Here is a 55,001-nt window from a genome sequence, read left to right on the forward strand (position 1 = left end):
GAGGACACGGACAGCACCACCAGCAGCACCAGCCGCAACGTGGGCATCCTGGGCGTGGAGAGCGCCTACATGGAGGGCGGGCGCGTGTACAACGAGTACCGCCTGGCCGATGCGGACAGCATCGCCGGGGTGGTGTTCAACGACGGTGGTGCACCCAGCAGCGGCGCCAACACCGGCACGCCCAACGACGGCGTGCAGAACGGCGCAGAAGCGGGCGTCGGCGGCCTCACCGTCAACCTGACCAACTGCGCCGGCACCACCTATGCCAGCACCACCACGGACGGCAACGGCGCCTACGGCCTGAGCATCCCGACGGCGCAGATCGGCCAGGCGGTGTGCGTGCAGCCGGTGCTGGCGGCCAACACGCTGGCCACCGGTGCCAACTCGGCAGGCACGGTGTTGGCGAACGGCAGCGCCACCACCGTGGGCGGGGTGGGCTACACCTACACCCGGGCCAGCCAGCAGGCGAGCTTCACCGCCCCGGCCTCGGGCACGGTGACGCTGAACTTCGGCCAGGTGCCGGCCAGCACGCTGAGCCCGACGACCAGCAGCCAGCAGACACAGCCGGGTGGGCGAGCCATCCATCCGCACACCTTCACCGCCGGCACCGGCGGGACGCTGAAGCTGCAACTGGGCACGGCCACGGCGACCCCCAGCACCGTCACGGGCTGGTCGGAGATGGTGTACCTGGACGCGAACTGCACGGGCAAGCTGGACCTGACCGCCCAGCAACTGGCACCGGCGGCAGCGACGCTGACGGTGGTGCAGGGCCAGCAGGTGTGCGTGCTGGTGCACGAGCTGGTGCCGGCGACGGCCGCCGAGGGCAACAGCAACACGGTGCCGGTGACCGCCACGCTGACGTTCACCAACGCGGCGCCCAGCCTGAGCGCGAGCTACACGGCCATCGGCTACAAGGGCGTCGTTCAGTACGACGACGTCAACAGGCAGGTGAACCTCGTGGCGGTGCCGCGGATTTCGGGCGTGGTATTCAATGACGGCGGCGCGCCCGCTGGCAGCAGCAACACGGGCACGCCCAACGATGGGCGACAGAACGGGGCCGAAGCCGGACTCGCTGCCATCACCGTCAACCTCGGCAATTGCGCGGGGGTCACCTACGCCAGCACCGCGACGGACGCGAGCGGCGCCTATGCGCTGAGCGTGCCGGCTGCGCAACTCGGGCAGGATATCTGCGTGCAGCCCGTGCTGCCCCCGGGCTTGTTGCCCACCGGCGCCAACGCAGCGGGTGCGCCGCTCGTGGATGGCGCCACCGTGTCCGTCGGCGGCGTGGCCTATGGTTATGGGCGTGCAGACCAGCGCGTGAGATTCACGGCTGCCGCGTCAGGCGATGGCACGTTGAACTTCGGGCAGGTACCGGTGAGCACATTCACGCCGGCGGTGAGTGCTCAACAGGCCCGGCCCGGCATGCGCGCGCTGCATCCGCACACGTTCACGGCTGGGACAGGCGGCACGCTGAAGTTGCAGCTGGGTGCTGCCACGGCTCTCCCGAACACCGTCACGGGCTGGAGCGAGGCGGCCTACCTGGACGCGAACTGCACGGGTAGCCTGGATCTGTCGGCGCCGCCGTTGACAGCCGCGACGTCGCTGACGGTGGTGCAGGGTCAGCAGCTGTGCTTTCTGGTGCACGAGCAGGTGCCGGCCACGGCGCCCGAGGGCAGCAGCAACGCGGTGCCGGTGACAGCGACGCTGGCGTTCACCAACGCAACGCCCAGCCTGAGCGCGAGCTACACGGTCACAGACACGACGTCGGTGAGCAACTCAGCGCTGCAGCTGACCAAGGAGGTGCGCAACGTGACACAGGGCGGCAGCTTCGGCATCAACAACCAGGCGAAATCGGGGGAGGTGCTGGAGTACCGGATCACGTACAAGAACACGGCGCCGTCGCCGCTCACGACCCTGGTGATCAACGACGCGACGCCGACGTACACGACGTTCGTGCAGGCGACGACGGACACGACGCCCCCGAGCCTGACGGCGTGCACGAAGGTGACGCCGGCGAACGTGGCGCCGGCCCCGGTGGTGGGCTGCGACGTGGCGCAGACCGCGGGCGGCACCGGCGCGATCGGCTGGACCTTCACGGGCACGCTCAATGGCGGCGGAACGGGGGCCGTGCTGTTCCAGGTGAAGGTGGACTGAGTCCCAAGGCCGGACTGGTACGAAGGTGCGTCCAACGCGGCCAAGCCAGCGCGAGACAGGCGTGGCTGGGGGGCGCGTTCAGGCGGCCGGCCGTGTCGATCCTCGAAGGGCGCGGCGTCGCGCCCCGCGTCCTCAGGCCAGCAGGTCGGCCAGCGTGCGCGCGATCACCTTGGTGGCGCGGCGCAGGTCTTCCAGCTCCAGGCGCTCGTCGGCGCGCTTGGCGTGGGACTCCAGCACCGTGCGCGGCCCGGCACCGTAGATCACGCCGGGAATGCCCGCCTCGCCGTACAGCCGCACGTCGGTGTACAGCGGCGTGCCCATGGCCGGAATCGGCTGGCCGAAGAGCTGTTCGCCATGCTTCTGGATGGCCTCGACCAGCGGCTGGTTGCCCGCCAGCGGCTTCATCGAATTGGCCAGCAGCAGGCGCTTGACCTCGACCTCGATGCCGCCCGCCGGCGTCTTGAATTCGGCCGCGGCCTTGGCGATCACGTCGCGGATGGCGGCCTCGACCTCGGCCGGGTTCTCCTCGGGGATCATCCGGCGGTCCAGCTTGAACACCACCTTGCCGGGCACCACGTTGGTGTTGGTGCCGCCTTCGATGCGGCCCACGTTGAGGTACGGATGGCTGATGCCCTCGACCTTCGACGTGACCTGCTGGTAGAGGGTGTTCTGCGCATACAGCGCATTGAGGATGTGCACCGCGCCCTGCAGCGCGTCCACGCCGGTGGTGGGAATGGCCGCATGGGCCATCTTGCCGTGCACCGTCACTTCCATCTGCAGGCAGCCGTTGTGGGCCGTGACCACCTCGTAGCTGAACCCCGCGGCGATCATCAGGTCGGGCTTCGTGAGACCGTTCTTGAGCAGCCAGCCGGGGCCCAGGATGCCGCCGAATTCCTCGTCGTAGGTGAAGTGCAGCTCGACGCCGCCCTTGGCCGGCCTGGCCACGGCCTCCAGCGCGCGCACGGCGAAGGTGAAGCTCGCGAAGTCGCTCTTGCTCACGGCCGCGGCACGGGCGTAGAGCTTGCCGTCCACGATCTCGCCGCCGTACGGGTCGTGCGTCCAGCCTTCGCCGGGCGGCACCACGTCGCCGTGCGCATTGAGCGCCACGGTGCGGCCGCCATCGCCATAGCGGCGGCGCACGATCAGGTTGGTGATCGATTCCAGGCCGTAGTCCTTGACCTCCTGCGCGGGCACGGCGTGCTTCTCGGCCTCGAAGCCGAAGGCGGCGATCAGCTCGGCGGTGCGCTCGGCATGCGGTGCGTTGTTGCCCGGCGGGGTGTCGGTGGGCACGCGCACCATCTCCTGGAGGAACTTCACCTCCTCGTCGAAATGGGCGTCGATCCAGGCGTCGAGCTGGGCGTAGTCGGTCATCGTTGTTCTTTCGCGAGGTTGTCCAGCAGCTTCTGCGTGGCGAGCACGGCCAGTTGCATGTCGTCGCTGGTGGTGGATTCGAGCGGGTTGTGGCTGATGCCGCCGTTGAGGCCCCGCACGAAGAGCATGGCCTGCGGCATGATCTCGTGCAGCTTCATGGCGTCGTGGCCGGCGCCGCTGGGCATGCGAAAGAGCGGCACGCCGAGCGATTCGACAGCCGCCTCCCAGCGGGCCTGCCAGTCGGGATGGCTGGGCGCGGCGGCGGCGCGCATGGCTTCTTCAAGCGTGTAGCGCAGGCCGCGGCGGGTGCAGATCTCTTCCAGCGCAGCCAGCACGTCGGCGATCACGGCATTGCGCTGGTCGTCGCGCGGTGCGCGGATGTCGAGGCTGAACTTCGCCAGGCCGGGCACGACGTTGATCGAGCCCCCCGGCACATTCAGCATGCCCACGGTGGCCACCGAGTCGGCGTCCTGGCGGGCGCGCTTCTCGGCCGCGAGGATCAGCTCGGCCACGGCACAGGCCGCGTCGCGGCGACGGTCCATGGGCGTGGTGCCGGCATGGCTGGCGATGCCGTGGATCTCGCCCACATAGCGCACCCCACCGTTGATGGAGGTGACGATGCCCAGCGGCAGGTTCAGCTCGTTGAGCACCGGGCCCTGCTCGATGTGCACCTCGATGAAGCCGAGGTAGCGGGCCGGGTCGCGCTGGATCTTCGGGATGTCCTCGATCTTCAGCCCTGCCTGCTGCATGGCCTCACGCATCGTGATGCCATCGGCATCGGCCTGGTCCAGCCAGGCGGGGTTGAAGTGGCCCGTGAGTGCGCCCGAGCCGATGAAGGTGGCCTTGTAGCGCTGGCCTTCCTCTTCCGCGAAGCCCACCACCTCGAAGGCGAAGGGCAGCCGGCGCCCCTGACGGGCCAGTTCTTTCACGCACGCCATGGGCACGAAGATGCCCAGCCGGCCGTCGTACTTGCCGCCGTTGCGCACCGTGTCGTAGTGCGAGCCGGTCAGCAGCGTGGGCGCGCCGGGGACGGCGCCGCCGCTGGTGACGAAGCCCTCGGCTTCGTAGCGGCCGATGACGTTGCCCACGGCATCGATCTCCACCGAGTCGAAGCCCACCTCGTGCATCCAGGTGCTGATCTGCAGCGCGCAGGCGCGGTGCGCCTGGGTGAGGTAGGTGACGGTGAGCTGGCCCTGCTCGGCGAAGCCGGGGTCGCTGTGCAGGGCCAGCTGTTCCTGCCAGTCCCACACCTGGTTGCCCAGTTCGGGCGAGACGCCGAACTTGTCGTTCAGGCGGATCTCGGCGATGCGGTGGATGTTGCGCAGCGCCTCGACGCGCTCGTAGTCCGGATGGTTGTTCAGCCGCCGCGCGAAGGTGGCCAGGATCTCGGCCTTGGGCAGCCCGGTGCCGCGCGGGCCGCGCACGGCCAGGATGAAGGGAAAGCCGAACTTCTGGCCGTAGGCCGCATTGAGTTCGCGGATGTGCGCCAGCTCTTCGGGCGTGCAGGCCGTCAGGCCCGCCTTGCTCTGCTCGTTGGTCGATTCGGCGGTGAGCGCGTTGCTCTCCATCGCCTTGCCGGCCAGCTCCGGGTGCATGCGGATCAGGGCGAGCTGCTGCTCGGCCGGCGCGCGCGTCACGACCTGGGCCATGGCGGCCTTCAGGTGCTGCAGCGAGCGGAAGGGCCGTTCGGCCAGGGCGCCTTCGGCCACCCAGGGCGAATGCTCGTAGGTGCCTTCCAGCAGCGCGACGGCGTCGGTGGCGGAGGCGGCGTTGAGTTGTTCGATGGTCAGGGCCATGGTCGTGTCTCCTCAGGCCGCGTCGACGAAGGGATGCGTGTGGCGCCAGTGGCGCGCGATGTCCACCCGGCGGCACACCCACACCTTGTCGTGGCGGCCGATGTGGTCCAGAAAGCGCTGCAGCGCCGTGATGCGGCCCGGGCGGCCGAGCAGGCGGCAGTGCATGCCGATGCTCAGCATCTTGGGCCGGTCCAGGCCGGCCGGGTCGCCTTCGGCATAGAGCGCGTCGAAGCTGTCCTTCATGTACTGGAAGAAGGGATCGGCATGCGAATAGCCCTGCGGCAGCGCGAAGCGCATGTCGTTGCAGTCCAGCGTGTAGGGCACGATCAGCTGCGGCACCACGCTGCCGTCGGTCTTCTGCACCTTCATCCAGAAGGGCAGGTCGTCGCCGTAGTAGTCGCTGTCGTATTCGAAGCCGCCGTCGTCCGCCACCAGGCGGTGGGTGCGCGGGCTGTCGCGGCCGGTGTACCAGCCGACCGGGCGCTCGCCGGTGAGCTTCTCGATGGCTTCCATACCCAGGCGCATGTGCTCGCGCTCCAGCGACTCGTCGGCGCTCTGGTAGTGGATCCAGCGCCAGCCGTGGCAGGCGATCTCGTGGCCCAGCTCCTTGAAGGCGACGGCCAGCTCGGGGTAGCGCTGCAGCGCCATGCCCACGCCGAAGACGGTGAGCGGCAGGCCGCGCTGCTCGAACTCGCGCAGGATGCGCCAGACGCCGGCGCGCGAGCCGTATTCGTAGATGCCGTCCATGCTCATGTGCCGGTCGGGATAGCTCGCCGGGTTGAACATCTCGGACAGGAACTGCTCCGAGCCCGGATCGCCGTGCAGCACGTTGTTCTCGCCGCCCTCTTCATAGTTGAGGACGAACTGCACCGCGATGCGGGCACCGCCCGGCCAGCGGGCATGCGGCACGTCGCGGCCGTAGCCGACGAGGTCGCGCGGATAGGGAAGGGTGGCGTCGTAGACGGTGGGCATGGGGGTCTCAGGAAAGCGCCAGCGTGATGTCGCTGGTGGGAACCTTGCGGTCCAGGGTGAGGTTGTCCTCGACGTGCTGCAGGTGCTCGGTCATCAGCCGGGCGGCCTTGTCGCCATCGCGCGCCGCCAGGGCGCGGACGATGTCGGCATGCTCGTCGTTGGAATGCGCAGCCTCGGCGGCGCTCTGGTACATGAGCGTGATCAGGGCGCAGCGCGAGATCAGATCGCTCAGGATCTGCGCCAACACCTGATTGCCCATCAACTCCGCCATGCGCACATGGAAGTCGCCGAGCAGCTCGGTCCGACCTTCCACGTCCTCCCCGGCCACGGCGGCCTTCTCTTGTGCAACGTGTTCCTTCAGGGCCTTGATCTGCGCGGTGGTGGCCTGGCGCGCGAACTCGCGCGCCATCTCGGCCTCCAGCATGCGGCGCACGCCGAACACCTGGCGGGCCTCGTCGGCCGAGGGCGCGGCCACGAAGGCGCCGCGCGCGGGTTCCAGGCGGATCAGCCCGTTCTGCGAGAGCTGGAACAAAGCTTGCCTCACCAGCGTACGCGAGACGCCGAAATGGTCGGCCAGCTTCTGTTCGGCCAGCTTGCTGCCCGGCTGCAGCCGGTGTTCGACGATGGCCCGGGTCAGGGCATCGACGATCGCGCGTGTCGTGGTCGGCTCCATGATGGCGGGCATGATAGCTTCACGACACAAATGTGTATACACTTTTGTGGACGGATCGCCCGGTCCTGCCCCGGTCCCACCCCGGTGCGTTTTGCCGTCCATTTCAACGACTCGCAAGGAGATGCCCCATGGGCTTGAGCACCCACGTACTGGACACGATGCACGGCTGCCCCGCTGCCGGCATGGAAGTGGCGCTCTACACGACGGACGGTGAGGCGGCCACGCTGGTGCGGCGCTTCGCCCTCAACCACGACGGCCGCAGCGACGGGCCGCTGTATGACAACAGCAGCCTCAAAGTCGGCACCTATCGCCTGGTGTTCGATGTGGCGGGGTACTTCAAGGCGCGCGGTGTCGAGCTGCCGCAGCCCAACTTCCTCAACCGCGTGGCGCTGGATTTCGGCGTGGCCCACACCGACCAGCACTACCACGTGCCGCTGCTGGTGAGCCCGTGGAGCTACTCCACGTACCGGGGTTCCTGAATGCCTCGCCCCCTGCGTCGATGGGGGGCTGGAGCCCCTCTCCCCTTGCGGGAGAGGGGTTGGGGAGAGGGGTGTTCACCCGCAGCGTGCCGCCAAGATGCACAGGCCGCTGCCCCCTCTCCCCGGCCCTCTCCCGCGAGGGGAGAGGGAGGAAGACCCTGGCTACTGCTGCAACTGGCCTTCGCTCAGCGTGTCCAGCTGGAAGCGGCCGCTCCGGTCCCAGAGCCAGGTGTCGGTCCACACGACGGACCCGAGCCGCGTGGCCACGGGGTAGGGTGCCGCGGCCAGGACGGTGCGCTCGATGCCGGCGATGGCATCGGGCGCGTGCTTCGGCGCCCGCAGCCAGTGCATGCCGGTCACCTGGCCGCGCGCGTCGAGCTTCACTTCCAGCACGCCGACGGCGTAGAGCATCGGCGGCAGCTTGCCCGAGTAGATGCGGTCCGCATTGCGCGCATAGACGTGGCGGGCGGCATCCTGCCGGTACTCGCGCGGTGTGCGGGCGCGGGAACTGCCCGCCGGCTCGGCGGCAGCCACCGCTTCGCGCGGCGCGGTGGCGTCGGAGATCTGGCCCGGCACCGTGGAGCCGGTGCTGCCGCAGCCGGCCAGCCATGCGGCGGCCACGGTGCAGGCGGCCAGCAGGCCCAGGCGCGAGAAGATGTTGTTGATCATGGCGCGGCTTTATACCTGCGCCGCGGCGCGGCCGTGTTTCCATTGATGACGGCACCTGCGGGCCCCGCCCGTGGCGCTGCGCGGCATCGATCTGCGCCGCTGTCCGGGGGCGCGCTATGAGTACCGGCACCCTCGACGACGGCCTCGCCCGCCTGGCTGCCGAAGACGGCGTGCTGGTGCGCGTCGAGGCCACCGAAGGCTCGGCCCCGCGCGAGGCCGGCACCTGGATGCTGGTCTGGGCCCGGGGCCTCACGGCCACCATCGGCGGCGGCCAGCTCGAGTTCCAGGCCATCGACGAGGCCCGCGCCCTGCTGCAGTCGCCGGCCGCCGGGCCGCAGCGCAAGCGCTACCCGCTCGGCCCCAGCCTGGGCCAGTGCTGCGGCGGCGTGGTGCACCTGTCGATGCGCCGCGTGGGGGCGGCCGATGCGGCCGAACTGCGCCGGCAGCTCACCGAGCACCTGGCGCCCGTCGCCATCTTCGGCGGTGGCCATGTGGGGCTGGCGCTGGCGCGTCTGCTGGCCACGCTGCCCTACGCCGTGCGCTGGATCGACAGCCGCGACGGCGTCTTCCCCGATGCCCTGCCGGCCCAGGTGCAGACCGAGCACAGCGAGCCGGTGCAGGACGCCGTCGCCGCGCTGCCGCCTGGCACGCATGTGCTCATCATGAGCTTCAGCCATGCGGAGGACCTGGACATCGTCATCGCCTGCCTCCGGCGGCTGCGCGAGCGCGATGACCTGCCCTACGTCGGTCTGATCGGCAGCAAGACCAAGTGGGCCACCTTCCGGCATCGGCTGGAGGCGCGCGGCTTCGGCGAGGCCGAGATGGCGCGCATCACCTGCCCCATCGGCGTGCCGGGCGTGACGGGCAAGGAGCCCGAGGTGATCGCCGTCGCCGTGGCGGCACAGCTGCTGCAGCGGCGCACGGCCTCGGGCTGAGCACCGCGGGGAGTCGGGCGCTGGGCACATCGCCCAACGCGAGCGCCATGAGCCGTTCCTCTCAGGCCGCGCGCTCCGCGCTCTCCCGCGCCACTGCATAGCGCTCCAGCGTCTGCTGGCGCGCCTCGCCATGGTCGACCACCGGGGCCGGATAGTCGTGGCCGATGCGCAGCCCGGCGGCTTCGAGTTCCACCGGCTTGGCGAGCCACGGCGCATGGATCATCTTGTTCGACAGCCTGGCGAGCTCGGGCACATAGCGGCGGATGAACTTGCCCTCGGGGTCGAAGCGCTCGCTCTGCGTCACCGGGTTGAAGATGCGGAAGTAGGGCTGCGCATCGCAGCCGCTCGAACTGGCCCACTGCCAGCCGCCGTTGTTGGACGCGAACTCGAAGTCGTTCAGGTGCTCGGCGAAGAAAGACTCGCCCCGGCGCCAGTCCAGGCCCAGGTCCTTGCACAGGAAGCTGGCCGTCACCATGCGCAGCCGGTTGTGCATGTAGCCCGACTGCACCAGCTGGCGCATGCCGGCGTCCACCAGCGGATAGCCCGTGCGGCCCTCGCACCAGGCGGCGAAGAGCTGGTCGGCATGCTTGCCGTGGTGCCAGCGGATGCGGTCGTACTCGGGCTTGTAACTCTTGCCCTCGGCCAGGTCGGGCCGGTGGGTCATCACCTGGGCATAGAAGTCGCGCCAGATCAGCTCGCCCAGCCAGGTGGCGGCGCCGCGGCTGCCGTTGCCGGCCAGCGCATGGGCCGTGGCCGCTGCCTCGCGGATGGACAGCGTGCCGAAGCGCAGGTGCACGCCCAGGTAGCTGGGGCCGCGCACGGCGGGAAAGTCGCGCGTGCTGTCGTAGCGGTCGATGCGGCCGACGAATTCGTCGAAGAGCTGCCGCGCGCCGGCCATGCCGCCGCCCAGGCCCAGCTCGTGCAGATTGGTGGGCTCGAAACCCAGGTCGGCCAAGGCCGGCACCTCGGTGCGGTGCTCGGCCGGCGTGGGGATGAGGGCGTCGGCGTAGCGCTCCACCGGGTAGGGGCTCAGGTAGAAGGCGTCTTCGGCCTTGGCCAGCCAGGCCCGCTTGTAGGGCGTGAACACCGAATAGACGCCGCCGGCCTGGGTCAGCACCTCGTCGCGCTCGAAGACGACGTGGTCCTTGAAGGTCTGGAAGCTCACGCCCGCATTGGCCAGCGCGCCCAGCACCTGGGCATCGCGGTCCAGCGCGGCGGGCTCGTCGTCGCGGTTGGCGAAGACGGCCTGCACCTCCAGTTGGCGGGCGAGGGGCGCGATCTCCTCCTCGGCCACGGCATGGCGCACCACCAGATCGCCGCCCATGGCGCGCAGGGCGTCCTGCAACTGCTGCACCGATTCCTGGATGAACTCGACCCGCCGGTCGCGCCGGGGCAGGGCGTCGAGGATCGCCCGGTCGAACACGAAGGCGCAGACCACCTCGCGGCAGCTGCGCAGCGCGTGGTAGAGCGCCGCGTTGTCCTGCACCCGCAGGTCGCGCCGGAACCACATGAGGCCCCGGGCGAAGGGCTTGTCGACGGCCACTAAAATTGGAGGCATATGTCCGTCGATTCTGCCCTGACCAATCTCACGCATCACTTCCTCATCGCGATGCCGGGCATGCAGGACCAGGCCTTCAGCCGCAGCGTCGTCTACCTGTGCGAGCACGGCGAGCGCGGCGCGCTGGGGCTGATCATCAACAAGCCGAGCGACATCGACCTCAAGGGCCTGTTCCAGAAGATCGAGCTGCGCCTGGCGCGTCCCGACCTCGACGATGCCCCCGTCTTCCAGGGCGGCCCGGTGCAGACCGAGCGTGGCTTCGTGCTGCACGAGCCCGTGGTCGGCGAGGACACCACCGGCGCCACGCCGGCCGACGACGGCAAGCCGCAGTCGGTCTACGCCTCCACCATGACCATCCCCGGCGGCCTGGAGATGACCACCTCCAAGGATGTGCTGGAGGCCATGGCCACCGGTGCCGGCCCGCGCAAGGTGCTGGTCACCCTGGGCTATTCGTCGTGGGAGCAGGGCCAGCTCGAATCCGAGATCGCCGAGAACGCCTGGCTCACGGTGGGCGCCGACCCGGCCGTCATCTTCGACACGCCGGTGGAGCAGCGCTACGACAAGGCGCTGTCGCTGCTCGGCCTGGCCGCCTGGACCCTGTCGCCGGAAGCCGGCCATGCCTGAGAACGCCGACGTCCCCGCGCACTTCCAGACCTTCCTCGCCTTCGATTTCGGCCTCAAGCGCACCGGCGTGGCCAGCGGCAACCGCCTGCTGCGCAACGCCACGCCGCAGGCCACGATCAAGGCCGAGGGCGACGCCCGCTTCGCGCAGATCCAGGCCCGCATCCGCGAATGGCAGCCCGACGCGCTGGTGGTGGGCGTGCCCTACCACCCCGACGGGGCGCCGCACGACAACACCCGCGCCGCCCTGCGCTTTGCCCGCCAGCTGCATGGCCGCTTCGGCCTGACGGTCTACCAGGTGGACGAGCGCTACAGCACCACCGAGGCCATCGCCTCCGGCGCGCGCGATGCCGACGCGGCGAGCGCCTGCATCATCCTTGAACAATTCCTGAGGAACCTTCCGTGAACGCATTGCCCGATGCCGAGGGGCTCTACCAGACGCTGCTGGCCGGCGTGAAGCCGCTGATGCGCGAGCACACCCGCCTGGTGGGCGTGACCTCCGGCGGCGCCTGGCTGGTCGAGCGGCTGCAGAAAGACCTGGGCCTGCCTGGCACGCCCGGCGTCATCTCCTCCGCGATGCACCGCGACGACTTCGCCCGCCGCGGCATGGCCGCCAGCGCGCAGACGCAGCTGCCCTTCGACGTGGACGGCAGCGACGTGCTGCTGCTGGACGACGTGCTCTACACCGGCCGCACCATCCGCGCGGTGCTCAACGAGCTGTTCGACTTCGGTCGCCCGGGCTGCGTGCGGCTCGCGGTGATGGTGGACCGCGGCGGGCGCGAGCTGCCGGTGGCGGCGGACTTCGCGGCGGCCCATCTCACGCTGCCCGACACGCAATTGCTCGCGCTCGCCCGGGGCAACGACGGCAGCCTGCGTTTCAACGTCGAGGAGCAGGCCTGATGCTCTACAAACGCAACCCCCAGCTCAACAAGAACGGCGAGCTGATCCACCTGCTGTCCATCGAGGGCCTGCCCAAGTCCATCGTCACGCAGATCCTGGACACGGCCGCCAACTTCGTCAGCGTGAGCGACCGCGAGGTCAAGAAGGTGCCGCTGCTGCGCGGCAAGAGCGTGTTCAACCTCTTCTTCGAGAACAGCACGCGCACCCGCACCACCTTCGAGATCGCGGCCAAGCGGCTGTCGGCCGACGTCATCAACCTCGACATCGCCCGCAGTTCCACCGCCAAGGGCGAGACGCTGCTGGACACCATCGCCAACCTGAGCGCGATGGCGGCCGACCTGTTCGTGGTGCGGCACAGCGAATCGGGTGCGCCCTACCTGATCGCGCAGCATGTGGCGCCGCATGTGCACGTCATCAACGCGGGCGACGGCCGGCATGCGCACCCCACGCAGGGGCTGCTCGACATGTACACCATCCGCCACTACAAGAAGGACTTCTCCAACCTCACGGTGGCCATCGTGGGCGACGTGCTGCATTCGCGCGTGGCCCGCTCCGACATCCACGCGCTGACCACGCTGGGCGCCGCCGAGGTGCGCGTGGTGGGCCCGCGCACCCTGGTGCCGGCCGACCTGGCGCCCATGGGCGTGAAGGTCTTCCACAAGCTCGAAGAGGGCATCAGGGACTGCGACGTGGTCATCATGCTGCGCCTGCAGAACGAGCGCATGAGCGGTGCGCTGCTGCCGTCGAGCCAGGAGTACTTCAAGACCTATGGCCTCACGCCCGAGAAGCTGCAGCTGGCCAAGCCCGACGCCATCGTGATGCACCCGGGCCCCATCAACCGCGGCGTGGAGATCGCCTCGGAAGTGGTGGACGGCAAGCAGAGCGTGATCCTGCCGCAGGTGACCTTCGGCATCGCGGTCCGCATGGCGGTGATGAGCATCGTGGCAGGTAACGAAGCATGAATACGTTGATCCAACACGGCCGGGTGATCGACCCCGCCTCCGGCTTCGATGGGGTGGCCACGGTGGCCATCGCGGACGGCCGCATCGCCGCCATCGGCGACGTACCCGCCGGCTTCAATGCGGAGCGCACCATCGATGCGAGCGGCTGCCTGGTGCTGCCCGGCCTGGTCGACCTGGCCGCTCGGCTGCGCGAGCCGGGCTACGAGCACGAGGGCATGCTCGAAAGCGAAATGGCCGCGGCCGTCGCCGGCGGCGTCACCAGCCTGGTCTGCCCGCCCGACACCGACCCGGTGCTCGACGAGCCCGGCCTGGTCGAGATGCTCAAGTTCCGCGCCGAGAAGCTGCAGAAGGCCCGCCTCTTTCCGCAGGGCGCGCTGACCCGCGGCCTCCAGAGCGAGGTGCTGACCGAGATGGCCGAGCTGACCGAGGCCGGCTGCATCGGCTTCGGCCAGGCCGAGGTGCCGCTGTCCGGCAACGTGGTGCTGCAGCGTTCGCTGCAGTACGCCAGCACCTTCGGCTACACCGTGTGGCTGCGTCCGCAGGACCGCGACCTGGGCAAGGGCGTGGCCGCCAGCGGCGCGCTGGCCACGCGCATGGGCCTGTCGGGCGTGCCCGTGGCCGCCGAGACCATCGCCCTGTTCACCATCTTCGAGATGATGAAGACCACCGGCGCCCGCGTGCACCTGTGCCGCCTGTCCAGCGCGGCCGGCGTGCAGCTGGTGCGCGAGGCCAAGGCCGCGGGGCTGCCGGTGAGCTGCGACGTCAGCATCAACTCGCTGCACCTGGCCGACACCGACATCGGCTTCTTCGACAGCCGTGCGCGCCTCACGCCCCCGCTGCGCCAGCAGCGCGACCGCGATGCGCTCTCGGCCGCGCTGGCCGACGGCACCATCGACGCGCTGGTCTCCGACCACACGCCGGTCGAGGCCGATGCCAAGACGCTGCCCTTCGCCGAGAGCGAGCCGGGCGCCACCGGCCTGGAGCTGCTGCTGCCCCTGGCCCTGCTGTGGGCCGAGCGCAGCGGCGCCGGCCTGTCGCGCGCCGTGCAGGCCATCACCCAGGCGCCCGCGCGCCTGCTGGGCGAGACGGGGGCGCAACTCGGCCGCCTGGCCGTGGGCGGCCCGGCCGATGTGGTGGTGGCCGACCCGCGCCGCGAATGGCAGGTGCTGCCCGAGGCCTTGCGCAGCCAGGGCAAGCACACGCCCTTCGCCGGCCATGCGCTGGTGGGCGCGGTGCGCGCGACCTTCGTGGGCGGACAGCTGGTGCACGAGGCCGCCTGAGCGGCGCGGCTGCGCCCTGTCTTCCGCGTTGCTTCCTCCGACCCTCATGCCCCGATCCCTTGTCGCCCTGGTCCGGCTGATCCGGCTGCTGGGCCATTCCGCACGCGGCTGGTGGACCATCCGCCGCCGCTTCGCCGCTCTGGATGCGCCGACGCGCGCCATGCTGGTCGAGCGCTGGGCCCAGCGCGCGCTGCAAGTGCTGGGCATCCGCCTGGTGGTGCGCGGGCCGGTGCCCGAGGCCGGCCCCGTGCTCGTGGTGGCCAACCATGTGTCGTGGCTGGACATCATGACGTTGCATGCGGCCCGCCATGTGCGCTTCGTCTCCAAGTCGGCCGTGCGGCACTGGCCGCTGATCGGCACGCTGGCCACCGGCGCCGGCACGCTCTACATCGAGCGAGAGAAGCGCCGCGACGCGCTGCGCGTGGCGCACCACATGGCCGAAGCCCTGCGCGCGGGCGACCGCATCGCCGTCTTCCCCGAAGGCACCACCAGCGACGGCCGTGGCCTGCTGCCCTTCCATGCCAACCTGCTGCAGTCGGCCATCTCGGCCGACGCGCCCGTGCAGCCGGTGGCATTGCGCTTTCTGGATGCCGCCACGGGCGAGGTGAGCTTCGCGCCCATCTACGTCGACGACGACACCCTGATCAGTTCGCTGTGGCGCACCCTGCGTGCGCCGCCGCTGGTGGCCGTGGTGCAGTTCGGCGAGCCCCAGAGCGCCGAGGGCCGCGACCGCCGCGGCTGGGCCCAGAGCCTGCATGCCGACGTGCTCGCGCTGCGGGGCGAGGCCTCGCGCTTGGGTTAAAGTCGCGGGCCTGCCGCCGGCCTCCCACGGCCCGCGGCCAGTGCCCCGGTCCCTATAGTTCAATGGATAGAACGGCCCCCTCCTAAGGGGCAGATGCAGGTTCGATTCCTGCTGGGGGCACCAGCTTCAGGCCCGCACATGCCAACGCGTGTGCGGGCTTTCTCTTTGGGGCGGCATCGCGCGACGCACCTTGTAAAGCCGTTGACATACACCCCCCAGCCGCCTTCCTAGACTGGCTGCGCCGCCCCCGGGCGTCTACAGCTTCGGCGCCAGTCGCCGCAACCCCTGCATGTCGCGGATCACGCAATGGGACTTCGCCATCTCGATCAGCCCCTGGCCTTGCAGCTGGCTCATCACGTTCGAGGTCATCACGCGGCTCAGGCCGGTGATGTTGGCCATCTCCTGGTGCGTGAAGGAGACCCCGATGGCCACGCCCGTGGCCTGCGTCTCGCCATAGGTGTCGGCCAGCTGCAGCAGGTGGTGCACCACGCGCTCGGCCGCGCTGGTCTGGCTCAGCAGCAGGTTCTGCTGCGCCAGCACGCGCAGCTTGGTGCCCATGAGCCACAGCACCTGCCGCAGGCAGGTGGCGTCGGCCTGCATGCAGCGCAGCAGATGCGTGCGCTCGATCTGGCGTGCCACCCCGTCGCACGAGGCCACAGCCGTCATCGACTGCCGGCCGTCCAGGAAGGCGCTGCACTCTCCCACCAGGCCGTGGCGGCCGACGATGGCCAGGTGCTTCTCGTGACCGGATTCGGACCACAGCATCAGCCGGACGCGCCCCTGTTCGATGAGCTGCACTTGGGTGGCGGCATCCCCCTGCGAAAACAGCGTCTGGCCCTTGCGGAAAGCCACCGCCGGCAGGACGCCGGCCGCCGTCAGTGCCTGCCAGTCGAACTGCGGCACCTCGATCCAGGCCGAAGGCGAAGCCGCCGCGCCGGCGTGCGGATTCATCGCTTCAAGCACCCCAAGGCCTCCACAACAACAGCGTCATGACCCATCCATTTTCTTCATACCGAAAGCTTTTCCCCATCCTGGAGAACACCGTCCAGTTGTCGAGCTGCTCGCAGAGCGCGATGAGCCTGCCGGTCAGGCAGGCGATCGACGACTACCTGGCGGTGTGGACCACGCGTGGCGCCGACTGGGGCTACTGGATGGAGCAGGTGGCGCTGGCGCGCGCCGAGTTCGCTCGCATGATCCATGCCGATGCCGACGATGTGGCGGTGCTCGGCAGCGTGTCCGATGCGGCGTCCAGCATCGCCTCGGCGCTGCGCTTCGAGGACGGGCGCGACGGCATCGTCACCGGCAGCCTGGACTTTCCTTCGGTCTGCCACGTGTGGCTGGCGCAGCAGTCGCGGCGCGGCGCCCGGGTGCGCTTCGTGCAGGCCCAACCCGGCGCGAGCGACACCACGGCCCGGCTGGTGCAGGCCATCGACGCGTCCACCGCGCTGGTCTCGGTGTCGCAGGCCTGCTTCTACGACGGGCAACTCGTGGACATCGCCGCCACGGGCGCCGCGGCGCGTGCGCAGGGCGCACTGCAATTCGTCGATGCCTACCAGTCGGCCGGCTCGCTGGCCATCGACGTCCGGGCCCAGGGCATCGACATGCTTGCCGCCGGCGCCCAGAAGTACCTGCTGGGCATACCGGGCATCGCCTTTCTCTACGTGCGGCCCCAGCTGGCACGTCAGCTGGAGCCGGCCGTCACCGGCTGGTTTGGCCGGGTCAATCCCTTCGCCTTCGATCCCGCCCAACTGGACTTTGCCGCGAGTGCGCAACGCTTCAACACGGGCACGCCCCCCATGATGTGCGCGAGCGTGGCGCGCGCCAGCATCGGCCTGCTCAACGAGGTCGGCGTGCCGGCCATCGAGGAATGGCTGGGCCTGCTCTCGGCCGCGGCGCTGGAAGAGGCGCCACGCCTGGGCCTGGAGGTGGTGAGCCCGACGGCTCCCGGCGCCAAGGGGGCCAACACAGCGATCCGCGTGCGCAACGCCGCCGAGGTGGAGGCGCGCATGCTGGCTGCCGGCTTCGTGGTGTCGGCCCGCAACGACGTGATCCGCATCGCGCCGCACTTCTACAACACCGCCGAAGACGTGGTCGGCGCGCTGCGTGAGCTGGCGCGGCTGACGCGCTGACCGGCACCGCCATGGACGCCATTCCCGCTTCCATCCATTGCGCGTCGGTGCTGTGCGCCGCCCCCGCCGACCGCGCGCTGGCCTTCCTGGCCGACGGCCTGGAACTCGGCCGCTGGGCGCTGGGCTGCTGGCAGACCCGCGACGCTGGCGATGGCGTGGTGCAAGGCCATTCGCTGTTCGACGGCGCCGAAGGCTTCGTGCGGCCGGTGCTCGATGCGGCGCGCGGCAGGGTCACCTATCACGTCGGTGGTGCGCCCGATGCGCTGACGCCCCGCATCCACGCCACGGTCGAGGCCGCGTCCTTGCCCGGGGCAACGACGCCCGGCTGCCGCATCAGCCTGCATGCCGCGCGCACGCCCGACATGGACGACGCACGCTGGCTGCGCCTGGTGCGCTGCCACGAGGTGGAAGTGCTGCTGATCCAGTCACTGCTCGCCCGATGAGCTTCTTTTCCACGACGCCATGAACCGAGGACCCCTGCCATGAACCGACGCCAGTTCAGCCGCCTCTTTCCCGCCGCCTGCGCGCTGCCCGCGCTTTCGTCAGTGCCGCTTGCCGCGGGCGCCAAGCCCTACGGCGGCCCGGTGCGCGTGCTGGTGGGCTTTCCGCCGGGAGGCGCCACCGACGTGGTGGCCCGTGCCATCGTCGACCGCCTGGGCAAGGCCATGAACGGGCAGGTCTTCGTCATCGACAACAAGCCCGGCGCCGGCGGCCAGATCGCGGCGCAGGCGCTCAAGGCCGCCGCGCCCGACGGCTCGACCATCATGCTGTCCATCGATCACACGCAGGTCATCGTGCCGCTCACGATTGCGGCGGCAGGCTATGACGCGGTGCGCGACTTCACGCCGCTGGCCGGCGTGGCCAGCTACTACAACGTGCTGGCGGTGAGTGCGGCCACGGGGGTGACCTCGATGGCCGAACTCGGCAGCTGGGTCAAGGCCCGGCCCACCGAAGCCAACTACGGCATCCCGGCCGCGGGCAGCGTGCCGCAGTTCATCGGCCATGTGATCGGCCAGTCGTTCGGCGTGCCGCTGAACTCCGTGCCCTACAAGGGCGGTGCGCCGATGGTGCAGGACCTGCTCGCCGGCCAGATCCCGATCGGCATCGCCTCGATGACCGAGCTGATCGAGCACCACCGGGCCGGCAAGGTGCGCATCCTGGCCAGCTCGGGCGAGACGCGCAGCCGCACCGCACCGGACATTCCCACCTTCCGCGAGCTGGGCTTTGCGGGCATCGACAAGAACCCCTGGCTCGCCTTCTTCGGCCCCAAGGGCGTGCCGCCCGAGGTGGTCGAGCCCTTCGAGCGTGCCGTGCGCACCGTGCTGGCGCAGCCGGACCTGCAGGAGCGGCTGGCCAAGATGGGCAACGAGGTCACGCCCGCGTCCTCCGCCGAGGTGGGACGCTGGGTGGTCGAGGCCAACGCCACCTGGGGCAAGGTGATCCGCGATTCGGGCTTCAAGGCGACATGAGCGGCCGCCGCTTCATCCTGAGCGGCTCGCGCTGGGAAGAGCTGGCCGGCTATGCACGGGCGGTGGTCGACGGCCGATGGGTCTTCGTCTCCGGCACCGTGGGACAGGACTTCCGCACCGGCCGCTTTCCCGAGGGCGCCGAAGCCCAGGCCGAACTGGCGCTCGACACCATCGGCGATGCGCTTGCCGAGGCGGGCGCGGGCTTCGACGACGTGGTGCGCGTGCGCGTCTACGTGCCCGACCGCGGCGATGTGGTGGCCGTCAGCCAGGCGTTGCGGCGGCGCCTGGGCGACAACCGCCCGGCCAACACCACCGTGTGCAGCCCGCTCGCCGTGGAGGGCGCACGGGTCGAGATCGAAGTGACCGCCCGGCGCAACGCCTGAGCTTCTCCCTCCCAACCAGGACCCACCGATGAGCCTACTGACCCAGCTTGCCGCGGCGATGCGCGCGCAGACCATCCGCACCATCGACCTCACCCACACCTTGAGCGAAGACTTTCCGCCGCTGCAGCTGCCGCCCCAGTTCGGCCAGGTGGCGGCGTTCAAGAAGGAGCGCATCTCGCGCTACGACGAAGCCGGCCCGGGCTGGTACTGGAACAACTTCTCCTGCGGCGAGCACACGGGCACGCATTTCGACGCGCCCGCCCACTGGGTGAGCGGCCGCGACCATGCGGGCAACACCGTCGACACCATCGCACCCGCGCAGTTCATCGCGCCCGCCGTGGTGGTCGATGCCAGTGCGCAGGTGGCCGAGAACGACGACTGGCTGCTGACGGTGGAGTTCCTGCAGGAATGGGAGTCGACGCACGGCCGCATCCCGAAGGGCGCCTGGGTGCTGCTGCGCACCGACTGGTCGAAGCGCCTGGCCGACCCGGCCGCCTTCGTGAACATGCGTGAGGACGGCGCGCACACGCCCGGCCCCACGCAGGCGGCGGTGGAATGGCTGATCCGCGAGCGCGAGGTGCACGGCTTCGGCGTGGAGACCATCAACACCGACGCCGGCCAGTCCTATGCCTGGCCGCTGGCCTACCCCTGCCACACGCTGATGCACGGCGCCAACCGCTACGGCCTGCAGTGCCTGCGCAACCTCGACCAGCTGCCGCCCACTGGCGCACTGATCATCTCGGCACCGCTCAAGATCGAGGAAGGCTCGGGCAGTCCGCTGCGGGTGCTGGCGCTGGTCGAGGCGCCCGACGCAGCGGCTGCGTAGCGCCACCCAGCGCGCGCGCCCTCAACTGCCCGCATCCGCCATCCACATCCTGCCCGGCGGAATGCCGCAGCTTGGTCAGGATGCCGCGCTCGTGCAGCGCGCGCGCCATGCGTTCGCAATGTGCGAGGTCGGGCCGCGTGAAGCCGCTGCCTTCCACGCTGTTGAAGGGAATGAGGTTGAGCACGCCCCAGCGGCCGCGCAGCAGGTGCACCAGGCCCTCGATGTCCTCGGGCCGGTCGTTGATGCCTTCGAGCAGCGTCCACTGGTACTGCACCGGGTAGCCGCTGGCGCGGGCGTAGGCGTCTGCCGCTTCGACCAACTGCTCGGGCGTGAGGTCGGGCGCGCGCGGCAGCAGGCGGCGGCGCAGCGCGGCATCGGTGGTGTGCAGCGACAGGGCCAGCGCCGGCCGCACCGTCTGCCGGTGCAGCCGCTCGAAGGCGCGCGGATCGCCCACCGTCGAGAAGACCAGGTTCTTGTGGCCCACGTTGCCCACGGTGCCCAGGAAGTCGATGGCCTCCAGCACGCCGTCGAGGTTGTGCGAGGGCTCGCCCATGCCCATGAACACCACGCGGCTCACCGGCCGCCGGGCCCGTGCCAAAGCCACCTGGGCCACGATCTCGGCGCTGCGCACCTGGCGCAACAGGCCGGCCTGGCCGGTCATGCAGAACTGGCAGCCCACGGCGCAGCCCACCTGCGACGAGACGCACACGCCGCCGCGCGGCAGCAGCACGCTTTCCACCGTCTGGCCATCGGCCAGGCCCACCAGCAGGCGCTCGGAGCCATCCGCGCCGGGGTGCACCGCCTGCACGCGCGCCAGCGCCGCCAGCTCGGCGTCGATGGCAGGCAGTTCGGCCAGCAGGCCGGCGGGGAAGTAGCGGGCGGTCGGTCGCTTGCCGCCATCGCGCGGCAGCGCCTGCGACCAGGTACGCAGGATGCGGTGCTCGTGACTGGGCCCGGCGCCGGCGGCGCGCAGGCGAAGGCGCAGGTCGTGGAGGTGCATGGGAGCGAGGAGGAAGGCGGCGATGCTAGCGCGCCAACCCTCGGCCCCGCACCGGCACGGCCTATCCGCCGGTCACCGACATGTGGCGCACCAGCCGCACGGGCTGTTCGCGGCCGGTGATCCGGAAGTCGTGGCCCTGTGGCTTTCGCGCGATGGCACCGTCGATGGCGGCGTGCAGCGCATCGTCGCTGGCCGAGGCGCGCAGCGCGCTTCGCAGGTCGGTGCCGTCCTCATGGCCCAGGCAGGTGTGGAGCATGCCCATGGCGGTGACGCGCACGCGGTTGCAGTCGCCGCAGAAGTGCTGCGTGAGCGGCGTGATGAAGCCCAGCAGGCCGCCGGTCTGCGCCACGCGCGCATAGCGGGCCGGGCCGCCGCTGCGCTCGGCCACGTCGACCAGTGTCCAGCGCTGCGCGATCTGCCGGCGCAGCGCCGCGAGGCTCAGGAAGCCGTCCGCCCGGTCCATGCCGGTGTCGCCCAGCGGCATGGTCTCGATGAGCGTCAGCGCCATGCCCCGGCCATGTGCGAAGGCGATCAGGTCGTGAATCTCGTGCTCGGTGCTGCCGCGCAGCGCGACGGCATTGAGCTTGACGGCCAGGCCCGCGGCCAGCGCGGCGTCGATGCCGTCCAGCACCGCCTGCAGCGAGCCGCCGCGCGTGAGCTGCGCGAAGCGATCGGCATCGAGCGTGTCGAGCGAGATGTTGATGCGCCGCACGCCGGCCGCGGCCAGGCCTTCGGCCAGCTGCGGCAGGCGGGTGCCGTTGGTGGTGAGCGTCAGCTCGTCCAGGGCGCCGTCGCGCAGGCAAGGCGACAGGCTCTCGAACAGCGAGAGGATGCCGCGGCGCACCAGCGGCTCGCCGCCGGTGATGCGCAGCTTGCGCACGCCCTGTCGCATGAAGGCGCGCGCCACGCGCTCCAGCTCTTCCAGCGACAGCAGCTCCGGGCTGGGCTGGAACTGCATGTGCTGCGGCATGCAGTAGACGCAGCGCAGGTTGCAGCGGTCGGTGACCGACAGTCGCAGGTAGCGCACGGCGCGGCCGAAGGGGTCGACCAGTGGCGGCAGCGCGCCGCGGCTGCGGGTGTCCATCAGCATGCGGCCACCTCCGGGCGAGCGGCGGCCCGCATCGCGTCCATGTCCACGAACTTCTCGCGTGGCTTGCCCAGGGCGGTGCCGCGGGCCACTTCGGCACGGTCGATGCGCTGCCAGGCGCCATGGTCCACCGCCCGTTCGCCGGCGGCCTGCATGGCAGGGGTGGGCGCCACTGGCCGCTCGCGCAGCAGGGGCAGGTCGGCCAGCACCGCTTCGGCCGTCTGCATGCCGCAGGCGCGGTTGCTGCCGATGGTGCCCTGCGGGCCGCGCTTGGCCCAGCCGCAGACATACAGGCCGGCGACGGGACGGCCGGCTTCGGTGATGCGTCCGTGCGCGTTGGCATGCACGCCTCGTGCCGCGTCGTAGGGCACGCCCGGCAGCGGCAGCGCGCGTCGGCCCACGCTGGCAAAGACCAGGCCGCAGTCCAGCGTCAGCTCGCCGCCGGCCGGGGCATCCGGTGCACGGACGAAGTGCATGGCCTGCACCCGCCCGTGGCCACTGATGGCGGCCGGCGCCAGGTGGAAGCGGAACACGCAGCGCCGCGACTGCGCGGGCACATGTGTCGAAAAGCCTTGCAGCAGTTGGATCGCCGCGCGGCCTTCGGCATCTGCGTCCGGCACCGGGTCGAAGCTGTGCGCCGTCCAGTCGCTGCCGTCCAGCAACGCGTCGCAGCCGGCCAGGGTGCCGAACTCGTGCAGTTCCTTGGGCGAGAAGCGCGTCTGCGCCGGGCCGCGGCGGCCCACCACCACCACCTCGCGAACGCGGCTGTCGGCCAGGGCGTCCAGGGCGTAGGCGGCGATGTCGGTGCGGCGCAATTCGTCCACCGGCCGCAGCAGGATGCGCGCGACGTCCAGCGCCACGTTGCCGTGGCCCACCACCACGGCCCGCTCGGCCGAGAGGTCGAAGCGGCAGTCGCGCTGGTCGGGATGGCCGTTGTACCAGCCGACGAAGTCGCCTGCCGCGTGGCAGCCGGGCAGGTCCTCGCCGGCAATGCCGAGCCGCCGGCTCTGCGCGGCGCCGGTGGCCAGCACCACCGCGTGGTAGCTGCGGTGCAGATCGTCCAGCGTCACGTCCTGGCCCAGCGCCACGCCGCCCAGGAAGCGCAGGCCGGGCATGGCGGCGATGCGTTCGAACACGGCGCTCACCTGCTTGAGCTTGGGATGGTCCGGCGCCACGCCGTAGCGCACCAGGCCATGCGGCACGGGCAGGCGTTCGATCAGGTCCACCTGCAGGCCGGAGATGCCGGCGCGCAGCAGCGCCTCGGCGGTGTAGAAGCCGCTGGGACCGGCGCCGACGACGGCGATGCGGGGGGCGAGGGGCGGGGCACTCATGCGCCTGCGCCCTGCGGCAGCGCTGGCGCGCCCGGCAGCGGCGGCAGGCGCTGCGTGAGAACCGGCGTCAGCGCGGCGCGTTCGCGGTTGATGCCGATCCATTCCTTCTTGTCCGCAGCCAGCAGGAAGTCCGCCTGGATGGCGCCGACCGGGCAGATGGGCACGCAGCCGCCGCAGTCGATGCAGTGGTCGGGGTCGATGTAGGTCATGCGTTCGTCGACGTGGAAGCACTCCACGGGACAGACGGTGACGCATTCGGTGTAGCGGCAGCCGCTGCACAGGTCGGTGACGACGTAGGCCATGGGTTCTCCGTCTTCCGCTCAGAGGGCCGCGACCTGGACCAGCGTGTCCGAGAAGGTCGGCGCCCGCCCCAGGTCGGCGAACACCGCCGGTGTGATCGCATGCACGTTGCCGGTGCCGCGGCTGCTGCGGTGCCAGTAGCCCGAGGGCGCCACCACCAGGCCCGGCATCACATCGGCCGACAGGGTGGCCTTGGCCTCGAAGGCGCCGCGGTCGTTGAACACGCGGATCGGCGTGCCGGCCTCGATGCCGCGGCGGCTGGCGTCTTCCGGATGCAGCAGCACCAGCTGCTCTTCGCCGGCCTGCATCTGCTGCGCCGGCAGGTTGCCGAAGTTGGAGTTGAGGAAGGCATGGCTCTTGGGCGAGATCAGGCTCAGCGGGTAGCGCTCGGCCAGTGCCGGCGCGGTGGCCGGGGTCTCGTTGGGCCGGATGTAGTGCGGCAGCGGGTCCACCGGCTCGCCCGACTGGTCGGCGCCGTAGCCCTGGCGGAACAGCGGCGCGACGAAGTTGCCGCCTTCGGCCAATGAGGACTTGAATTCGCACTTGCCCGAGGGCGTCGGAAAGTTGCCCTCGCGGTGCGGCGCCCAGTCGGCCGCGGCGGGCATGGACAGGCGCATGTAGCCGCGCGCCTTGAGCGCGTCCAGCGTGATGCCCTGCATCACGGGGCTCGCCCAGTCCATGGACTCCGCGATCATCTGCGCGTCGCTGCGCTGGAAGAAGGGGTCGTCGATGCCCAGCGCCTTCGCCAGGCGGCGGAAGAGTTCGGTGTTGGGGACCGCCTCGCCCAGCGGCGCGATGGCCGCGTTGTTGTACGTCAGGTAGAGGTGCCCCCACGAGAACATGATGTCCTCCTGCTCCAGCTGCGTGGTGGCGGGCAGCACGATGTCGGCATAGCGCGCCGTGTCGGTCATGAAGTGCTCGCTGACCACGGTGAACAGGTCATCGCGCATCAGGCCCTGGGCGATCTTGTCCTGCTCGCACACCATGGCCATGGGGTTGGCGTTGTAGACGAAGAGGGCGCGGATGGGTGGCCCCGACGGCAGCTCGCCGTTGAGCGCCGGGCCCAGTCGCCAGCTGTTGATCACGCGCATCGAGGCCGGCTGCAGGTCGGGCCGCATCAGGCCCGGCCAGTTGACCGGAAAGGCCCAGATGGGCAGCTGCAGCAGGCCGCCGCCCACCTGCTTCCAGGCGCCGATCAGCGCCGGCAGGCAGGAGATGGCGCGCACCGTCTGGCCGCCGCCCGCATGGCGCTCCACCGCCACGCCGATGCGGATCACCGCGGGTGGCGTGCTGGCGTATTCACGCGTGAGCCTGAGGATGTCCTCGACCGGAATGCCCGTCTCCTCGGCCGCGAATTCGGGCGTGTATTGCGCCACGCGCTCGGCCAGCTCGTCGAAGCCGACCGTGTGCTGCGCGATGTAGTCGCGGTCCAGCCGGCCTTCCTGGATCAGGATGTGCGCCATGGCCAGCGCCAGTGCGCCGTCGGTGCCGGGCCGGATGGGGATGTGCCAGTCGGCCAGCCGCGCGGTGCGCGTGCGCACCGGGTCGATCACCACCAGCTTGGCCCCGTTCTTCCTGGCCTGCTCGATGAAGGGCCAGTGGTGCGAGTTGGTGCTGAGCGTGTTGCAGGCCCACAGGATGATGTAGCGCGAATGCACGAAGCTCTCCGGGTCCACGCCCGGCGTGTGGCCGATGGTCATCATGTAGGCGGTGCACGAGCCCGAGTCGCAGAAGGTGCGCTCGCACACGGTGGCGCCCAGCTTGTTGAACAGCGGATCGCCCACGTTCAGCCCGTTGAGGATGCCCTGCGTGCCCAGGTAGCTGTAGGGCAGGATGGCCTGCGGCCCGTCCTGCGCGATGACGTCCTTGAAGCGGGCGGCGATCTCGGCCACGGCTTCGTCCCAGCCGATGCGCTCGAACTGCCCACTGCCCTTGGGGCCGGTGCGCCGCATGGGGTAGAGCAGGCGCTGGTCGCTGTAGACGCGGTCCTGGTAGTTGTTGACCTTCACACACAGCCGGCCACGGGTGAAGGGGTGCTCGGGATTGCCGCGCACGGCGATGGCCTTGCCATCTTCGACCGTGGTGATGAGGGAGCAGGTGTCGGGGCAGTCATGCGGGCAGGCGCCCATCACGGTGGTGCGGGTCATGGCGTTCCTTTCGCTCGTCGGCGCATCGGTGGGATGGCTGCAAGTCTGGCGAGCCAGGGCCCGGAATCCCTTGTCCGGGTTTGCTCTGTTCTTGTCCTCGTCGGCTGCTTCGACGATTGGCATGGAATCTGCGTGCCACGCCCCCACGTCTGCACGCCCGCCGTCGCGGCGCAGCGACAACCTGCCAGCACCATGTTGGGACATTCGGTCGACAAGTACGTCAACAGCACGATGCACCAGACCTCCAATGCGCAGGGCTGGCGTCATGTCCTGGCCGAGCGCTGGAGCCATGCGGCCGGCGAGCTGCCGCGGCTGGTGCCGCGCGACACCGAGGTCGCCATCCAGCTTGGCGGCCACACGCGCGTGGACCGCCGGGGCGGCGGCCGGCGCGAGAACACCGTGGGGCGGCCGGGCACCATCTGGCTGTGCCCCGCCGGCATCGAAGAGGAATACATCAACGTCGTCCAGCCCATGGCCGACTGCCTGCACCTGTTCCTGCCGGCCCGACCCTTTGCCGACACCGTGCAGCGCGAGTTCGACATCGACCCGGCGCGCGCCGTGCTGCGCTACCAGACCATCGAGCACGATCCCTTCGTGGCGGCCGTCGCGCAGCAGATCGTGGCCGAGCTGGACCAGGAGTCGGGCGCCGGCCGGCTGCTGGTGGAAAGCCTGTCGGTGGCGCTCAGTGCCCACCTTCTGCGCCACTATGCCGAGCAGGGGCCCGCCCGGCCGCTGGTCGAGAAGGCGGCGCGCCCCATGGACAGCCGCCGGCTGGCGCGGGTGCTCGACGCCATCGACGCAAGGCTGGACCTGGAACTCAGCGTGGCCGAGCTGGCCGAGATCGCCTGCATGAGCGTGGGCCACTTCACCCGCAGCTTCCGCGCCGCGACGGGCCAGCCGCCGCATGCCTTCGTCGCCGAGCGGCGCATCGCGCGGGCCAAGGCCTGGCTGCGCGAACGTGAATGCCCCATCGAGGAGATCGCCTATGCGGCGGGCTTCTCCACGGCCGCGAGCTTCTCCAAGGCCTTCCGCCGCGCCACGGGCTGCACGCCGCGGGAGTACCGGTTGCTCGGCCGGCGCTGAGCTTCGCCCGGATGGCGGCTCAGGCGCTGGCGAGCTGACGCGCTCCGGGTGCAGGGGCGGCGGCGCCCCAGCCCTTCCACCCCCGCAGCCACTGCACGAAGCGCGGTAGCCCTTCGGCCAGCGGCGTGGCTGCCCAGGGGCCGATGGCCGCCTCCAGCCGCGACGGGTCGGCGCAGGTGAGCGGCACGTCGCCCACCGGCCTGGGTGCGAAGGCCACCACGGCCCGGCGGCCCAGCGCTGCTTCGAGCTGCGCCACGAAGTCGACCACCCGCACCGGCTGCCGGTGGCCGAGGTTGAGCACCTCGCACGGCACGCCTTCCGCATCGGGCGCGGGCGGGCCGCGGCGCACCAGGCGCAGCAGCGCATCCACCACGTCGTCGATGCAGGTGAAGTCGCGCTGCAGCAGGCCGTGGCCATAGAGCGTGATCGGTCGGCCGGCCTGGATGGCCTCGGCGAAGCCCCAGTAGGCCATGTCGGGCCGGCCCCAGGGCCCGTACACGGTGAAGAAGCGCAGGCTGGTGGCCGGCAGGCCGTGCACGGCAGCCGTGGCATGCGCCATCAGCTCGTTGGCCTTCTTGGTGGCGGCATAGAAGGAGGCCGGCGCATCGGTGCTGTCCTGCTCGCGGAAGGGCGCGTCGGCCCGCTGGCCATACACGCTCGATGAGCTGGCATGGAGCAGGTGGCGGACGCCGTTCAACCGGCAGGCCTCCAGCACCGAGGCGAAGCCCACCAGGTTGGCCGTGGCGTACTCCAGCGGCCGCTGCACCGAATGGCGCACGCCGGCCTGCGCGGCCAGGTGCAGCACCACCTCGCAGCGGTGGCGGGCCCAGAAGGCCTGGGTGGCGGCCACGTCCGACAGGTCCAGCGCGGCCACCTCCACGCCCAGTGGCGCCAGCAGCGCCTGCACGCGGTCGTGCTTGAGCCGCGGGTCGTAATAGCTGTTGAAGCTGTCGCAGCCCACCACGCGGTGGCCGGCCCGAGCCAGGGCCGCCGCGGCATGGGCGCCGATGAAGCCGGCAGCGCCGGTGACGAGCACGGAGGTCATGCGCCGCAATGTGACGCCGCCACAAGTCAGCCATGTGGCATTCAGCTTTCCGTCGCACCGCTGACATGCAGCCTGCCTACCGTCGGGCGGTCCGCGTTGTCCATTGCCCCGCTGCGCCATGTCCTCGACCTCGACCTCCGATTCCATCGCGTCCCCGGCGCTGCCGATGCGCCGGCTGCCCCTGGCGGTGGCGGCCCTGCTGCTCGGCGCGCTGCTGCTGCGCCTGACCGAGGCCGACCTGCCGCTCTTCCGCAGCCTGAATGCGCTGGCGGCCGTGCTGCCCGACACGCTCTGGTCGGGCCTGAGCGTGCTGGGGCTCGGGCTGTCGATCGGACTCATCGGCCTGGCGCTGTCGCCGGGCCGCGAGCGTGGGGCGATGCGGCTCATCAACGGGCTGATGTGGGCCTTTCCGCTGGGCGGGCTGCTCTCGCACGTGCCCAAGCGCCTGTTCGTGCAGCTGCGGCCACCGGGCGTGCTGCCACCGGATCAACTGCATGTGATCGGCGATCCGCTGGTGCACCTGGCCATGCCGTCGGGGCATGCGCTGGCGGCGGTGGCCTTCGTCTGGGTGGTGCTGCACACGCGCCATTGCACGGCGGCGCAGCGCGCGCTGCTGTGGGGCATGGCGGCGGCGGTGGCGCTGTCGCGCATCGCCGTGGGCGCGCACTGGCCCAGCGACGTGCTGGCCGGCGCGGCGCTGGGCCTGGTGGCGGCGGCGCTCAGCCTGCGGGCGGCGCAGCGCTGGGACCTCAGCGGCCTGCTCACGCGGCGCCGGGCCCAGGCGGTGATGGCCCTGGTGCAGGTGGGTGCGGGCCTGGCCATGCTGTGGACGACGACCGGCTATCCGTTGGGCGCGCCACTGCAGTGGGCCCTGGGCCTGGCCGGCGTGGCCGGTGGCCTGCTGCGCCTGCGCTGGGTGGCGGTGCCGGCGCTGGCGGCACGCCAGCCGGGCTGGATGACGGAGCGGGCGGGGTGAGCCCCATGCCGCTGCGTGCCGGTTCCGCGATTCGCCGAGCGATGCAGGCCCTGTCGGCGCTGGTTGCGTTGCTGCTGCTGGCCTGGCTGCTCAGTGACGTGGATGCCCGTGCCTTGGCCGGCACGGCTCGGCGCATGCCGGCCGCGACCTGGGCCCTCGCGCTGGCAGGCGTGCTGGCCACCTACGGGCTGCGTGCGGCACGGCTGCATGCCGAATGGCGCGCCCGCACCGGCGCGCGCTTCGTCGACTGCCTGGCGCTGTTCGCCTGGCACAACGCGGCCGTGTCGCTGCTGCCGCTGCGCACCGGCGAGGCGGGCTATGCCTGGTGGCTGCACCGCCACTGGCAGGTGCCGCTGGCCCAGTCGCTGCCCAGCCTGCTGTGGCTGCGCCTGCAGGACGCGGCCGTGCTGGGCACGATGGTGCTGGCGCTGCTGGTGTCGCCCGCCCTGGCGTTCGTCGCGGTCGCCGCGCTGGCGTTGCTGGCCGCCGTGGTGCTGCGTGGTGGCCGGGGCGGGCCGGTGGGCGGCATGACCGAGGCCGACCGCGCACCCTGGCTTCCGCGCCTGCTGCAGGGGCTGTATGGCGGCCGCGGCGGCTGGCGCTCCTGGGCCTTCTGCGCGGCCAACTGGGGCGTCAAGCTGGGTATCTCGGCCCTGCTGCTGCAGGCGGCGGGGCTGCATCCGGCGGCGCTCGGCTGGTGCGGCGCGGCGGGGGCGGAGGCCGGTGCGGCCCTGCCGCTGCAGGCGCCCGCCGGGCTGGGCGTGTTCGAGGCTGGCGCCTTGGCGGGCGTGCATCTCTGCGCTGCGGGTGCCGCGCCGGTGGACGCAGGCGCCGTCGTCGGCGCGGCCCTGCTGGTGCATGCCCTCTGGCTGCTGGTGAGCGTGGGCGCGGCGCTGGTCGTGCTGGCGTCGCGCCGCAGCTTCGCCACGCCCGCGCGGGCGCTTCCGTGAATCCCGATCCTGCCGCCCCATGGACCGCACCGCCCCAACCCATCTGCTCGCGCGCGACACCGCGCAGTTGCCGCCGCACCGGCTTTCCGTCGTCGTGCCCATGTACAACGAGGTCGAGAACGCCGCCGCCCTGGTCGACGCCGTGCAGGCGGCGCTGGCCCATTACCCCGCACCCTGGGAGCTCATCGTGGTCGACGACGGCAGCCAGGACGGCACCGGCCCCGCGCTGGAGCGCCGCGCCGCCGAGCTGGGCCCGCATGTGCGCGTGCTGCGCCTGGCGCGCAACTTCCGCCAGACGGCCGCCATGCAGGCCGGCATCGACGTGGCGCGGGGCGACGTCATCGTCACGCTCGACGGCGACCTGCAGAACGATCCGCACGACATCCCGCGGCTGGTGCGCCGCCTGCTGGCCGAGGACCTGGACATCGTGGCCGGCTGGCGCCGCCACCGGCAGGACGGGCTGTGGCTGCGCAAGCTGCCCTCGCGCCTGGCCAACCGGCTGATCCGCCGTGTGACGGGGCTGGACTTCGAGGACCTGGGCTGCAGCCTCAAGGCCTTCCGCGCCGAGACGCTGCGCGAGGTGCGCCTGTATGGCGAGATGCACCGCTTCATCCCTGCGTGGCTCGCGACGGTGACCTCGCCCGCGCGCATGGCGCAGGAGCCGGTGGCGCACCATCCGCGCCGCGCGGGCCAGTCCAAGTACGGCCTGTCGCGCACGCTGCGGGTGGTGGTGGACCTGCTGGCCATCACCTTCTTCATGCGCTTCGCGGCGCGGCCCGGCCACTTCTTCGGCGTGCTGGGGCTGTCGGTCGGCGGGGCGGGCGCGCTCATCCTGAGCTACCTGGCGGCGCTCAAGCTGGCGGGCCACGACATCGGCGGCCGGCCGCTGCTGTCGCTGGGCTTCTTCTGCCTGCTGGGCGGGTTGCAGCTGCTGATGACCGGCGTGCTGGCGGAGCTGGTCACGCGCATCTACTACGGCGGCCGGCATGGCTCGCCCTATGTGCTGCGGCGCGGCCAGGCCGCGGCGCCGCCGGCCGCCGAAGGCTGGTGCGGCGGAGGTGCCGATGCGCATGGCTGAGTTCATCGCATCGCGGCCCGCCGCCGAGCGCCGCACGATGGCGGGGTGGGCGCTGGCCATGGGCCTGGTCGCGCTGCTGGGCCTGGGGCTGGCGCCGCTCTTCGATGTGGACGAAGGCGCCTTCTCCGAGGCCACGCGCGAGATGCTGGCCAGCGGCGACTGGGGCCACACCACGCTGAACGGCGAGCCGCGCTTCGACAAGCCCATCCTCATCTACTGGCTGCAGGCGGCGAGCGTGCAGCTCTTCGGCCTGAACGAGGCGGCCCTGCGCCTGCCCTCGGGCCTCGCCACCTGGGCCTGGGTGCTGGCCGTGGCGGCCTTCGCCTGGCCGCGCTGGGGCCAGCGTGCCGCCATGCTGGCCGGTACCGTGCTCGGCACCAGCGCGGGCGTGCTGCTGATCGGCCGCGCGGCCACGGCCGATGCGCTGCTCAATCTGTGGCTGGCGCTCACGGCGCTGGATCTGTGGCGACATGCCGAAGGCGGCGCCGATGCGCGCACCGCCCTGCGCCGGGCCGCCCTGTGGTGCGGGCTGGGCGTGCTCACCAAGGGACCGGTGGCGCTGCTGGTGCCCATGGCGGCCCTGCTGCTGTGGATCGTCACGTCGGGCCGCGCTGCCTGGGTGCCGCGCGCACGGGCACTTTTGTGCGACGGCTGGGCGTGGCTCATCTTCGCGGCCGTCGCGTTGCCCTGGTATGCCTACGCGCTGCACCGGCATGGCATGGCCTTCGTCGACGGCTTCCTGTTGCGCCACAACCTGCAGCGCTACGGCGGACCGCTGGAAGGCCATGGTGGCAGCCTGCTGTACTACGTCGTGCTGCTGCCCCTGCTGATGCTGCCGTGGACGCCGCTGCTGGTGCCGCTGCTGGCCCGCCTGCGCGCCACCTGGCGCGAGCCGCTGGGCCGCTACCTGCTGCTGTGGGCGGGCTTTGTGCTGGTGTTCTTCAGCTTCTCGGGCACCAAGCTGCCGCACTATGTGCTGTACGGCTTCACGCCGGTGGCGTTGCTGGCTGGGCGGGAGGCGGCGCGCTGGCTGGAGGGCGCGCCCGATGCACGCTGGGCCCTGTACGTGCAGGCGGGCCTGCTGGCGCTGTGGCCGGCGGCGGCCGTGGCGGTGACGGCCTGGGTCGCCCTGCAGGCGGCGCGCGTGGCCAATCCGCTCTACCGCGCACTGATCGGCCAGCCCGCCGCGCTGACGCCGCTGGCCGTCGCGGCCCTGACCGCCGCGCTGGGCGTGCTGCTGTTGCTGCGCCTGCGCCGCTGGACCCCGTCCGTGCGCTGGAGCGCGGCCGGCGCCGGTGTGGCCCTCGTGCTGACGCTGGCCGTCGTGCCATGGTGGGGCCGGCAGCTGCAGGCGCCGGTGCGCGCGGCGGGCCAGCGGGCCGCCGAAGTGCTGGCGCGGACCGACGACGCGGCCGATGCGACGCTGGTGCAGTGGGGCCTGCACCTGCCCAGCGTGGCCGTCTACGCCCGACGCGAAACCCCGCGACGGCCGCCCCTGCCGGGCGATCTGGCCCTGGCGCGCGAGGACCAGGTCGACGTCCTCGCATCGCAGCTGGCCGCCCTGCCGGCGGGGCGCCGGCCGTCCGACGCGGACGCCACGCTGCCGACCTGGCAGCCATTGCTGCGCATGGGCGGCCTGGTGCTGCTGCGATGGAACGGTGCACCATGAGCCTGCAGCCGCTGCCCCTGGGTGAGGAGATGTGCGCCGTGCCGATGGCGTCCATGGCACCTGCTGTGCCTGCTCCTGCATCGGCCCCTGCATCTGCAGCGTTCTGGGTCCGGCCGGTGCCCGGTCGCGCGCGGCGTCGACCGTGCCCGCGCCAGGTGGTCTGGCTCGGCTGGCTGGCGGCCGTGCTGGCCTGCGGCCTGGTCTTCCGCACCTGGCCGGCGCTGGACCTGGCGGCCTCCGCGCCCTTCTACCTGCCGCAGATTCCCACCGGCTTCATCGGCAACCTGTACCACGGGGTGCTGGACCTGTGGCGGCTGGTGCCGCAGCTCGGCCGCGTGCTGGGGTTGGCAGGCCTGCTGGTGCTGCTGGTGCCGGCGCGGCGCATTCCCTGCGGCGTGGTGCGGCGCTGGCGCGGCCGGCTGCTGGCCGTCGTGGCGCTGCTGCTGCTGGGCGTGTGCCTGGTGGTCAACCAGGGCCTCAAGGAGCATGTCGGCCGTCCCCGGCCGCAGCAGGTCCGGCCCTTCGGCGGGCCGAGCGACTATGTGCCGGTGGGCAGCCTCTCGCGGGCCTGCGAGCGCAACTGTTCCTTCGTCAGCGGCCATGCGGCCACCGGCTTCGTGATCGCGGGCTTCGGCCTGTGGGGCGTGCGGCGGGTGCGCCGGCGCTGGTGGGCAGCCGGCGCCCTGCTGTGCCTGCTGCTCGGTGCGGCGCGGGTGGCCCAGGGCGGGCACTTTGCCAGCGACGTGGTCTTCAGCCTGCTGGTGATGACCGGCGTGGCCATGGCCCTGCGTGCGGCCGTGGTGCGGTGGCGCAGCCTGCGGCGGCGCATCGGCCGGCAGCGGGCGGCGCGCGCGGGCCAGCGGGTGGCGCCCGCGTCAGGCTGCGGGCTGCCAGTCCGGCCGATCATTCCCTTGTCATGAGCACCGTCCTTCGCTTCCTGCCCGAGCTGGGCCACTGGATCACCCACAACCTCGATGCCGGCGCGCCACCCGATGGGCTGGTCGACGCGATGGCCGGCCAGGGCATGGCCGACCCTGCGGCGCAGGCCATCGTCGCGGCCTTCGTGGAGGCCCGCCGACGTGGCGTCGCTGCGCCGGTGGACAGCGTGGCGCTGCCGGATGAGCCGGCGGCACGTCCCTTCATCGCCCGGCCACGACTGCCAGCGGGCCACCGCATCGCCGCGGCGGACCGCGAGGTCACCGTGCATGCGCGCGGCCACGACCCCGTGTGGGCCGCGCTGGGCCCGGTGCTGGACGCGGACGAATGCCGGGCGTTGATCGACATGGCGCGCCCGCGCTTGCGGCCGTCCACGCTGGTCGACCCGATGAGCGGCCGGGACGTGGTCAGCCAGCACCGCAGCAGCTGGGGGATGTTTTTCCGCCTGGGCGAGAACGCGCTGGTCGCGCGGCTCGACCGGCGCCTGTCGGCGCTGATGAACCTGCCGCTGGAAAACGGCGAGGGCCTGCAGCTGCTGCACTACCCGGTCGGCGCGGGCAGCGAGCCGCACCACGACTACCTGGCGCCCACCAATGCCGCCAACCGCGAATCGGTGGCCCGCAGCGGCCAGCGCGTGAGCACGTTGGTGACCTACCTCAACGACGTGCCGGCGGGCGGCCAGACCGTGTTCCCTCACCTGGGACTGGCCTTCTCGCCCGTGCAGGGCCATGCCTGCTACTTCGAGTACGGCGACGGCCAGGGCGGTGTGGACCCGCGCTGCCTGCATGCCAGCAGCCCGGTCGAGCAGGGCGAGAAGTGGGTCGTGACCAAGTGGATGCGCGAGCGCCGCTTCGTGAGTGCGGGCGAGGCTGCCGCAGACTGAGGGTCGGCCCGCCATCGGCCTTGCGCGTCGCTCTTGCGCTCGCCTTTCCCTCGCGGGCGCAGGCACTGTCCGCACTGGCGGGCATCTTGCACCCTCTCCCCTTGCGGGAGAGGGCGGGGGAGAGGGGGCCACGGCGCCCGTAGGGTACAGGCGGCGGGTGGTGGTGCTCCCCCCTCTCCCCACCCCTCTCCCGCGAGGGGAGAGGGGCTCCGGTCACACCTTGTCAGTCCCCGCCGAAGAGGTCGCGGGTGTAGACGCGGTCCCGCACGTCGTCCAGCTCCGGCGTGGCGCGGTTGGCGACGATCAGCGCGGCCTCGCGCTTGAACCGGGCCAGGTCGCGCACCACCGGCGAGCCGAAGAACTGGTCATCGGCGAGCGTGGGCTCGTACACGATCACCGGCACGCCCTTGGCCTTGATGCGCTTCATGATGCCCTGCACGCTGCTGGTGCGAAAGTTGTCCGAGCCGGCCTTCATGGTCAGCCGGTAGATGCCCACCGGCCCGCTGCTGCGCGCCAGGATGTCGCGCGCCAGGAAGTCCTTGCGCGTGGTGTTGGCCGTGACGATGGCCCGGATCAGGTTCTGCGGCACGTCGGCATAGTTGGCCAGCAGCTGCTGCGTGTCCTTGGGCAGGCAGTAGCCGCCATAGCCGAAGCTCGGGTTGTTGTAGTGCAGGCCGATGCGCGGATCGAGCCCCACGCCGGTGATGATCTGCCGTGGGTCCAGCCCGTGGCTCAGGGCGTAGGTGTCCAGTTCGTTGAAGAAGGCCACGCGCATGGCCAGGCAGGTGTTGGCGAAGAGCTTGATGGCCTCGGCCTCGCTGCTGCCGGTGAGCAGCAGCGGCACCTCGGCCGCCAGCGCGCCCTCGCGCAGCAGGGCGGCCACGCGCCGGCCGCGCGGGCCGGTGTCGCCCACCACGATGCGGCTGGGATGCAGGCTGTCGTGCAGGGCGCGGCCTTCGCGCAGGAACTCGGGCGCGAACACGATGGCGTCGTGGCCCAGGCGTTCGCGCAGCGCCCGCGTGTGGCCCACGGGCACGGTGGAGCGGACCACCACCAGCGCCTGCGGCGCCCAGGCCAGCGCATCGGTCGTCACGGCGTCCACGCTGCGGGTGTCGAAGTGGTTGGCCACCGGGTCGTAGTCCGTGGGTGTGGCCACGATCACCAGCTCGGCGCCGTCGTAGGCCAGGTTGCGGTCCAGCGTGGCAGTGAGGTCCAGCCCGCCGCCGGCCAGCTGCGCCTGCAGCTCGGCGTCGACGATGGGGCTCAGGCCGGCGCGCAGGGCCTCGACCTTGCGTGCGTCGGTGTCGAGCACCACCACATGGTGATGGCGCGCCAGCATCACGGCATTGGCCAGGCCGACATAGCCGGCCCCGACGACGGCGATCTTCATGGCGGCGGCTCCGCGGTGGCGATCAGGCAGTGGCGGCCGCGGCCACGGCGGTGGGCCCGCTGCCCTGCGCGGCCCCGCCGTGGTCGGCGCGATCGTCATCGACGGCGGCCGTGCCCTCGGCGGCGATGCGTTCGGCGGCGGCCAGCGCGGCGGACTTGTCGCCGCGCCGGGGCGCCAGCGCCTGCAGCATCTGCCGCGTGGCGGCCGGCCAGCTGTAGCGCTCGGCGAAGCGCCGCACGCCCCCGCGCGGCTTCTGCAGGGCGGCCAGGCAGGCGGCGCGCAGGTCGTCGCTCAGCACGCCGCCGGGCGACTCCGGGCCCACCACGTCGATGGGCCCCGGCACCGGGTAGGCGGCCACCGGCGTGCCGCAGGCCATGGACTCGGCCATCACCAGCCCGAAGGTGTCGGTGACGCTGGGGAAGACGGTCACGTCGGCCGTGCGGTAGAGGCTGGCCAGCGCCTCCACGTCCAGCAGGCCCAGCCAGCGTGCCTCGGGAAAGCGGGCCTTGAGCTTGGCCAGTTCCGGGCCTTCGCCGGCCACCCATTTCTGGCCGGGCAGGTCGAGTTCGAGGAACTTGTGCACCTGCTTCTCGACCGCGATGCGGCCCACGTACAGGAAGACCGGTTCGGCCGGCCGTTCCATGCGCGGGCCCACCGGGTTCATTGCCGCCAGGTTGACGCCGCGCGACCACAGCCGCGCCTGTGTGAAGCCGCGCTGCTTCAGGTCGTCCACGATGGCCGGTGTGGGCGCCAGCGTGGCGCGTGCCGCGTTGTGGAAGCGGCGCAGCACCGCATAGCTCCAGCCCAGCGGCAGCCGCGCGCGGGCGTGCACGTATTCCGGAAAGCGGCTGTGGTAGGCCGTGGTGAAGGGCCAGCCGCGCGACAGGGCGATGCTGCGCGCCGCCCAGCCCAGCGGGCCTTCGGTCGCGATGTGCAGGCAGTCGGGGTCGATGGCGTCGATGCGGCGGGCCACGCCGGCGCGCGAGGTCAGCGCCAGCGAGATCTCCGGGTACGTGGGACAGGGCACCGAGCGGAAGTCCAGCGGCGAGAGCACATGCACCTCCACGCCCAGGCGCTGCAGCTCGCGGCGTGTCATCTTGAGCGTGCGCACGACGCCGTTGACCTGGGGTTCCCAGGCATCCGAGACGATCAGCAGTTTCATGGCAGGTCCCTGGTGGAAGAGGTGGCGGACAGAGAAGGCGCACGGGGCGCGCCTGTACAGCGAGGGGGTGCTGCGCTGCGCCTCGCATACAGGCCTGCGGCCAGCAGCGTGCCCAGCGCCACGCAGGCACCCAGGGCGGTGGTCAGCAGGGCGATGGACTGGCCCGACCCGAGCAGCGCTGCATAGACCCCCAGCATCGCCAGCACGCCCAGGTTCTCGTTGAAGTTCTGCACTGCGATGGATTCGCCCGGCCGCAGCAGCAGATGGCCGCGGTGCTGCAGCAGCGCATTCATCGGCACCACCAGCAGGCCGGCCAGGGTGCCGATCAGCGTGAGCAGCACGATGGCGACGGGCAGCGTGTCCACGCCCACCATCAGCGGCACACCTGCGCCCATCAGCACGCCCAGCGGCAGCACGCGGGGGGCCTGGTGCAGCCGCACCCATCGCCCGGCCAGTGCCGCACCCGCCACGATGCCCAGGGCCACCACGGCCTGCAGGTAGGCCGCCTGGTCCAGGCCCAGGTTCAGCGCGGCCTGCGCCCAGGCCAGCACCACCAGCTGCAGCGTGGCGCCCGCGCCCCAGAAGAGGGTGGTGATGGCCAGCGACAGCCCGCCCTGCGGATCGCGCCACAGCGTGGCGTTGGCCGTGGCGAAGCGGCCCACGAGCGCGGCCGGCGCCCAGCCCACGCCACTGCCGTGCGACACGCCGCGCGGGATCAGCAGGTTGAGCAGGCCTGCCAGCGCGTAGGTGGCCAGCACCACGGCCAAGGCCGTGTCCACGCCCGGCATGCGCGCGCTGACGAGCAGGCCGCCGAAGCCCGTGCCCAGCACGATGGCGCACACGGTGCTGACCTCGATCCAGCCGTTGGCGCGCACCAGCATCGCGGGCGGCACCTGCTCGGTGATCAGCCCGTACTTGGCCGGCGAATAGACCGCGGCCCCGAGCCCCGCCAGCGCGAAGGCGACCAGCGGGTGCAGCCCCAGCACCATGCCGCAGGCCGCGCCCGCCTTGAGCAGGTTGGCGGCCAACATGACCAGGGCCTTGGGCCAGCGGTCGGCCAGCGCACCCACCCAGGGCGCGAGCAGCACATAGGCCAGCGTGAAGCAGAACTTGAGCATGGGCGCCATCCACACCGGCGCGCCCATCGCCATCAGCTGCGCGATGGCGATGACCAGCAGCGCGTTGTCGGCCAGGCCCGAGAAGAACTGCGCGGCCAGCAGCCAGTGCATGCCGCGGTTCACGCGTGGTTCCGGCTCGTGCTGTGCATGGCCGGCATTGGAGGTGGCGAACGTGTCGCTGCGGTGACGGTGGGTTGGGGCGCTGTCTATGCTCGGGGCATGTCCGACGCTTCCGTTTCGTCCGCTTCGTCATCCGCTGCCGATTGGCGGCCCATGCTGCCGCAGGACCTGCCCGCCGTGCTGCGGATCGCGGCGGAGGTCCATCCCGCCTATCCGGAGGAGGCGGCCGTCTTTGCCGAGCGCCTGACCCTCTTCGCCGGCGGCTGCCTGTGCCTGGCCACGCGCGAAGGCACGCTCGCCGGCTATGTGCTGAGCCATCCCTGGCAGGCCGATGCGCCGCCAGCGCTGGACACGCTGCTGCAGCGCCTGCCGGTGCCCGCACCGGCCTACTACCTGCACGACATGGCGCTGCTGCCCGCCGCCCGCGGCCTGGGGGCGGCCGGGCGCGCCATGCCGTTGCTGGCCGCGCAGGCTGTGGCCGCGGGTTGCCGCGAGATGGCGCTGGTGGCTGTCAACGGGTCGGCCGGCTTCTGGGCGCGGCAGGGCTTCGAGGTGCGCGAGGTGCCCGCACTGGCAGCCAAGCTGGCCAGCTACGACGCGGCCGCGTGCTTCATGGTCCGGCCGCTGTAGCCTGACGGCGCCGCGCGGATCGCCCGCGTTCACGGGGAGCCGCGCGCTGCCGTCTGCGGCGCCCTGCCTTCAACCGCCCTCGCGCAGTGGCACGGCTGCAGCGGGGCCGGCGGCGCCGTCATGGCGCCGTCCCAGCCAGCACAGCAGCGGCAGCATGAGCGCCCATTCGACCGCCAGCCAGCCCAGGGCCAGCGGCGCATCGACGAACTGCGCGCCGCCCAGCCGCACGCCCGACGAGAAGGCGAGCGGCCCCGCCACCGCACCCAGCAGTGCCGCCAGCACGGGCCGGCCGTGCAGCCAGCGCAGCGTGAGGTTGATCGACGTGGCGAAGGCGGCCCACAGCCCGCTCAGCCAGAAGGGCGGCAGCGCCGCCGTCCATTGGCCGCTGGGGTAGGCCACGGCGCCCAGCAGCACTGGGCCGGCATCGGCCAGCGTGCCCAGCAGCACGGCATAGAGCACCAGCCGCGCCTCCGGCTGCGCGCGCCGGACCGTGCGCAGGTGCCAGGCCAGCCCGGCCACCAGCGGCAGGCAGCCCAGCACCGGCCAGCCGTGCGCCGCGCCCAGCACGGCGGCAAACCAGGCGATCTGCGTCCAGGCGAAGTTGGCCCCCAGCAGCCGACGCGGCGGCAGTGGGGCGACGGCGCGCCCGACGGCGTCGGGGAGCGAAGAAGGAGCGGGCGCTTTGGCAGCCATGTCGCTTCTACGGCGCAAGCAGCCGGTTGGATGAGGGGCGACCGCACCCAAAGGCCCGGCCTGCTCAACGCGGCGATCTGCGCAGCCGCTGGATGAGGAACGCTTCCAGAAGCTCCACCGCCCTGCGTCCTGGCAAAGGCACGGCCGCCAGCCAGACTTCGCATTCGGGCATTGCGGGCATGCCTTCGCGGCCGCCCAGCACCTTGAGCCGCTTCGAGATCGTGGCCTCGCGAAACACACCGATGGCGATGCCTGCGCGCACCGCCGCCTCCAGCCCCGTGACCGTGGTGCTGGTGTACGCGATCCGCCACGCGATGCCAGCCCGGTCGAGCGCGTGCGTCGCCCACTCCCGCAGCATCGCACCTTCGGGATTGAGCGCGAGCGGCAACGGGCGTTGCTGGTGGATGTTCGAGCCCGGCGTCGATGCCCAGACCACGCGTGACTTCGAGAGGCGCCGGCCCTCTCCTGAGCCGACCGGCCCGATGCCCACCACGAGGTCATAGCGCGCGCCCAGTTCCGCGTGCATGAGGGACGAGACGCCGTGCTCCAGCTCGACATGGATCCTCGGATACAGGCGGCAGAACTCCGCGATCAGCGCCGGCAGCACGCGCGTGGCGTAGTGCTCGATCGCGCCGATGCGGATGCTTCCCGACACCTCGGCGATGTCGAGGTCGTGGAACAGCTGGTCGTTCAGGCCGAGCATCTGCCGTGCCAGCGGCAGTAATTGCAGGCCCTCGGGCGTTGCGCTCAACCGGCGTCCGGTGCGATCGACCAGTTGGACCCCGAGTTGATCTTCCAGTCTCCGCAGCTGCATGCTGACCGCCGACTGCGTGCGCGACAGTGCCTTGGCGGCTGTGGTGAAGCTGCCGACGCGCAGCAACGTGTCGAACACCCGCAGCAGGTCGACGTCGACCGTATGGCTGCGGGGTGTGCGTGGTTCGGTCGGTGGCGGCATGGCAAGAGTCCCCTTCAGGATCATCACGAAACATGATGTGAAGAATCAAGAAGTATCACGCCGGGTGCTCCAAGCCGGCTCAAGAATCGGTGCAACGACAAATCGCGGAGACATCGGAGACACGCATGCCAGCCCTTACTGCTTTTTCCTCACGACGGCGCCAGCTGCTACGTGGCGCGCTCGCGTCGTCGCTGACGCCCGTCGTGGCGAGCGCGAACGCCGCATGGCCTCAGAAGCCATTGCGCCTGATCGTCGGATTTCCCCCAGGTTCATCCCCAGACGCGCTGGCGCGCCTGATCGCCGAACCCCTCGGCCAGGCATTGGGGCAGCCGGTGGTGGTCGACAACAAGGTCGGTGCCACCGGCAGCATCGGCGTCGCCGCGGTGGCGCGCGCGACGGACGGCCACACCATCGGCCTCACCGGCAACGGTCCGCTCACCACCGCCAAGGCGCTGACCCCCTCCACCCCCTACGACGTGGCGCGCGACCTGCGGCCCGTCTCGCTTGTCGCGAGCAGCCCCTTCGTGCTCGTGGGCAGCAATGCGATGCCGGCGACCGATCTGCGCGGCTTTCTCGACTTTGCGAGGGCCCGAGCCGACAAGCTGAGCTACGGCTCGATCGGTCCGGGCTCGGGTTCGCACCTGACCATGGAACTGCTCAAGACCCATACCGGCATCCGCGCAGTGCATGTCCCCTTCCAGGGCTTTCCGCAAGTAGCGACGGCGCTCATGGGCCAGCAGATCGACCTGGCGTTCATGATTCCCTCCATTGCCGTCCCGCAGGCAAAGAACGGGCGGTTGCGGCTCTACGGGATCAGCTCGGCCCAGCCTTCTCCGGGCGCGAGCGATGTGCCGCCGATCCAGTCGGCGCTCGAAGGCGCGGGCGGCACGTTCGACGTGACCTCGTGGAACGCCATCTTCGGCCCGGCCAGCCTGCCCTCGTTCGTGGCAGACCGGCTGTCGGATGAGATCGCCCGGATCCTGCGCGCCCCCGCCGTGACGCAGGGCCTGCAGGACCAGGGCTGGCTGGCCATCGGCAGTGCCCCCGATGTGCTCGCCCGCCAGATCGTGGAAGACACCGCAATGTGGGGCCGCGTGATCAAGCTCACCGGCGCGCGCAACGAATAAGGAGCGGACATGCAACGTCGAAATCTCTTCGCTGCCGGCCTGGCCGCAGCAGGGCTGGCCGGCCCGCTGCGCGCAGCGGCCCGTTCGGATGCGCCCCCCTTCGTCCTTGTGCACGGTGCATGGCACGGAGGCTGGTGCTGGAAGCACGTGGCGGCATCGCTGCGCGCTGCAGGGCATCTGGTGTTTGCGCCGACGCTCACCGGGCTCGGTGAGCGCCGCCACCTGCTGTCGCCCCAGGTCAACCTCGACACGCACATCGACGACATCGTCAACCTGCTCGACTACGAGGAACTGGAAGACGTGGTGCTGGTGGGCCACAGCTACGCCGGCATCGTCATCTCGGGCGTCGCCGATCGTGCGCGCGCCCGGCTGAGGCAGTTGGTGTTCCTGGATTCGCTGCTCCTCGAATCCGGCAAGAGCCTGTTCTCGGACTTTCCGCAGTCCGTGGTCGACCAGCGTCTGAAGACGATCCGGGAGACCGGTGCCGGCGTGGGTGCAGCACCTGCGCTGCCACCGGCGGCGTTCGGGGTGACGGCTGCGGCCGATGCGGCCTGGGTTCAACGCCGCATGACGCCGCAGCCCGTGGGCACCTACCTGCAGCCGCTGCAGCTCAGGTCCCCATTGGGCAATGGGCTGCCCAAGACCTACATCGAATGCACGGTCGATCCGATCGCCACGCTGGAGCCGACCAAGGCCCGCGTCCGCGCCGACGCGGCCTGGCAGACGCGAAAGCTCGCGACCGGTCACGACGCGATGGTGACCGCGCCCGTGCCCTTGAGCAATCTGCTTCGCGAACTCGCTGCCTGACATCCACCTCTCATTCTCGAAAGCTGCACGATGGGAACCCTCACCGCGGAAGACCGCCACTTCTTCCAATCCGACGTCAACCTGCGCCAGAGCCAACGCACACAGCGTGCGCCGCAGGGCCACATCGCCGAGGCTGCACGGCACACGCCGGTGCACACACGCTGTGATGTGCTGGTGCTGGGCGGCGGCCCGTCGGGCGTTGCGGCCTCGGTTGCCGCCGCGCGCTCCGGCGCGCGGGTGGTGCTGCTCGAACGCTACAACCACCTTGGTGGCCTTTCCACCGGCGGCCTCGTGATCTGGATCGACCGGATGAGCGACTGGCAGGGCGAGCCGGTGATCCAGGGGCTCGCCGCCGAATTCATGGAACGGCTGGGCGCCGATGCCGTCGCGGGGCCGCCGCGCGAGGCGTGGGGATCGCAGGACCTGGGCCAGGCCGCGCATTGGGCGCTGCGCACCGCTGCCTTCCACGGCGTGGTCACCCATTCGCCGACCATCGACCCGGAGATGCTGAAGGGCGTGTACCACCAGATGGTGCGCGAAGCCGGCGTCGACCTGATCCTGCACGGATGGATGGTCGCGCCGGTGGTCGAAGACGGCCGCGTGACCGGCGCCATCTTCGAGAGCAAGCAGGGCCGCCGCGCGATCCTGGCCCACGTGGTGGTCGACACGACAGGCGAGGGCGACCTCTACGCCGCTGCGGGTGCGGCCTATGACTCGGACATCGATGCACGCGAGATTCATCACTGCATGAACACCTCCTGGCTGTTCGCGGGCGTGGACATGCAGCGCTGGCTTGACTTCCGTGCGCATAAGCCCGAGGCCTTTGCCGGGTTCATGGCGCGCGGTCGCGCGACGGTCGGCAGCTTCGAGAAGCCCCTCGTCTCTTGGCGCAACGATGTCGCCACCTTCCTCGGGCCGCGCAAGGCGGGCTTCAGCGCGCTCGATGTCGACGACATGACGCAGGTGGAATGGGAGTCGCGCCGAAGCATGGAAGAGCATCTGGCGTTCTATCGTGCGCATGCACCGGGTTTCGAGCGCGCCTGGACCCTGCTCATGGCCCCGCAGATCGGCACACGCCACGGACGCAGGCTGGTCGGCGTCAAGCCGGTGCTTCGCGGTGCGTGGGACGCGGGTGTCATCGAGCCCGACGAGATCGGCATCAGTCCCAGTCCGTCGCCGCGCTTTCCCAACATCTCGGTGCCTTACGGTGCGCTCTTACCCGAGAGGCTGGACGGCGTGCTGGCCGCGGGCAAGCACATCGCCTGCGATGCGAACTCGCATGGCTTCCTGCGGGAGATTCCCCAATGCTGGCTCACCGGCCAAGCGGCCGGCACCGCTGCAGCGCTGGCAGCCGACAACAACGTGCTTCCGCGCAATGTGAACGTGAAACAGTTGCAGGCGGCACTCGCGGCGCAGGGCGTGCCGCTGCGCCAGGCGCTTGCGGCGGTGCCGGCATGAGCTTCACGCTCTCGCTCGCGCACCTGGGTATGCTGGACGCGTCGCCGCCGCTGCTGGTGGAGGCGGCCCATGCGGCGGGGTTTCGCGGCGTCGGAATGCGGCTGCATCCTGCGCGGCCCGGCGAGGCACCCTTTCCCATGCACGAGGGCGGCCCGATGCTGCGCGAGACGCTCGCGCGCCTTCACGACCTGGGGCTGGACGTGCACGATGTGGAGATCGTGCGTATCCGGCCCGAGTTCGACGCGCGGGCGTTTGACGGCGTCCTGGCCTCGGCCCAGGCACTGGGCGCACGGCGGCTGATGGTGAACGTGGACGACGTCGACATCGGCCGCGCCACGTCCCACATCGGCATGCTGGCCGAGCGTGCCGCATCGCACGCGCTGAGCCTCGGCCTCGAATTCATGGTCTACACGGCGGCGCGGTCGCTGTGGGTGGCCCGGGAGCTGGTTCGGCCGTTCGGGCACGATGCGGTGCGCGTGGTGGTCGACGCGCTGCATTTCTTCCGCGCAGGCGGCACGCCGGAAGACATGGCGGACCCGTCCATCGACCACCACTTCATGCAGATCAACGACGCACCGGCGCAGCGGCATCCTGGCCTGTCGGCCAGTGAGGAAGGCCGCGCCCACCGGCTTTTCCCCGGCGAGGGGGCCTTGCCGGTCCACCGCCTGCTGCCTTGCCTGGCCGACGACGCGGTGCTGTCGGTGGAGTCGCCGAGTGCGATCCGCACGGCCACGCTCGGCATCCATTCACGGGCCGCCGCCGCCTGGCGCAGCGCCCATCATTTCCTTCAAGGACACGGTCATGACCACCAATGAACCCTGGGAGGGGCTCCGGCTCGACGGCCACACCGTGGTGCTCGGCATCATTGGAGACCCCGTCGCCCAGGTGAAGGCGCCGCTGCCATTGACGCGCCTGCTCCAGGCGCGCGGAACGAATGCCGTGCTGGTGCCCCTGCATGTCCAGGGTGGGGACGTGGGCAGCCTGTTCGACGCCCTGCATGCAGTGCGCAACCTTGCGGGCATCGTCGTGACCGTGCCGCACAAGCAGCGCGTGGCGGCCCTGGCGATGGAACTGCTGCCGGCCGCGCAGCAGGCGCGTGCCGTGAACGTCGTGCGGCGCACCCCGCAGGGTTGGCAGGGCGACCTGCTCGACGGCGCTGGCTTTGTCCGCGGGCTGGTACGCAGCGGCTTCGACGTCGAGGGACGTCGTGTGGGCCTGGTCGGCGCGGGCGGCGCAGGCTGCGCGATTGCCGTGGCGCTGGCCGCGGCAGGCGCCGCGGCCATCGACGTGCAGGACGTCGACGAGACGAAGCAGCTTGCACTGATCGATCGTCTGCGTGCCCTCGGGCACATCGCCGGCCGATGGGACGCTGCCAGTCCCCGCGATCTCGTCGTGAACGCGACGCCTGCGGGCATGCGGCCCGAAGATCCGCTGCCGATCACGCTGTCGGCCATCCGGCCGGGCCACACGGTGGCCGAGGTCATCATGGAGCCGGCCATCACGTCGCTGTTGGCGCATGCGCAGCAGTTGGGTGCACGCGTGGTGCCTGGCCGGCACATGATGGAAGAGCAACTCGAAGCGATGGCAGACTTCTTCTTCGACGGAACCCAGGAATGAGCACGCCTTTCTTTCCAGGTTTCGACGTGCGTCGCTTCGCCCTCGGCGATGCAACGATCCATGCAGAGGTCGGCGGCGGCGGGCCGCCCCTGTTGCTGCTGCATGGGTATCCGCAGACCCATGTGGCCTGGCATCGCATCGCGCCGACGCTGGCGCGGCATTTCACCGTTGTGGCACCGGACCTGCGCGGTTATGGAGACAGCGTCGGACCGGGCGGCGATCCGCTGCATGTCCGTCATTGCAAGCGCACGCTGGCGGGCGACCAGGTCGCTCTGATGCATGCCCTTGGCTTCGAACGTTTCGCGGTCATGGGCCATGACCGCGGCGCACGCGTGGGGTATCGCCTGTGCCTGGATCGGCCGGAGGTTGTCAGCGCCTTCGTCTCGTTGACGGTCGTCCCGACCGAGACGATGTGGCAACGCGCCGGCATGGCCTTCGGGCTCAAGGCCTTCCACTGGTACCTGTTCGCGCAACCCTTCGACCTGCCCGAGCGCATGCTTCGCAGCGATCCAGGCTACTTCCTCGACTGGGCGCTGCGCAATGCAGTGCTCAAGGTCGACGCCGTCACGTCCGAGGCCCTGGCCGAGTACCACCGGGCCTTCGCCAAGGAGTCGGTGCGGCATGCCATGGTCGAGGACTACCGCGCGGCGGCCTCGATCGACCTGCAGCACGACCGTGACGATCTCGCGGCGGGCCGCCGCATCGCCTGCCCGCTGCAGGTGCTGTGGTGTGCGTCGAATGCGGGCACACCGGATCCGGTGGAAACCTGGCGCGGCTGGGCCGATCAGGTCGAGGGCGCGGCCATCGACTGCGGTCACCTGATGGCCGAGGAGGCGCCCGACGACGTGCTGGCGCATGTCCTGCCCTTCCTCCAGCGCCACGCCTGAACGCCGAAAAAGGAGACGAGACATGCGACCGACAACGATGCTGGCCGGACTTGTGCTGGCGCTGCAGGCCCATGCGCAACCGGCGCCCATGCGGCTGAGCCAGCTGGGCGACGCCGTGCCTGCGCGCCAACAGGAGTTCTTTCCCGCACCTTCCTTCGAAGTGGTGCATGCGGGCGGTTGCGGCGTGATGGAAGGCATCGCGAGTGCATCCGACGGTAGCGTCTATTTCACCGAGATCACACGCTCGGTCGGCTGCAGCGATGCGGCCGGCGTGCAGGGCGGTCGCATCTGGGTGGTGCCGCCCGGCGGTGTGCCGCGCATCTTCCGTGAGCCCAGCAACATGGCTGCCGGCCTGGCCATCGACGCGCAGGACCGGCTGGTTGCCGCAGAAGGGGCCGACTACGGCGGCCGTCGCGTGTCCGTGACCGACCTTCGCAGCGGCAGCTATCGCGTGGTCGCATATTTCCACGAGAACCGTCAGTTCAATGCGCCGAACGATGTGGCGATCGACCGTGACGGCCGCATCTTTTTTTCGGACCTTCGTCTGTTCGGGCCCGAGACCATCGAGCAGCGGATCAATGCCGTCTACCGGCTCGATCCGCCCGGCGCCAATGCGAAGGGCCTGTGGCCGGTGTCGCGCATCCTGGGCAACGATGCCAAGATGAACGGTATCGAGCTGTCGCCGGACGGGCGGACCTTGTACGTGGGCCACTGCGATCCCGGGACCAATGCGCTTGGCGAGCAGGGCAAGCCGGCCCTCGATCGCACCGGGGCAGGCGGCCTGGTGGCGTATCCGCTGGATGCGGCCGGTGGGCCTGGCGCACCGCGCGTCCTGCTCGACCTGGAGAAGGCGGGCTGCGTTGACGGTATGACGACGGATCTGGACGGCAACCTCTATCTCGCCCTGCCGAGTGCGCCCTCCGGTCCGGGCGTCTACGTGATGACGCCGGAGGGCGTGCTGGTGGCGCGACTCACCCTGCCGAACAGCGAAAGCCCCGTCAACGTGGGCTTCGGTCGCGGCCCGGAAGCGGGCACGCTGTACATCGCGACGGTCGGTGTGGGCAAGGTCTATCGCCTGCGCACGGGCAAGGTCGGGTTCGCGCCGTCCCGCTGATGGCTCTTCCCGGCCATCGACGGCGGGGCAACGCACCCGCCTTCAGTCGTACTGCACCGTGTAGATCAGATCGATCCCGCTCTGGATGCCCGCCTGCCCGCGCAGCGTGAGGTTGCGCGTGAGGTCGTAGAAGAAGTAGATCGTGCCCAGCGTGCCCGCCAGGCTGCGCTCGTAGGTCACGTAGAAGTCGTCCGAAAGCCGCTTGCCCAGCGTGATGGCCGAGCCGGCCACGTCGCCGTTGCCGCCACCCTTGAAGCCGATTTCGTCCAGGCCGAAGCGACTGGCCAGGCTGCCGCCTTCGCCGCCCGCGCCCAGGCGGCCCAGCAGCGCCAGGGCGGCCTGCTGCATCAGCTGCGCCTCGCCGCCGCTGGCGGCAGAGGCCCGGCCCAGCACCACCCACGACAGCACCTCGGCGTCCGACAGCGGCGGGTCGGAGTACAGCTTGACCCGCGGCGCCTGCGCCGAGCCGGTGATCTGCACGCCCGCGCGCTGGCTGATGTTGGGCCGCAGGGCCAGGATGTCCAGCTGCGGGTTGTCCACGGGGCCGTTGAAGCGGACGATGCCGCTCTCCACGTCCAGCGCCTGGCCGTAGGCACGGTACTGGCCCTGCACGGTGCGGATCTCGCCGGTCACGCGCGGCGGTGCCGTGGTGCTGGTGGCGCGGATGTCCAGCTTGCCCTCCAGCCGCGTGGTGATGCCGCGGCCCTGCACCGCGAAGTCGCGGCCCAGGTCGAAGCTCACCTGGATGTCCGGCGGCCTGGCCGTGGTGGGCTGCTGGGGCGAGACCTCGGCCGCCTCGGCCTTCTTGCGTTCCTGCGCGTCGCGGGCGGCCGAATGCACGACCACGTCGCTGCCCAGGCTGGGCGCGCTCTCGTCGGGCAGGATGATCACGGCGCGGTCGGCCGTCAGGTCGCCGCGCAGGCGGATCTGCCCGTCCTGCAGGCCGGCCTGCAACTGGCCCGACAGCGTGAGCTGCCGGTCGGAGCGCACCAGCGCGCGCAGGCTGCGGATCTCGCCGCGCATCGACATCGACAGCCCCGAGCGGCCGGCGCTGGCGGGCCCCCAGCCCAGTTCGCCGCTCATCGACAGGCTGCCGCCGTCCTGCGCGGCCTGGCTGGAGACGGTGCTCAGGTTGCCGCTGCGGCCGGGGATGCGCACGCGGCTGCCGGGGCCGCCCTGCAGGCGGAATTCCTCGATCGCCACGCGGTTGCCGGCCAGCGTGGCGCGCAGGCGGCCGTCGCGCAGGTCCAGGCCTTCGACAGCGGCCTTCAGCGCCAGCTGGTCGGCGCGGACGGTGCCGTTCCAGCGCGGGTCGTTGCGTTGGCCGCCGAGCGTGGCGTCGGCCTCCAGCGTGCCGGCGATGCGCCAGCCCGGCGGCGCCAGCATGGACCACACGCCCAGCTGCGGCAGGCTGGCCTGCAGCCGGCCGGCCAGCGGCGCGTCGGCGGCCCATTGCCAGCCCTCGCCCTGGCGCTGCAGGCGGGTGGAGGCGTTGGCCTGGATTCGGCCGGCGCGCTGGCTGTCCCAGTCCAGGCTGGCGCGCACGGTGTCGCCTTCGGCATCCAGCCGCAGCTCGGCCTGGCGCAGGCCGGCCGGTGTGGAGGGCGCGCTGTCGCTGGAGTCGGTCTTGACCTCGCCGGGTGCGCCGGTGCCGTGGCTTTCGAGCTTGCGCACCAGCGCGGCCTCGCCGGCCTGCACACGCAGGTCGCCGCTGGCGCGCCCGAGGCGCACGCGGGCGCGCAGCTGGTCGAGGGCGGCGATGTCCCAGTCGCCGTCGAAGACGAGGTCGCCGCTGATGCCCAGCTCGCGCAGGCTGGTGTCGCCGCCGAAGGCGCGGCTCCAGGCCATGGGCAGGCCCTGCAGCCGGCCCTTGGTCTGCAGCTGCACGCCGCTATGGCCCGAGCTGAGGCGGATCGGCTCCCACGACAGGCGCACGGTGCCGGGCACGGGGCCGCGCACGGTGGCGCTGCCGGCGGTGGTCTCCACCTGCAGACGGTCGCCGGACTGGCGCACCCGGGTCTCGAAGCCCTGGCCCAGTTCCAGCACCCAGGGCGTGTCGCCCCGGCCGCCGTCGTCCAGGTCGGCGCGCAGGCGGGCCAGGGCCAGTCGCCATTGGCCGGCGGCTTCGAGGCCGCCGCTGGCGGTGGTGTCGAGCCGCGCCCGGCGCTCGCCCTGCTGCACGTCGCCCGACAAGGCGAGGTTGGCGCGTGCCAGGCTGCCGTCGATCGTGGCGAAGAAAGCCATCAGCTGGAGCGGAACCGGCCGCGTGCCGTCCGCGGCGGGGCCCGGCCTGAGCAACAGTTGCGGCGTGCTCAGCCTGGCGTTGAGGGTGGGCTCGGCGCTGCCGCGGGGCAGGGGGGCCGTCGGCTTTGCCAGCCGTTCCTGGAAGCTGCGCCAGCCGCCGCTCCAGCGCGCGTCCAGCCGCGCGCCGCCTTCGGTCGTCATCGCCTTGTTGATGTTGGCGAGGCCGGGCAGCTTCTGCAGCCAGGCCTGCAGCCGGGCGGCATCCTGCAGCTGCACCTCGGCCTGGCCGGTGCCGCGCGCGGGCGCCATGTCGGCCTGCAGCCGCGCGTTGACGCCCGGCAGCACCACGCGCAGGTCGCCGCTGCCCGCCTGCTCGGCGACACGGGCGCGCACCTGGCCCTCGATGCTGGCGCCTTCGGCCTCGACGCGCAGGGTCGGCAGCTCGGCCAGTTGCGTGCGCAGGTTGTACTGGCCCTTGGCCAGCAGACGTTCCAGGCCGAAGCCCTGCAGGCCCTGGGCGCTGGCCCGGCCGCCCTGGGCGCGCAGGTCGGTGTCGAAGCGCAGCACATCGCCTTCCTGCCGGGCGGTCACGGGGCCGCTGATGGCACCGCCTTCCAGTGCGGTGTGCAGCTCGCCGGGGCGCACGCCGTCGATGCGGGCCTGCACCTGCCACGGCGCGGGCGCGGGCTTCCAGCTGCCCTGGGCGTCGATGCGGCCATGGCCGGCCTCGACATGGGCCTCGTCCACCGTCCAGGTGCCGTCGGCCGGACCGGCATAGCCGATGCGGGCGCGCAGGCGCTCCACCGGCAGGCGCTGCTGGTCCCAGGGGCCGGGCATGGCATTGCGAAGGTCGGCGCGCAGGCGCCAGGCCTGCTCGCCGGTCGGCGGATCGGGCTGCACGGCGACCTCGCCGCTCAGGCGGGTCAAGGGCCCGGTCTTCCAGAAGGTGGCGACATTGACGTCGCGCAGCGTGGCCAGGGCGTCGATGACGGGCTGCGGCGCCCAGGGTGCCAGGTTCGCATCGAGCTTGGCGTACAGCGCGCCGGCCTTCTCGTCGGCCTGCTCGGCGCGGGCCTCGGCCTGCACGGCCAGCCGTGCATTGGCGCCCGCCAGGTTGCCCTTGGCCGTGGCCGTGGCTTGCACGGGCAGGGTGCGGCCGTCGCCCAGCGGGGCCTGCAGGCGGCCCTGGAGCGCGGCATTCAGCGCCATCGGCCCGTCGCCCTGCAGCTGCACCTGGCCGCTGTAGTGGCCGCCTTCGATGTCGACGCCGTCCAGGTCCAGCCGGTGCTCGGCCTTCTGGTAGCGGTAGTGGCCGGCCAGTTGCTGCGCCACCACCGGCGGCGGGCCGGCCCAGCGGACCTCGCCGATGCGGAAGGGCACGTCCACCTCCACCACCGGCAGCACCAGGCGTTCGAGCGGCTGCAGCGGCTTCTTGGGCGCATCCGCGGGCGCGGGCTTGGCCTCGATGAGCACCTGCGCAGCGCGCACCTCTCCCAGTTGCACGCGGCGGTCGAACAGGGGGCGCAATTGCCAGCCGATCTCGGCCTGGTGCACCTCGACGGTGAGGTCGGGCGTGCGATAGCGCAGCAAGCCGATGCGGCCGCCTTTGCGCAGCGAGCCGGTCACCTCCTGCGTCTCCAGCGTCTGGCCGGCGGGCAGGTAGCGGGCGGCGCGGGTCAGCGCGGTGGCGAGCGAGCTGTCGCTGCCGGCCCACCACCAGGCGCCGCCCAGCAGCACCAGCACCAGGGCGAACAGGCCGACGACGGTCCAGGCCAAGCCGCGCAACACCCGGCGCGTGCGGGAGCGGGTGGGCGGCGTCGTGGGGCGCTGCGGCGTCGGGGGCGGCGGGGTGTCGGTACTCACGGCGTCGTCAGAAGCTGAATCCCAGGCGCAGGTGCAGCCGGAACTTGCGCGTCTCCACGCCATAGCCCAGGTCGGCCTGCACCGGTCCCACCGGGCTGCGCCAGCGCGCGCCCACGCCCACGCCCACCTGCGGCTTGTTGAGCTGGCTCACCTGGTCGGCCACGCTGCCGGCGTCGACGAAGACCACGCTTTCCCAGGCCGAGACCTTGTTGTTGAAGACCAGCGGCTTCTGCCATTCGGCGCTGAGCACGGCCAGGTAACGGCCGGCCACCGTGGCGCCGCTCGCATTGGTAGTGCCGATGGAGCGGTAGGCGTAGCCGCGCACGCTGGTGTCGCCGCCGGTCAGGAAGAGCAGGGTGGAGGGGATCTGCGCATCGTCCTTTGCCGTCACCGCGCCGACCTGCGCCCGCAGCGCCAGCCGCGATTGCCGTGCCAGGCCGGCCGTGTCGCCCTCGGCCACGCGGCCCAGCGGCAGGATGTAGAGCGAGCGCACGTCGGCGCGGGTGAACGGCCGCTGGGCGCCGCTCAGGGTGTAGCCGGCACCCAGCTCCAGGCCCAGGCCCCAGCCGCGCCGCGGCGCGCCGGCATCGTCGAAGTAGCGGCCCGTCCACGACCAGTTGGCGCTCAGGGCCGAGGCCGAAGGCGGCGCGCCCACGCCGCGGTTGAGCGCGTAGTCGTACTGCAGGTAGTAGGCGCGGTCGATCTTGGGGTCGGACTTGCTGCGGCCGAAGCGGGCCCGGCCGCTGTCGACCTCGTAGTCGCCCGACAGGTCCTGCTTGAGCTCGCCCGAGGTGATCCAGCGCCAGCCGTCGTCGCCCGGGATCGCGCTCCATTCGCTGTTGAGCGAACGGGTGTTGCGGTCCACCGAGAGCTTGGTCACCGCGCGCCAGTCCAGCAGCGGCATGCGGTTGTGGATGTGGTCGGCCGACAGCCGCGGCCCCGAGTCGGAGGTGAAGCCCGCCCCCAGCACGATCTTCTGCAGCTTGGCCTCGCGCACCTGCGCGACGACGGTGGCGGCCTGCGGGTCGGCGTCGGTGTCCAGCGTGAGGAAGACCGAGTCGTAGTAGCCACTGCTGGCCATGCGGGCCTGGGCGTCGAGCAGTTCCTGCTGGTCGTAGGGCTGGCCGGAGGGCACGCGGGCGATGCGTCGCGCGCCGTCCACGCTGTAGCGCTCGGCGCCGCGCACCTCCAGCGGCCCGAAGCGGTAGGCCGGGCCCGACTGGTAGGTGACCGACAGCCGCGCCGTGCCGGCATCGGCGTCGATGTCGGCGCGGCTCAGCGAGATGCTGCCGGTGGGAAAGCGCTGCGCCACCAGCTTGCGCAGGCCCGCGTTCTTGGCACCGTCCCAGGCGGACTGGGTGAAGTCCTGGCCGGCCGACAGCGTCCAGCCCTCGCGGATGGCCTTGCGCTGGGCGGCGGTCTTGTCGTCGGTGTCCGTGGCGATGGGGCCGGCGAAGTCCACCTGCGCTGCCGTCACCTTGGTGCGCGGTCCGGGGTCGACCTGGATGCGCACCTCGTAGGGCACGGCAGCATCGGCCGGCAGGTCCACCAGCTCCATCTTGAGCGTGGGCGTGAAGTAGCCCAGCGTGCCCAGCAGCTCGCGCGCATTGGCGTCGGCGGCCACCATCAGGCGGGAGATCTCGGCCAGCTGCAGGTCGTCCAGGCGGCGGTAGCGCTGCAGCTCCAGGTGCTGCTCCAGGAGCTCGCGCGCCTCGTCGGGGCCTTCGACGCGGACGTTGAAGCCGTGCCGCCCGTCCGAGGTTTCCTTGCCGTTGCTCGTGAGTGCCGAGGGCGCATCGTCGGCCCCCGCCTTGTCGTCCTTGTGGCGGCCGGGCAGCAGGCTGCAGCCCTGCAGCAGCAAGGCGCCGAGAAGCAGCAGCACAAAAAGAAACGCCGGCATGCGTGCCGGCGTCGGTCGACGGGAATCCACCCTGGGCATGGGGCGCCATTCTGGCATCGGGCCCCGGGCCGGCTTGTCGGAATGCCGCCCGTCCTGCGGGGGCTTGCCGATGCGGAGCCGGCTGCCTTGTGTTATTTCGACAGCAGCCGCATCGCGTCTTCCAGCCCCTTGAGCGTGAGCGGGAACATGCGCTGGGACATCAGCTGCTGGATCACCGAAATGCTCTGGCGGTACTGCCACACGCCCTGCGGCTCGGGGTTGATCCAGGCGAACTTGGGGAAGGCGTGCGTCAGGCGCTGCAGCCATTCGGCGCCGGGCTCCTCGTTGTTGTATTCGACGCTGCCGCCGGGCTGCAGGATCTCGTAGGGGCTCATGGTGGCGTCGCCCACGAAGACCAGCTTGTAGTCCTTGTTGTACTTGCGGATGATGTCCCAGGTCGCGAACTTCTCGCTGAAACGGCGGCGGTTGTTCTTCCACATGAAGTCGTAGACGCAGTTGTGGAAGTAATAGAACTCCAGGTGCTTGAACTCGGTCTTGACGGCCGAGAACAACTCTTCGACGCGCGCGATGTGCTCGTCCATGGTGCCGCCGACGTCCATCAGCAGCAGCACCTTGACGTTGTTGTGGCGCTCGGGCCGCATCTTGATGTCGAGGTAGCCGGCGTTGGCGGCGGTGCGGCTGATGGTCTGGTCCAGGTCGAGCTCGTCCTCGTGGCCCTCGCGCGCGAAGCGGCGCAGCCGGCGCAGCGCCATCTTGATGTTGCGCGTGCCCAGCTCCTGGGTGTCGTCGTAGTCCTTGTAGGCGCGCTGCTCCCACACCTTCACGGCGCTCTTGTTCTTGCCGACGCCACCGATGCGGATGCCCTGGGGGTTGTAGCCGCCATTGCCGAAGGGCGAGGTGCCGCCGGTGCCGATCCACTTGCTGCCGCCCTCGTGGCGCTCCTTCTGCTCTTCGAGGCGCTTCTTGAGCGTCTCCATCAGCTCGTCCCAGCCCATCTTCTCGATGGCCGCCTTCTGCTCGGGCGTGAGCTCCTTTTCCAGCACCTGGCGCAGCCAGTCGAGCGGCACCTCCTTGGTGAAGTCGGTGAGCATCTCCACGCCCTTGAAGTAGGCGGCGAAGGCACGGTCGAACTTGTCGTAGTGCTTCTCGTCCTTCACCAGGGCGGTGCGGCTGAGGTAGTAGAAGTCGTCCATGCCGAAGGCATCGTCCGAGTTCGGGCCCACCACGTCGGCCTGCAGGGCCTCCAGCAGCGTGAGGTATTCCTTGACCGACACGGGCAGCTTGGCCGCGCGCAGGGTGTAGAAGAAGTCGATCAGCATGGGTCAGGCTCCTGGCCAGCGGTCGGGGCTTTGGCGGAAATGGACGCAGGCCAGCACATGGACATGATGGCCGTCTATCCGATAGTGCAGGGCGTAGGGGAAGCGGCGCAGCTTCGCGCTGCGATAGGCACCA

50 protein-coding genes, 1 tRNA gene and 1 pseudogene (1 of these 52 running past the window's edge) are annotated in these 55,001 nt (G+C 71.1%); 30 read left to right on the forward strand and 22 right to left on the reverse strand.

Going from position 1 to position 55,001, the window contains the following annotated elements:
• A pseudogene (locus L0984_RS20285) lies at window positions 1–2,154 on the forward strand (hypothetical protein); the annotation flags it as partial.
• Between the two features lie 132 nt (window positions 2,155–2,286).
• Here L0984_RS20285 and L0984_RS20290 read toward each other — a convergent pair.
• From L0984_RS20290 to L0984_RS20305, 4 genes are read right to left on the reverse strand one after another with little or no spacing between them, the layout of a single operon-like run.
• Window positions 2,287–3,525 carry a M20 family metallopeptidase gene (locus L0984_RS20290; protein ID WP_234195868.1) on the reverse strand — a complete coding sequence of 413 codons (1,239 nt, stop codon included), beginning with the start codon at window positions 3,523–3,525 and terminating at the stop codon, window positions 2,287–2,289.
• Window positions 3,522–5,321, reverse strand: coding sequence for a 2-oxo-4-hydroxy-4-carboxy-5-ureidoimidazoline decarboxylase (uraD, locus tag L0984_RS20295; RefSeq protein WP_234195870.1), 1,800 nt, complete (start codon window positions 5,319–5,321; stop codon window positions 3,522–3,524). The genes L0984_RS20290 and uraD overlap by 4 nt, the downstream gene beginning before the upstream one ends.
• A 12-nt stretch (window positions 5,322–5,333) precedes the next feature.
• Window positions 5,334–6,293: an allantoinase PuuE gene (gene puuE, locus L0984_RS20300; protein ID WP_234195872.1), complete on the reverse strand. Its 960-nt coding sequence runs from the start codon at window positions 6,291–6,293 to the stop codon at window positions 5,334–5,336.
• Between the two features lie 7 nt (window positions 6,294–6,300).
• Complete coding sequence (locus tag L0984_RS20305) at window positions 6,301–6,966, reverse strand: GntR family transcriptional regulator (RefSeq protein WP_234196637.1); 666 nt, start codon at window positions 6,964–6,966, stop codon at window positions 6,301–6,303.
• A 128-nt stretch (window positions 6,967–7,094) separates the two neighbouring features.
• Here L0984_RS20305 and uraH point away from each other — a divergent pair, with 128 nt between their 5' ends.
• Window positions 7,095–7,445, forward strand: coding sequence for a hydroxyisourate hydrolase (gene uraH / locus L0984_RS20310; RefSeq protein WP_234195874.1), 351 nt, complete (start codon window positions 7,095–7,097; stop codon window positions 7,443–7,445).
• Between the two features lie 162 nt (window positions 7,446–7,607).
• On the opposite strand, the gene L0984_RS20315 is transcribed toward uraH, so the two are convergent.
• On the reverse strand, window positions 7,608–8,114 hold the full coding sequence (locus tag L0984_RS20315) for a hypothetical protein (protein WP_234195876.1): 507 nt from the start codon (window positions 8,112–8,114) through the stop codon (window positions 7,608–7,610).
• A gap of 116 nt (window positions 8,115–8,230) precedes the next feature.
• Between L0984_RS20315 and xdhC the strand changes: the two genes are divergently transcribed.
• Window positions 8,231–9,049 (forward strand): xanthine dehydrogenase accessory protein XdhC, encoded by an 819-nt coding sequence (gene xdhC, locus L0984_RS20320; protein WP_234195878.1) that lies wholly within the window; start codon window positions 8,231–8,233, stop codon window positions 9,047–9,049.
• A 61-nt stretch (window positions 9,050–9,110) separates the two neighbouring features.
• Here the strand turns inward: xdhC and L0984_RS20325 are convergent, their stop codons facing one another.
• Window positions 9,111–10,607 carry a cryptochrome/photolyase family protein gene (locus L0984_RS20325; protein WP_234195880.1) on the reverse strand — a complete coding sequence of 499 codons (1,497 nt, stop codon included), beginning with the start codon at window positions 10,605–10,607 and terminating at the stop codon, window positions 9,111–9,113.
• On the opposite strand from L0984_RS20325, the gene L0984_RS20330 reads away from it, so the two are divergent.
• From L0984_RS20330 to L0984_RS20360, 7 genes are all read left to right on the forward strand, one after another.
• A complete protein-coding gene (locus tag L0984_RS20330; protein ID WP_234195882.1) occupies window positions 10,608–11,231 on the forward strand; it encodes a YqgE/AlgH family protein in 624 nt (207 codons plus the stop codon).
• Window positions 11,224–11,634 (forward strand): Holliday junction resolvase RuvX, encoded by a 411-nt coding sequence (gene ruvX, locus L0984_RS20335; RefSeq protein WP_234195884.1) that lies wholly within the window; start codon window positions 11,224–11,226, stop codon window positions 11,632–11,634. The genes L0984_RS20330 and ruvX overlap by 8 nt, the downstream gene beginning before the upstream one ends.
• The gene (gene pyrR / locus L0984_RS20340; protein ID WP_234195886.1) at window positions 11,631–12,128 is read left to right on the forward strand and encodes a bifunctional pyr operon transcriptional regulator/uracil phosphoribosyltransferase PyrR; all 498 of its coding nucleotides are present in this window, start codon (window positions 11,631–11,633) and stop codon (window positions 12,126–12,128) included. The genes ruvX and pyrR overlap by 4 nt, the downstream gene beginning before the upstream one ends.
• The gene (locus L0984_RS20345; protein ID WP_234195888.1) at window positions 12,128–13,090 is read left to right on the forward strand and encodes an aspartate carbamoyltransferase catalytic subunit; all 963 of its coding nucleotides are present in this window, start codon (window positions 12,128–12,130) and stop codon (window positions 13,088–13,090) included. Before pyrR ends, L0984_RS20345 begins: the two co-directional genes overlap by 1 nt.
• Window positions 13,087–14,370: a dihydroorotase gene (locus tag L0984_RS20350; RefSeq protein ID WP_234195890.1), complete on the forward strand. Its 1,284-nt coding sequence runs from the start codon at window positions 13,087–13,089 to the stop codon at window positions 14,368–14,370. Before L0984_RS20345 ends, L0984_RS20350 begins: the two co-directional genes overlap by 4 nt.
• Before the next feature lie 46 nt (window positions 14,371–14,416).
• Window positions 14,417–15,172 carry a lysophospholipid acyltransferase family protein gene (locus tag L0984_RS20355; RefSeq protein WP_234195892.1) on the forward strand — a complete coding sequence of 252 codons (756 nt, stop codon included), beginning with the start codon at window positions 14,417–14,419 and terminating at the stop codon, window positions 15,170–15,172.
• 48 nt (window positions 15,173–15,220) lie between these two features.
• Window positions 15,221–15,295: transfer RNA gene (locus L0984_RS20360), tRNA-Arg, on the forward strand.
• A 132-nt stretch (window positions 15,296–15,427) separates the two neighbouring features.
• On the opposite strand, the gene L0984_RS20365 is transcribed toward L0984_RS20360, so the two are convergent.
• Window positions 15,428–16,123, reverse strand: a complete 696-nt coding sequence (locus L0984_RS20365; RefSeq protein WP_234195894.1) for a Crp/Fnr family transcriptional regulator — start codon at window positions 16,121–16,123, stop codon at window positions 15,428–15,430.
• A 38-nt stretch (window positions 16,124–16,161) separates the two neighbouring features.
• Here L0984_RS20365 and L0984_RS20370 point away from each other — a divergent pair, with 38 nt between their 5' ends.
• Genes L0984_RS20370 through L0984_RS20390 form a run of 5 tightly spaced genes read left to right on the forward strand, consistent with a single transcriptional unit; the run spans window position 16,162 to window position 19,979 of the window.
• Window positions 16,162–17,301, forward strand: a complete 1,140-nt coding sequence (locus L0984_RS20370) for an aminotransferase class V-fold PLP-dependent enzyme (protein ID WP_234195896.1) — start codon at window positions 16,162–16,164, stop codon at window positions 17,299–17,301.
• 11 nt (window positions 17,302–17,312) lie between these two features.
• Complete coding sequence (locus L0984_RS20375; RefSeq protein WP_234195898.1) at window positions 17,313–17,744, forward strand: hypothetical protein; 432 nt, start codon at window positions 17,313–17,315, stop codon at window positions 17,742–17,744.
• A 39-nt stretch (window positions 17,745–17,783) separates the two neighbouring features.
• Window positions 17,784–18,770 carry a Bug family tripartite tricarboxylate transporter substrate binding protein gene (locus L0984_RS20380; protein WP_234195900.1) on the forward strand — a complete coding sequence of 329 codons (987 nt, stop codon included), beginning with the start codon at window positions 17,784–17,786 and terminating at the stop codon, window positions 18,768–18,770.
• Window positions 18,767–19,153: a Rid family hydrolase gene (locus L0984_RS20385; protein ID WP_234195902.1), complete on the forward strand. Its 387-nt coding sequence runs from the start codon at window positions 18,767–18,769 to the stop codon at window positions 19,151–19,153. The genes L0984_RS20380 and L0984_RS20385 overlap by 4 nt, the downstream gene beginning before the upstream one ends.
• Window positions 19,154–19,181: 28 nt before the next feature.
• A complete protein-coding gene (locus tag L0984_RS20390) occupies window positions 19,182–19,979 on the forward strand; it encodes a cyclase family protein (RefSeq protein ID WP_234195904.1) in 798 nt (265 codons plus the stop codon).
• Here L0984_RS20390 and L0984_RS20395 read toward each other — a convergent pair.
• The 5 genes from L0984_RS20395 to L0984_RS20415 all read right to left on the reverse strand — a co-directional run bounded on the left by L0984_RS20395 (window position 19,903) and on the right by L0984_RS20415 (window position 25,844).
• Window positions 19,903–20,979, reverse strand: a complete 1,077-nt coding sequence (locus tag L0984_RS20395; RefSeq protein ID WP_234195906.1) for an RNA methyltransferase — start codon at window positions 20,977–20,979, stop codon at window positions 19,903–19,905. The two genes, L0984_RS20390 and L0984_RS20395, sit on opposite strands and share 77 nt — an antisense overlap.
• A 61-nt stretch (window positions 20,980–21,040) precedes the next feature.
• A complete protein-coding gene (moaA, locus tag L0984_RS20400; RefSeq protein WP_234195908.1) occupies window positions 21,041–22,069 on the reverse strand; it encodes a GTP 3',8-cyclase MoaA in 1,029 nt (342 codons plus the stop codon).
• On the reverse strand, window positions 22,063–23,397 hold the full coding sequence (locus tag L0984_RS20405; protein ID WP_234195910.1) for an FAD-dependent oxidoreductase: 1,335 nt from the start codon (window positions 23,395–23,397) through the stop codon (window positions 22,063–22,065). The genes moaA and L0984_RS20405 overlap by 7 nt, the downstream gene beginning before the upstream one ends.
• Window positions 23,394–23,699: an indolepyruvate ferredoxin oxidoreductase subunit alpha gene (locus L0984_RS20410; RefSeq protein WP_234195912.1), complete on the reverse strand. Its 306-nt coding sequence runs from the start codon at window positions 23,697–23,699 to the stop codon at window positions 23,394–23,396. The genes L0984_RS20405 and L0984_RS20410 overlap by 4 nt, the downstream gene beginning before the upstream one ends.
• A gap of 18 nt (window positions 23,700–23,717) precedes the next feature.
• Entirely contained in the window at window positions 23,718–25,844 is a 2,127-nt protein-coding gene (locus tag L0984_RS20415) for a molybdopterin-containing oxidoreductase family protein (RefSeq protein ID WP_234195914.1), read from the reverse strand.
• Between the two features lie 192 nt (window positions 25,845–26,036).
• On the opposite strand from L0984_RS20415, the gene L0984_RS20420 reads away from it, so the two are divergent.
• Complete coding sequence (locus L0984_RS20420; protein WP_234195916.1) at window positions 26,037–26,927, forward strand: helix-turn-helix domain-containing protein; 891 nt, start codon at window positions 26,037–26,039, stop codon at window positions 26,925–26,927.
• A 19-nt stretch (window positions 26,928–26,946) separates the two neighbouring features.
• Here L0984_RS20420 and L0984_RS20425 read toward each other — a convergent pair whose 3' ends face one another.
• Complete coding sequence (locus tag L0984_RS20425) at window positions 26,947–27,972, reverse strand: NAD-dependent epimerase/dehydratase family protein (RefSeq protein ID WP_234195918.1); 1,026 nt, start codon at window positions 27,970–27,972, stop codon at window positions 26,947–26,949.
• A 118-nt stretch (window positions 27,973–28,090) separates the two neighbouring features.
• Between L0984_RS20425 and L0984_RS20430 the strand changes: the two genes are divergently transcribed.
• Genes L0984_RS20430 through L0984_RS20455 form a run of 6 tightly spaced genes read left to right on the forward strand, consistent with a single transcriptional unit; the run spans window position 28,091 to window position 34,464 of the window.
• Window positions 28,091–28,948: a phosphatase PAP2 family protein gene (locus L0984_RS20430; RefSeq protein ID WP_234195920.1), complete on the forward strand. Its 858-nt coding sequence runs from the start codon at window positions 28,091–28,093 to the stop codon at window positions 28,946–28,948.
• A gap of 41 nt (window positions 28,949–28,989) precedes the next feature.
• Window positions 28,990–29,898, forward strand: a complete 909-nt coding sequence (locus tag L0984_RS20435; protein ID WP_234195922.1) for a lysylphosphatidylglycerol synthase domain-containing protein — start codon at window positions 28,990–28,992, stop codon at window positions 29,896–29,898.
• Window positions 29,899–29,917: 19 nt separating this feature from the next.
• The gene (locus L0984_RS20440) at window positions 29,918–30,976 is read left to right on the forward strand and encodes a glycosyltransferase family 2 protein (protein ID WP_234195924.1); all 1,059 of its coding nucleotides are present in this window, start codon (window positions 29,918–29,920) and stop codon (window positions 30,974–30,976) included.
• A complete protein-coding gene (locus tag L0984_RS29895) occupies window positions 30,969–32,645 on the forward strand; it encodes an ArnT family glycosyltransferase (protein WP_305079919.1) in 1,677 nt (558 codons plus the stop codon). The genes L0984_RS20440 and L0984_RS29895 overlap by 8 nt, the downstream gene beginning before the upstream one ends.
• Window positions 32,642–33,565 (forward strand): phosphatase PAP2 family protein, encoded by a 924-nt coding sequence (locus L0984_RS20450; protein WP_234195926.1) that lies wholly within the window; start codon window positions 32,642–32,644, stop codon window positions 33,563–33,565. Before L0984_RS29895 ends, L0984_RS20450 begins: the two co-directional genes overlap by 4 nt.
• Window positions 33,562–34,464 (forward strand): 2OG-Fe(II) oxygenase, encoded by a 903-nt coding sequence (locus tag L0984_RS20455; protein ID WP_234195928.1) that lies wholly within the window; start codon window positions 33,562–33,564, stop codon window positions 34,462–34,464. Before L0984_RS20450 ends, L0984_RS20455 begins: the two co-directional genes overlap by 4 nt.
• Before the next feature lie 223 nt (window positions 34,465–34,687).
• Here the strand turns inward: L0984_RS20455 and L0984_RS20460 are convergent, their stop codons facing one another.
• The 3 genes from L0984_RS20460 to lplT are packed head-to-tail and all read right to left on the reverse strand — an operon-like array spanning window position 34,688 to window position 38,257.
• Window positions 34,688–35,854, reverse strand: coding sequence for a nucleotide sugar dehydrogenase (locus L0984_RS20460; protein ID WP_234195930.1), 1,167 nt, complete (start codon window positions 35,852–35,854; stop codon window positions 34,688–34,690).
• A gap of 22 nt (window positions 35,855–35,876) precedes the next feature.
• The gene (locus tag L0984_RS20465) at window positions 35,877–37,016 is read right to left on the reverse strand and encodes a glycosyltransferase family 4 protein (protein WP_234195931.1); all 1,140 of its coding nucleotides are present in this window, start codon (window positions 37,014–37,016) and stop codon (window positions 35,877–35,879) included.
• The gene (gene lplT / locus L0984_RS20470; RefSeq protein WP_234195933.1) at window positions 37,013–38,257 is read right to left on the reverse strand and encodes a lysophospholipid transporter LplT; all 1,245 of its coding nucleotides are present in this window, start codon (window positions 38,255–38,257) and stop codon (window positions 37,013–37,015) included. Before lplT ends, L0984_RS20465 begins: the two co-directional genes overlap by 4 nt.
• A gap of 96 nt (window positions 38,258–38,353) precedes the next feature.
• Between lplT and L0984_RS20475 the strand changes: the two genes are divergently transcribed.
• The gene (locus L0984_RS20475) at window positions 38,354–38,884 is read left to right on the forward strand and encodes a GNAT family N-acetyltransferase (RefSeq protein ID WP_234195936.1); all 531 of its coding nucleotides are present in this window, start codon (window positions 38,354–38,356) and stop codon (window positions 38,882–38,884) included.
• Window positions 38,885–38,953: 69 nt separating this feature from the next.
• On the opposite strand, the gene L0984_RS20480 is transcribed toward L0984_RS20475, so the two are convergent.
• Window positions 38,954–39,577 (reverse strand): DUF2878 domain-containing protein, encoded by a 624-nt coding sequence (locus L0984_RS20480; RefSeq protein ID WP_234195937.1) that lies wholly within the window; start codon window positions 39,575–39,577, stop codon window positions 38,954–38,956.
• Between the two features lie 64 nt (window positions 39,578–39,641).
• Window positions 39,642–40,556: a LysR substrate-binding domain-containing protein gene (locus L0984_RS20485; protein WP_234196638.1), complete on the reverse strand. Its 915-nt coding sequence runs from the start codon at window positions 40,554–40,556 to the stop codon at window positions 39,642–39,644.
• A 101-nt stretch (window positions 40,557–40,657) separates the two neighbouring features.
• Here L0984_RS20485 and L0984_RS20490 point away from each other — a divergent pair, with 101 nt between their 5' ends.
• From L0984_RS20490 to L0984_RS20520, 7 genes are read left to right on the forward strand one after another with little or no spacing between them, the layout of a single operon-like run.
• Complete coding sequence (locus L0984_RS20490) at window positions 40,658–41,659, forward strand: Bug family tripartite tricarboxylate transporter substrate binding protein (RefSeq protein WP_234195939.1); 1,002 nt, start codon at window positions 40,658–40,660, stop codon at window positions 41,657–41,659.
• Between the two features lie 9 nt (window positions 41,660–41,668).
• Window positions 41,669–42,466, forward strand: a complete 798-nt coding sequence (locus tag L0984_RS20495; RefSeq protein WP_234195941.1) for an alpha/beta fold hydrolase — start codon at window positions 41,669–41,671, stop codon at window positions 42,464–42,466.
• A gap of 30 nt (window positions 42,467–42,496) precedes the next feature.
• Window positions 42,497–43,924: an FAD-dependent oxidoreductase gene (locus tag L0984_RS20500; protein ID WP_234195943.1), complete on the forward strand. Its 1,428-nt coding sequence runs from the start codon at window positions 42,497–42,499 to the stop codon at window positions 43,922–43,924.
• Window positions 43,921–44,739: a sugar phosphate isomerase/epimerase family protein gene (locus tag L0984_RS20505; protein WP_234195944.1), complete on the forward strand. Its 819-nt coding sequence runs from the start codon at window positions 43,921–43,923 to the stop codon at window positions 44,737–44,739. Before L0984_RS20500 ends, L0984_RS20505 begins: the two co-directional genes overlap by 4 nt.
• The gene (locus tag L0984_RS20510) at window positions 44,726–45,541 is read left to right on the forward strand and encodes a shikimate dehydrogenase family protein (RefSeq protein WP_234195946.1); all 816 of its coding nucleotides are present in this window, start codon (window positions 44,726–44,728) and stop codon (window positions 45,539–45,541) included. The genes L0984_RS20505 and L0984_RS20510 overlap by 14 nt, the downstream gene beginning before the upstream one ends.
• Complete coding sequence (locus L0984_RS20515) at window positions 45,538–46,428, forward strand: alpha/beta fold hydrolase (RefSeq protein ID WP_234195948.1); 891 nt, start codon at window positions 45,538–45,540, stop codon at window positions 46,426–46,428. Before L0984_RS20510 ends, L0984_RS20515 begins: the two co-directional genes overlap by 4 nt.
• 37 nt (window positions 46,429–46,465) lie before the next feature.
• Window positions 46,466–47,542: an SMP-30/gluconolactonase/LRE family protein gene (locus tag L0984_RS20520; RefSeq protein ID WP_234195951.1), complete on the forward strand. Its 1,077-nt coding sequence runs from the start codon at window positions 46,466–46,468 to the stop codon at window positions 47,540–47,542.
• Window positions 47,543–47,584: 42 nt separating this feature from the next.
• Here L0984_RS20520 and L0984_RS20525 read toward each other — a convergent pair whose 3' ends face one another.
• The 4 genes from L0984_RS20525 to L0984_RS20540 all read right to left on the reverse strand — a co-directional run.
• A complete protein-coding gene (locus L0984_RS20525; protein WP_234195953.1) occupies window positions 47,585–51,649 on the reverse strand; it encodes a translocation/assembly module TamB domain-containing protein in 4,065 nt (1,354 codons plus the stop codon).
• Between the two features lie 7 nt (window positions 51,650–51,656).
• Window positions 51,657–53,588 (reverse strand): autotransporter assembly complex protein TamA, encoded by a 1,932-nt coding sequence (locus tag L0984_RS20530; protein ID WP_370646113.1) that lies wholly within the window; start codon window positions 53,586–53,588, stop codon window positions 51,657–51,659.
• Between the two features lie 92 nt (window positions 53,589–53,680).
• Window positions 53,681–54,868 (reverse strand): vWA domain-containing protein, encoded by a 1,188-nt coding sequence (locus L0984_RS20535; protein ID WP_234195957.1) that lies wholly within the window; start codon window positions 54,866–54,868, stop codon window positions 53,681–53,683.
• Between the two features lie 3 nt (window positions 54,869–54,871).
• Window positions 54,872–55,001 carry the 3' end of a type II toxin-antitoxin system RelE/ParE family toxin gene (locus L0984_RS20540; protein ID WP_234195959.1) on the reverse strand. The gene runs 164 nt beyond the window's last position, so 130 of the gene's 294 nt are visible here — the last part of the coding sequence; its start codon lies beyond the right edge, outside the window — the gene reads right to left on this strand; its stop codon occupies window positions 54,872–54,874.

It is taken from the genome of Pseudacidovorax sp. NFM-22 (assembly GCF_021401245.1).
Taxonomy (GTDB): Bacteria; Pseudomonadota; Gammaproteobacteria; order Burkholderiales; family Burkholderiaceae_C; genus Xenophilus.

Excerpts from the sequence above, each read along its gene's own strand:
- L0984_RS20290 (WP_234195868.1), bottom strand. The coding sequence starts at position 3,525 with ATGACCGACTACGCCCAGCTCGACGCCTGGATCGACGCCCATTTCGAC.
- L0984_RS20455 (WP_234195928.1), top strand. The coding sequence starts at position 33,562 with ATGAGCACCGTCCTTCGCTTCCTGCCCGAGCTGGGCCACTGGATCACC.
- L0984_RS20405 (WP_234195910.1), bottom strand. The coding sequence starts at position 23,397 with ATGAGTGCCCCGCCCCTCGCCCCCCGCATCGCCGTCGTCGGCGCCGGT.
- L0984_RS20515 (WP_234195948.1), top strand. The coding sequence starts at position 45,538 with ATGAGCACGCCTTTCTTTCCAGGTTTCGACGTGCGTCGCTTCGCCCTC.
- moaA (WP_234195908.1), bottom strand. The coding sequence starts at position 22,069 with ATGCTGATGGACACCCGCAGCCGCGGCGCGCTGCCGCCACTGGTCGAC.
- L0984_RS20530 (WP_370646113.1), bottom strand. The coding sequence starts at position 53,588 with ATGCCCAGGGTGGATTCCCGTCGACCGACGCCGGCACGCATGCCGGCG.
- L0984_RS20365 (WP_234195894.1), bottom strand. The coding sequence starts at position 16,123 with ATGAATCCGCACGCCGGCGCGGCGGCTTCGCCTTCGGCCTGGATCGAG.
- L0984_RS20390 (WP_234195904.1), top strand. The coding sequence starts at position 19,182 with ATGAGCCTACTGACCCAGCTTGCCGCGGCGATGCGCGCGCAGACCATC.
- L0984_RS20465 (WP_234195931.1), bottom strand. The coding sequence starts at position 37,016 with ATGAAACTGCTGATCGTCTCGGATGCCTGGGAACCCCAGGTCAACGGC.
- L0984_RS20325 (WP_234195880.1), bottom strand. The coding sequence starts at position 10,607 with ATGCCTCCAATTTTAGTGGCCGTCGACAAGCCCTTCGCCCGGGGCCTC.
- L0984_RS20535 (WP_234195957.1), bottom strand. The coding sequence starts at position 54,868 with ATGCTGATCGACTTCTTCTACACCCTGCGCGCGGCCAAGCTGCCCGTG.
- L0984_RS20425 (WP_234195918.1), bottom strand. The coding sequence starts at position 27,972 with ATGACCTCCGTGCTCGTCACCGGCGCTGCCGGCTTCATCGGCGCCCAT.
- L0984_RS20430 (WP_234195920.1), top strand. The coding sequence starts at position 28,091 with ATGTCCTCGACCTCGACCTCCGATTCCATCGCGTCCCCGGCGCTGCCG.
- ruvX (WP_234195884.1), top strand. The coding sequence starts at position 11,224 with ATGCCTGAGAACGCCGACGTCCCCGCGCACTTCCAGACCTTCCTCGCC.
- L0984_RS20510 (WP_234195946.1), top strand. The coding sequence starts at position 44,726 with ATGACCACCAATGAACCCTGGGAGGGGCTCCGGCTCGACGGCCACACC.
- L0984_RS20435 (WP_234195922.1), top strand. The coding sequence starts at position 28,990 with ATGCAGGCCCTGTCGGCGCTGGTTGCGTTGCTGCTGCTGGCCTGGCTG.
- L0984_RS20450 (WP_234195926.1), top strand. The coding sequence starts at position 32,642 with ATGAGCCTGCAGCCGCTGCCCCTGGGTGAGGAGATGTGCGCCGTGCCG.
- L0984_RS20355 (WP_234195892.1), top strand. The coding sequence starts at position 14,417 with ATGCCCCGATCCCTTGTCGCCCTGGTCCGGCTGATCCGGCTGCTGGGC.
- L0984_RS20385 (WP_234195902.1), top strand. The coding sequence starts at position 18,767 with ATGAGCGGCCGCCGCTTCATCCTGAGCGGCTCGCGCTGGGAAGAGCTG.
- L0984_RS20420 (WP_234195916.1), top strand. The coding sequence starts at position 26,037 with ATGTTGGGACATTCGGTCGACAAGTACGTCAACAGCACGATGCACCAG.
- L0984_RS20500 (WP_234195943.1), top strand. The coding sequence starts at position 42,497 with ATGGGAACCCTCACCGCGGAAGACCGCCACTTCTTCCAATCCGACGTC.
- uraH (WP_234195874.1), top strand. The coding sequence starts at position 7,095 with ATGGGCTTGAGCACCCACGTACTGGACACGATGCACGGCTGCCCCGCT.
- L0984_RS20395 (WP_234195906.1), bottom strand. The coding sequence starts at position 20,979 with ATGCACCTCCACGACCTGCGCCTTCGCCTGCGCGCCGCCGGCGCCGGG.
- L0984_RS20495 (WP_234195941.1), top strand. The coding sequence starts at position 41,669 with ATGCAACGTCGAAATCTCTTCGCTGCCGGCCTGGCCGCAGCAGGGCTG.
- L0984_RS20410 (WP_234195912.1), bottom strand. The coding sequence starts at position 23,699 with ATGGCCTACGTCGTCACCGACCTGTGCAGCGGCTGCCGCTACACCGAA.
- L0984_RS20375 (WP_234195898.1), top strand. The coding sequence starts at position 17,313 with ATGGACGCCATTCCCGCTTCCATCCATTGCGCGTCGGTGCTGTGCGCC.
- L0984_RS20415 (WP_234195914.1), bottom strand. The coding sequence starts at position 25,844 with ATGACCCGCACCACCGTGATGGGCGCCTGCCCGCATGACTGCCCCGAC.
- L0984_RS29895 (WP_305079919.1), top strand. The coding sequence starts at position 30,969 with ATGGCTGAGTTCATCGCATCGCGGCCCGCCGCCGAGCGCCGCACGATG.
- L0984_RS20520 (WP_234195951.1), top strand. The coding sequence starts at position 46,466 with ATGCTGGCCGGACTTGTGCTGGCGCTGCAGGCCCATGCGCAACCGGCG.
- L0984_RS20315 (WP_234195876.1), bottom strand. The coding sequence starts at position 8,114 with ATGATCAACAACATCTTCTCGCGCCTGGGCCTGCTGGCCGCCTGCACC.
- puuE (WP_234195872.1), bottom strand. The coding sequence starts at position 6,293 with ATGCCCACCGTCTACGACGCCACCCTTCCCTATCCGCGCGACCTCGTC.
- xdhC (WP_234195878.1), top strand. The coding sequence starts at position 8,231 with ATGAGTACCGGCACCCTCGACGACGGCCTCGCCCGCCTGGCTGCCGAA.
- L0984_RS20350 (WP_234195890.1), top strand. The coding sequence starts at position 13,087 with ATGAATACGTTGATCCAACACGGCCGGGTGATCGACCCCGCCTCCGGC.
- L0984_RS20505 (WP_234195944.1), top strand. The coding sequence starts at position 43,921 with ATGAGCTTCACGCTCTCGCTCGCGCACCTGGGTATGCTGGACGCGTCG.
- L0984_RS20480 (WP_234195937.1), bottom strand. The coding sequence starts at position 39,577 with ATGGCTGCCAAAGCGCCCGCTCCTTCTTCGCTCCCCGACGCCGTCGGG.
- L0984_RS20345 (WP_234195888.1), top strand. The coding sequence starts at position 12,128 with ATGCTCTACAAACGCAACCCCCAGCTCAACAAGAACGGCGAGCTGATC.
- L0984_RS20460 (WP_234195930.1), bottom strand. The coding sequence starts at position 35,854 with ATGAAGATCGCCGTCGTCGGGGCCGGCTATGTCGGCCTGGCCAATGCC.
- L0984_RS20370 (WP_234195896.1), top strand. The coding sequence starts at position 16,162 with ATGACCCATCCATTTTCTTCATACCGAAAGCTTTTCCCCATCCTGGAG.
- L0984_RS20440 (WP_234195924.1), top strand. The coding sequence starts at position 29,918 with ATGGACCGCACCGCCCCAACCCATCTGCTCGCGCGCGACACCGCGCAG.
- L0984_RS20305 (WP_234196637.1), bottom strand. The coding sequence starts at position 6,966 with ATGGAGCCGACCACGACACGCGCGATCGTCGATGCCCTGACCCGGGCC.
- L0984_RS20490 (WP_234195939.1), top strand. The coding sequence starts at position 40,658 with ATGCCAGCCCTTACTGCTTTTTCCTCACGACGGCGCCAGCTGCTACGT.
- L0984_RS20485 (WP_234196638.1), bottom strand. The coding sequence starts at position 40,556 with ATGATCCTGAAGGGGACTCTTGCCATGCCGCCACCGACCGAACCACGC.
- L0984_RS20330 (WP_234195882.1), top strand. The coding sequence starts at position 10,608 with ATGTCCGTCGATTCTGCCCTGACCAATCTCACGCATCACTTCCTCATC.
- L0984_RS20380 (WP_234195900.1), top strand. The coding sequence starts at position 17,784 with ATGAACCGACGCCAGTTCAGCCGCCTCTTTCCCGCCGCCTGCGCGCTG.
- L0984_RS20475 (WP_234195936.1), top strand. The coding sequence starts at position 38,354 with ATGTCCGACGCTTCCGTTTCGTCCGCTTCGTCATCCGCTGCCGATTGG.
- uraD (WP_234195870.1), bottom strand. The coding sequence starts at position 5,321 with ATGGCCCTGACCATCGAACAACTCAACGCCGCCTCCGCCACCGACGCC.